The sequence below is a fragment of the Streptomyces blastmyceticus genome, from assembly GCF_039521185.1.
Classification (GTDB): domain Bacteria; phylum Actinomycetota; class Actinomycetes; order Streptomycetales; family Streptomycetaceae; genus Streptomyces; species Streptomyces blastmyceticus.
Genome location: NZ_BAAABW010000026.1, coordinates 500,687 through 557,573 on the forward strand (window position 1 = coordinate 500,687; position 56,887 = coordinate 557,573).

Sequence of the window (56,887 nt, forward strand, 5' to 3'; positions counted from 1 at the left end):
CGGCACCTGCTCCCCCGTCGCCGACCTGGCGCGGACGGAGCCGTTCGCGGTGGCGACCTCGGCGAGGACGCTCACCTTTCCCCCGGCGGCCTGCACCGCGCGAACGTCCGCCTCCAGGGTGCCGCGGCCGTAGTGACCCCGGTCGCCCGCGGGCGAGCCGGTGGCGCCCACCTGCGGTGCCACCGCGATCCCGGCCGCGACGGCGGCGGCCACGGTCACCGCGGCACTCATCCGCCCGGCCTTCGACCAGCGGCTCTTTCGCCCGTACGCGCGCATTGTCCCGTCCCCTTGCCTGTCCGTGTCGGCGGCGAGGGCCCTTCCCTCCCCGCGCTCCACCAGCCAATCAGGGGAGGTACGGGCGGGCCAGGGACGTGGACCCCCGGCCGAGGTGGGGGAAACCCCCCTCTTTCGGCGGGGACGGAAAAGAGCCGGGCGGCCCGGCGCGGTGGGGTGCACCGCGCGCACGGGCCGCCCGGCCGGGCGTACGCCGTGCCGACGGCCGGTCAGGCCGCGGCCGCGCCACGGGGGCGCGTGAGCCCGGAGGGTTCGGGGGCTTTCGTGCCTCCGGGCTCCACCGGTACGTACGCCCTCACGCCGCCTGCTTCTGCCGCGCGCGGGGGATGAAGAGGCACACCACCGCCGCGGCCGCGGCCGACACGAGGACGAACTCCCAGCCGTGGTCGAAGGCGGTGACGGGGTCACCGCCGTGCGGCGCGGCGAGGAAGGCGACCAGCAGGGCGACGCCCAGCACCGAGCCGACCTGACGGGCCATCGTCACCACGGCCGAGCCGGTCGAGAAGCTCTGCGGGGGCAGGGCGGTGACCGCCGCGCCGACCAGCGTCGGCACGACCAGGCCGACCCCGACCCCCGTGAGCAGCATGCCGGGGAGCAGGCCCGCGGCGTAGTCGTGGCCGGTGTCGAGGCGGTAGATCCACCAGCCGATGCCCACCGCGAAGAGCACACAGCCGATCGTGGAGACCGCGGCCGAGCCGATCCGCCGGATCACCGGGCCGATGCCCATGGCGAAGCCGGGGACCATGAGCGGCCCGGGGGCGATGGCGAGGCCGGTCCGCAGCGGGGACCAGTGCCAGACCTGCTGGCACCAGAGCACGGCGGACAGCAGCATCGCGCCGAAGGCCACCGCGAAGAGGAGGTTGGCGAGCGTGGAGGGCCCGACGGCGGGCACCTTCAGCAGGTGCAGCGGCAGGATCGGCGAGGGGTGCCGGGAGGAGCCGTAGAGGAAGAGGGCCAGCAGGACGGCGCCCGCCGCCAGCGAGCCGATCGTACGGCCGGAGGTCCAGCCCCAGTCCTCGCTCTTGACCAGGCCGAGGGCGAGGACGGCGATGCCGAGGGTGAGGAGGGCCGCGCCCACGAGGTCGAGCCGGTCGGTGGTGGCCCGGGCGGGCGTACGGGGCAGCACCCGCACGCCGACGACCAGCGCGAAGACGCCGATGGGCAGGTTGACCAGGAAGACCCAGCGCCAGTCGAGCTGGGTGAGCAGACCGCCCGCGACGGGGCCGAGCGCCGCGGCCACCCCGCTGATGGCCGTCCAGCCGCGGACCGCGGCGACGCGCTTCTCGGGCGGGGCCGCGGCGAGCAGGATGCCCAGGGAGGCGGGGATCAGCATGGCCGCGCCCACGGCCTGGACGACCCGGGCCGCGACGAGGACCCACACCCCCGGCGCCACCGCGCAGGCCGCGGAGGCGACGGTGAAGACGGCGATGCCGAGCAGATACGCCTGGCGCGGGCTGGTGCGGTCCGCGAGGCTGCCCGCCGGGACGAGCAGCGCGGCGAAGACCACGGCGTAGGCGTTGAGGATCCACGACAGCGACGCCAGCGAGGACCCGGAGAACTGGTCGCCGATGTCGGGCAGGGCGACGTTCACGATGAACATGTCGAGGTTGGACATCGCAACCCCGGCTACTACGACGGCGAACACTGGACCGAAGCGGGGCTTCGTCGCACTGCCCGCCTGTCCGGCGGCAGTCTGAGTCATCGCTCTCCTCGCTAGTGCGTTGGCTTTTCCAACTCACTGGAGCATACAGCGTCACTCAGCGCTGCCGCAGTGTGACGTGGGCCGCTCACCCGCACTTCACGGGGAGTTGACCGAATCCGCGCTGAACGAGCTGGTCACGGAAGGTGGGTTCGCCCGCGAGAGCGAGGCCGGGGAGGCGGCGGAGCACGGTGGGCAGCGCGATCTCCGCCTGCATGCGGGCCAGGCCCGCGCCGAGGCAGTAGTGCGCGCCGCCGCTGAGCGTCAGCGCGTGGTTGCCCTGCCGGGCCGGGTCGAAGACGCCGGGGTCCGCGTACTGGCGCGGGTCGCGGTTGCCCGCGGCGATCAGCAGCGTCACCTTCGTGCCGGCGGTCACGGGCACCCCGAAGAAGTCGAAGTCCCTGGCGGCCATGCGGTTCAGGGCCTGCGCGGCGGGGTCGAAGCGCAGGGTCTCCTCGACGAACCCCGGGGCGAGCGAGGGGTCCTCGCGCAGCCGGCCGGCGTGCTCGGGGTGCTCCACGGCGAGGCGCAGCGCGTTGCCGATGAGGTCCATGGGTGCCTCGGTGCCGGCGACCAGGAGCAGCATGAAGTTGGCGACGAGCTCCTCCTCGCTGAGATCGCCGCTGCCGTCCCGCAGCCGGACCAGCTCGCTCACCAGGTCGGTGCCCGGCCGGGCGCGCCGCTCGGCGACCAGTTCGGTGAAATGGACGGCCAGTTCGTCCATCGCGGCATCGCCCGGCGCGAGCTGCTCCAGGTCCTGGATGGGCTCCAGCGCGGTGGTGATCGCGCCGATGGCGCCGCGGAAGCCCGGCTGCTCCTCCTCGGGTATGCCGAGCAGCTCGCCCATCACGGCCATGGGCACCCGGAAGGCGAACTCCGCCATGAAGTCGACCGGGGAGCCGTCCGCGCCCAGTGCCGCGAGGCGGTCGACCAGCGCGGTGATGCGTTCCGTGACGACGGGCCGCAGGTCGGCGATGCGGCGGGGGGTGAAGGCGACGCCGAAGAAGCGGCGGTAGCGGTCGTGGTCGGGGTTGTCGCTGAAGAGCATGTTCTTGGTGAGCCAGCGCCAGGAGGAGTGGTCCCGCCAGCCGGGCATCATCGCGTCCTGCACGGCGGCGTCGGTGGAGAGCAGGGCGGGCTCGCGCAGGGCCCGGGCGCATTCGGCGTGGCCGGTGACGAGGAGCTGGCCGGGGCCCAGCGGAATGAGCGGGCCGTACGCGCGGAGGGCTTCGTAGAGGGGGTAGGGGTCGCGCTTCCCCTGGGGGGAGAGCAGGGTCATCATGGCGGTGCGTGGGTCCGTGGCGGTGGTGGTCATGGCTCTCCATAAGTTGTCGGGCGGCCCGAGTGCCGAAAAGCAGAGGCGTCAGAGCGGGGTCATCACGAAGTCGTCCTTCGTCGTGCCGCAGTCGGGGCACTTCCAGTCCGCCGGGATGTCCTCCCAGCGTGTCCCGGGGGCGATGCCCTCCTCGGGCAGGCCGAGGGATTCGTAGTAGACCCAGCCGCAGACGAGGCACATCCACGCCCTGCCGCCGGATTCCGTTTCCTCGCTCACCGGATGGTCTCTCCCGTCCTCGTTCCGTGTTCGGCGACGAACGCGGAGACGGCGCTCTTGGCCTCCGGGGACATCAGGATGCCCATGTGGCCGCGTCCGGGCGCCTTTTCGAGCCGTACGCCGGGCAGTCCGGCGGCGATCGCCTCGGCCTCGCAGAAGGGGACGACCGGGTCGTCGGGGTCGTGGAGGGCGAGGACGGGGCAGTCGAGACCCCGGCCGAGGCCCACGACGTCCCAGTGGCCGACGGGCACCCCGTTGCGGCGGTGCAGCTCGGCGTACACGCGGTCGACGACGGCGCGCGACAGCCGCAGCTCGTCCCTGGCCCACCCCTCCAGCACCGCCGTGAGCGTGCAGGTGGGGGCGACGAGGGCGAGGCAGTCGACGCTCCGCCGTGGCCGCGCGGCCACGGCGCCGACCGCGGCGATCGACCCCAGCGAGTGCGCGAGCACCACGCGCGCGCCGCCGAGCGAGTCCAGGACGGCGCCCACGGCGGTCGTGTACTGCGTCATCGTCGCACGCGTGCCCTCGTGCACCCCGTGGGCCGGGGCGTCGAACGCGGCGACGCGGTAGCCGAGTTGGCTCAGCGGTGCGATCAGGGAGTACATACTGCTGCTGTCGGCTCCCCAGCCGTGGACGAGCAGCGCGGCCGGCCCGTCGTCGTCACCCCACAGATAGCCCCCGCGCACATCGGGGTTCCCCTCGACGGCGAACCTCCGCGCGCCCAGCGGCAGGACGTTGTCGGGCCGGCCGCCCAGCGCGCGGGTCCGGCTGAACACATCGGTCGCCCAGCGCCCGCCGACACCCGGCAGCACGGCACCGACCGCGGCGTGGGCGGCCCTCCTCAGCGCGAGCGGTGTCATGACGGCGTCCTCACCGCCGGCGCGGCGTCCGCGGGCGCGGTCTTCGTGCGGGAGAAGTCGGTGTAGAAGCCGGACTCCGTGTCGTAGAAGTGCAGCCGCCGGATGATCCGCGCCAGTTGGCCCGCCCTTACCCGCTCCTCGCGGACCATGCCGGGGTACGCGTCCTTCAGCGCCGCCTGGGCCTTGCGGAGGTTGTAGTACGGGACGACGGGGGCCACGTGGTGGGCGGTGTGGATGGAGATGTTGTGGGTGAGGAAGAGCAGCCACTTCGGATACACGTAGTCGGTCGTCACCAGCAGCCGGCTGGCGTTGCGCGTCCAGTGCTCGTTGGTCAGGTAGGGCACGTCGTCCGCGCTGTGGTGCATCAGCGTCGTCGCGCTGAACCACGCGTGGGTGGCGAGCCACGGTGCGATGAAGTAGAGGAAGAAGCCCTCCACCCCCGTGAAGTAGACGAGCGGGGTGAAGTACAGGACGCACACGGCCAGGACGAAGACGATCGACCGGCGGACGTCGCGGCGCGCCTCCCGCTTGGGGAAGAAGGAGGGCCGGAAGCCCGACTCCCGCCAGTAGTTGATGGTGCCGCCCCAGAAAGCCCAGGTGCGCGTCCCGTGGTAGATCACCTTCTCGCGGAGCGGCATCCGGTCGTACAGCGCCGCCGGGACCGGCCGCCAGTCCGTGTCCAGCTCCAGGTTGTTGGTGTGGCTGTGGTGCAGGTTGTGTACGTGCCGCCAGGCGTGGAAGGGGTAGATCAGGGGCAGCAGGGACACATGGCCGACGGCGAAGTTGAACCTGCGCGACCGGGAGAAGGAGCCGTGCCCGCAGTCGTGGGCGATGCAGTGCAGCCCCCAGCCGCCGAGGCCCGCCACCACCCACAGCGGGATGTACAGCAGCCAGTGCGGCGCGTAGGCGACGCCCACGATCGCCCCGATGTACAGCACCCAGCTGACGGCGAAGCCGAGCAGGCCGCGGGCGACCCGGGGTTCGAAGTAGTCCCTCGGGATCGCCGACGCGAGCCGCTCGCCCTCGAGTTGCTCCGACTTGCGGAGGAAGTCCCGGAAGGGTTCACCGGGGTCCGAGGGGAAGTTGTATGCGGCCATCGTCCCGTGTCCCCTCAGCCCGTCCGGTCGGACAGCCTGAGCTCCCGCGCCAGGTGGCCGCTCAGGTCGTCGATGGTCTGGTGCTCGTAGAGCAGCCCCGGGGAGAGCCGCCGCTCGACGACCTTCTCCAGCGCGCCCGACACCTGGACGGCGACCCGGGAGTCGAGCCCGTACGCCTCGAACGACTTGGCCGTGTCGATGTCCGCGGGCGGCACCTCGATCCGCCGGGCCAGGTGGTCGATCAGCCACTGCCGGAGGGACTCCTCCGTCAGCGGGCCGGATATCTGCTGTGCGTCCTTCTTGCGTCCGAACATGTTCCGAGGCTCCTGCCGGTGTGCGGATGGGATGGCGCGGATGGGGGTGGAACGGTGGTCATGCGGCGGCCTTCACGGCCCGCTTCCTGGCGATGGCCGCCGCGTCCGGTTCCCGCAGGTCCCAGACGACGCCGGCCTTGCCCAGGCCGAAGAGCAGCCAGCCGCTGAGGTCGGGCTCCCACCAGGTGACACCGTGGCGGTAGGAGCCGGGGAACGCGTGGTGGTTGTTCTGGAGCCCCTCGCCGAAGGTGAACGCGGCGACGGGCCAGTTGTTGGCGCTGCGGTCGGTGTTGTCGAAGGGGCGGCTGCCGATGGCGTGGCAGACCGAACCGACGCACCAGGCGGCCTGGTTGGCGACGAAGATCCGCGCCAGCCCGCCGAACACCAGGCCCGTCAGGGCCGCCGTCGGCGTCCGCTCGACGGCGAGGTCGAGCACCGCCGGGAGCAGCACTCCGGCGATCACCCAGGTGGGATAGGTGCGGTGGTACCACATCAGCCGGCGGTCACGCAGGACGTCCGGGGCGAACACCGTCCACTTGGAGGTCTCGTCGCTCAGCATCCACGGCATGTGCGCGTACCACAGGCCGCGCAGCCTGGCCCGCAGGCTGCGGCCGTGCAGGTTGGGCGAGTGCGGGTCGCCCTCGCGGTCGCTGAACCGGTGGTGCCTGCGGTGCGTGGTGACCCAGAACATCAGCGGGCCCTGGGCGCCCATGGAGCCGGTGACCATCATGACGCCCTCGAAGAAGGGCGAGGTCCTGAACGCCTTGTGGGAGAGATAGCGGTGGAATCCGATGGTGATTCCGCCCATGTGGACGAAATACATCACGCAGAACAGGACCAGGTCCGTGGTCGTGAAGTTCCCGGTCCACAGGAACCAGGCCGCGGCGACGGTGCCGAGGAGGGGCAGGGTCATCGTGGTCAGGGCGGAGAAGCGTTTGATCCGGCGGCTGGCGGGGTCCAGCTTGACGATTGCCGCCGCGAGGGGATCGGCTGTGGTTGCGGACACGAGGGCCGCTCCTTTCGGCTGGGGTTGCGGTGCGGTCTGCGGGGCCGTGTCCAGCGGGGGCCTTGTCCCTGTCCGGGATGGCGCGCCGGCCTAGTCCGGCCGTGTGCGCTTCGGGTAGCGGACGTCGGAGACCAGGCCCAGGAGGTCCAGCAGCCGGATGAATCCCCCCGCGATGTCGATCTGCCAGAACGTGTGCCGGTTGTGCGCCAGCGCCGGCTGCGCGTGATGGTTGTTGTGCCAGGAGCCCCCGACCGACAGCGGTGCGAGGGAGGCGACGTTGCGGCTGTTGTCCCGCGTGCGGTGCGGTCTGCTCCCCAGCGTGTGACCGATCGAGTTGACGCTCCACGTCACATGGTCGAGGAGGAAGATCCGGGCCAGTCCGCCCCAGAGCAGGCCGCCGAGCGCTCCCCGGCCGCTGCCCCCGGTGAGCGCCCAGCCCAGCAGGGCGGGCAGGGCGAGGCCGAGCAGGACCCAGCCGAAGTAGTACGCGTCGATCCGCATCACCAGCCGGTTGCGCAGCAGGTCCGGGACGTGCTTGCTCCAGTTCTGCCGGCGGATGGTGAACAGCCAGCCGACGTGGCCGTGCCAGAGCCCGCGCGCCCGGCCGAAGCGGCGGCCGTCCTCGACCGGCCGGGGCGAGTGCGGGTCGCCGTCGCGGTCGGTGAAGGCGTGGTGCTGCCGGTGCGTCGCGACCCAGAACACGATCGGGCCCTGGGCCGCCATGGACCCGGCGATGCCCCAGAACGCGGTGACACCGGGCCTGGCCGCGAAGGACAGGTGCGAGAAGAAGCGGTGGAATCCGCCCTCCACGCCCAGCGAGGTCAGCAGATACATGCCGACGAGCAGCCCGAGGTCGACGGCGGTGAAACCGTAGACCGCGGAGAACAGCACCGCGCCGGCGAATCCGAGGGTGGGCAGTCCCACGGTGACGTAGGCCAGCCGGCGGGCGGAGGCATCGGTGTCGGGAGCGGCGGCGGACATTCCGGCCGATGGCGTACGGGGCGAGGCGCCGGCGGAGGTCTCGGGCACTGAGGTCATGGGGACTCCCGTCACCGCACGGACAGCGGCATGTCGTCCGCGGCCGGGGTCAGCTTCTTCAGCGTTCCTTGGACATAAGCCGTGCGGGTGGCGTCCCGGCGGACCTTTCCGCTGGTCGTCATCGGAATCGCGCCGACGGGGCCGAAGTGCACATCGGCGGGTCCCACGCCGTGGTCGGTGGTCACCGCGGCGACCACCGCGTCCCGCACCTCGTCGAATTCGGCGGCCAATTGCCGTGCGGTGCCCCGGAATTCCGTGACCACCACCAGCTCCTCGCCGGACTTTCCCGGTACGGAGAAGGCGGCCGCGCCGCGGAGCCTGTCATGGGCGCGCCGCACGGAATGCTCGATGTCCTGCGGATAGAGATTGCGGCCCGCGATGACGACGAGGTCCTTGAGGCGCCCGGTGATGCAGAGCTCCCCCTCGTGCAGGAAGCCGAGGTCGCCGGTGCGCAGATAGGTCCGTTCATTTCCCGAACCCGCCAGGCGCGCGGCGAAGGTCCCGGCGGTGAGTTCCGGCTTGCCCAGATAGCCGGTGGCGACGTTCGGGCCGTGCACCCAGACCTCGCCGATCCCGCCCGGCTCCACCGGGCGCCGTTCACCGGGGTCGACGATGACGACCTCGTGGTGCTCGGCGATCTCGCCGCAGCTGACGATCCGGGTGGCCCGGCCGTCCCCGGCCGCCGCGGCGTCCTCGGCGGGCAGGTGGCGGACGCGGCCGCGCTCCAGCTCCGCCTTGTCCAGCCATACGGTCCTGACGGCGCTGCCGGTGCGCTTGCCCGACACATAGAGCGTGGCCTCGGCCAGTCCGTAGCACGGGATGAGTGACGCCTCGTCGTATCCGCGTGGGCCGAACCGTTCGCGGAAGGCGTCCAGAGTGGCCCGCGATACGGGCTCGGATCCGCAGAAGACCTGGCGCAGGGTGCCGAGGTCGAGCGTCGCCAGTTCCTCGTCGGTGATGCCCGACGTGCAGATGTCGAAGGCGAAGTTCGGGCCGACCGAAATGGTCACCTTGTGGTCGGTGACCGCCTTGAGCCAGCGGTAGGGCTGCTGCACGAAATACGCCGGGGGCATCAGCACCAGGGGCCAGCCGCCGTGCACCGCGAGCATGATCGTGCCCATCAGGCCCATGTCGTGGTACGGCGGCAGCCAGGTGCAGCCGACACGGTCGGGCTCGTACCCCATGTTCGCTTCCAGGGCACGGCAGTTGCTCACGAGGTTGTCGTGGGTGAGCACGATCCCCTTGGGGTCGCCGGTCGAGCCGGAGGTGTACTGGAGCAGCGCCGGTTCGGCGATCCGTACGGGCGTCGCGCGGGGGTCCTCGGTCGCCGCGTCCGCCGCCTCGCGGAAGTAGTCGTCGTCGACGAACACCCACTGCGGCCGGGGTACGGACTCCGGGAGTTCCGCCTCGAACTGCGCCACCCGGTCCGCCAGCCGGGTGTCCGCGATGATCACGTCCGGGGTGCAGTCCGCGACGATGGAGACGAAGCGCGCCAGGGCGCGCCTGCCGGTCGGCGGGAAGGACGGCACGGCGGTGGCGCCGGACCGGAGGATCCCGAAGAGGGCGGCGATGTAGTGCAGGCCCGGGTCGAGGGCCAGGACGATGCGGCGCTGGTCGAGTTCGCGCCGCAGCAGGTCGGCGGCGACGCGGGCGGCGTGCTCGGCGAGGTCGTGGTACGTCCACTCCACCGCCTGGTCGCCGGTGCCGTCGGGCAGGAAGCGGAAGGCGAGCTGCCGGGGCAGGCCCGCGCGGTGTTCGAGTATCTCGGGCAAGGTCGTGGGCCAGGACGTACGCGCCCAGCCGGATATGTGATCCACAGCGCCCCCGTTGCTTGAGTCTCGTGACCGGGACCGTCATTGCGGCGATGCCGGTCCCTGGATTCCTGTGCTGTTGCTGCCGTGCACGGTGGATCTCCCGGTCGGTTCCCCGGTCGGTACTCCGGTCGGGGCGTCAGCCGGTGCGGATGATGCGGAGCTGGTGTGCCGAGCCCAGGTGGGCGCCGTCCCGGCCCCAGGCGTCGATCTCCTCGTCCACCCATCCGTCGGCGGTGGCCGCGCGGGTCCGGGCCCGCAGGAGGATCCACGGCGAGGCGGCCCGGCCGAGGTTCGCACCGGCCCGCACGGTGAGTTCGACGGTCGGCACCAGGGCCAGGGTGGACAGCACGGCGGCGTAGGACGGCGCCAGGGAGTCCATCAGCAGGATGAAGCGCAGGGCGTCCGGCGGCTCCTCGTCCTCCAGGAGCCTGATCCAGGCGGTGAGTTCGGGTTCGGTGCCGCCGGCGTAGGGCCGGTGCGGGCCGACCGGGCGGATTTCCAGGTAGGAGGAGATGGGCACGAACTCCGGTGGAATGGCGAAGATCTTGCATTCCTCGGGTGGCGGGGCGTCCGGTGCCGTGGGGGCGAACGCCGGCCATTCCGCGGTCCCCGGCGGCCCGAGGACCGCAGAGGCGTCGACGTGAATTCCCTTGGCCGTCACCGCCCGGGCGGTGAGCGCGGTGACGCTGCGCCCGGCCCGTACCGTCGAGGTCTCCAGCCGGAACTCGTCGCCGATGGGCCGGTGGAAACGCGCGGTGACGCTCCGCAGGGGAATTCCGGGCGCGTCGCCCTGCATCGCCGCGGCCATGAGCGCGACCGTGAGTCCGCCGTGGAATCCGCCGAAGCCGAACAGGTGTGTTCCGGCGTCGATCCACTCGCCCGCGGGCCGGCGGAGCAATGCCAGGGGCGACGGAGGTGAAGCGGTGTGCGTCATGAGTCCACCGTTCCCGTGGTCGTTTCGGGCACGACGGACTCTGTGCGATGGCGGAACTCGATCGTCGACAACAGGCCAGTCATGGCGATGAGTTGGATCACACGAGTGACCGTAGAAGGGGCCGATGTCGCCAAGCAAGCAATAATTTTTGTGACCCGCGTCACGGGCGCGCAAATCATGGAACCGGCGTGACGTTCAACACTCGACGGCCTTCGCCCGGTGGGTTGCGGAATCCAACCCGCCCGGAGATAGTCTCCCCCGGCGAGTGAGCTCACGATCGGCTCGGGGGGCCTGTACGGGCGGCACGGCGACCGCCGACGCGGTTCGCCCATCGGCCTGCGGAAGCCGCGTGCCGCAATGTCACCCCAGGCGGGAACGGTTGTCCCGCCTTTTCCGGAGCGGGAACGGAACTCCGGCCACGGGTACCGGCGATGGCCGGCGCCCGACGGGCCGGACCGTTCTTCCGCCGATATGCCGGTGTCCGACATTCCACTGCGGGGCGCGACAGCGGACCGGCATGAGGACCGACCGAAGGTGGGTATTGCCATGCTGATACGGCGAACTGCCGCACAGGACGTAGGAATTCTGGGGATCGGCGCCTATCGGCCGCACCGCGTCGTGGGCAATGACGAGGTCGCGGCGCGTACCGGCCGTACGGCCGAGTGGATAGAAAGGCGTACGGGCATCGTCGAGCGTCGGTACGCCGCCGCGGACGAGACCGTGGTCGACATGGCGGTGGAGGCGGCGCGGAAGGCGGCCGCGGACGCGGGGGTGGCGCCCGACGCGGTGGACGCGGTGGTCCTCGCCTCCATGTCGGGCATGCGGCAGACGCCCGGTGGCGCGGCGGAGATCGCCGACCGGCTGGGCACCCGGGCCGCGGCGTTCGACCTCAACGCGGCCTGCGCGGGTTTCTGTTACGCGCTGGCGCTGGCGGCCTCGTCGGTGCGCGACGGCTCGGCCCGGCATGTGCTGGTGATCGGCTCCGACAAGATGACGGACATCGTCGGCCCCGAGGACCCCTCGACGGCGATCCTGTTCGCCGACGGTGCCGGGGCGATGGTGGTCGGGCCGCGGGAGGAGGACGGGATGGGCCCGGTCGTCTGGGGCTCGGACGGAAGCCGCGGCGGCCTCATCGCGCACTCCGCCGACTGGCTGCGGTACCGCGACTCCCCCGGAACCGAGTGGCCCACGATGCGCATGGCCGGGCCCGAGGTGTTCCGCTGGGCCATGGAGGAGATGCCCGAGGTCGCCCGCCGGGCGCTGGACGCGGCGGGCGTGCGCCCGGCCGATCTCGGCGCCTTCGTCCCGCACCAGGCGAATCTGCGGATGATCGAGGCCGTGGCCGGGCGGCTGGAGCTGCCCGCGCACGTCGCCGTGGCCCGCGACGTGGTGAACGCGGGCAATACCTCCGCCGCCTCCATTCCCCTCGCCGTCGCCCGGCTGCGGGAATCGGGGACGGTGGGCAGGGGCGATCTGGCGCTGTTCCTCGGATTCGGGGCCGGACTCACGTGGGGGGCCCAGGTCGTACGGCTGCCGTGACCGGCCCACGCGGTGAATTGCCGGGTGAAATGGGCGCATGGACCGGGCGGTTCCGTATGCGTCCTTATCCCCCGCCGCCTGTTTGTCCCCGTCCGTCCCGCTGATGCGCGCATTCCGGCCGACGACCTCGCCGTGTCGCCTTACCGTCGAGAAGAGGCCCCCGCGCGGCGGGCCGCCTCGCCGACGAACCACACCGCACCAAAGGCAAGGACACCATGACGTCAGCCCCATCGCGCGTGCCGGGCCCGGCCGCCGCCCCGTCCGGACAGCCCCCCGTTCCGGAGCGGCCGCCCTTCGCGCACTTCGGCCCGGAGGTGCTCGCCGCCGCGCTGGAGGGACATCCCGCGGACTCCTTCGCGCAGTTCACTGCCTCCTGGGACGACCTGCCCGCCGATGCCCATCTCGGCACCGACCGGCCCTACCGCTTCCGCCGGTACGGTTCCTTCCGCATCCATGGCGACCGGCTGGAGCGGCTGCCGCACGCCGCGTTCTTCCAGGACCGCTCGGTGAACCGGGTGCACGGCGGGGTGGACCGGCTCTTCGCCCCGCTGGCCGACGCCGTGGCGACGGGCGCGGCGCTGCACGCGATCGTCCGCGCCCTCCACGAGCGCCTCCCGGGTCCCCGGGCCGGCATCGACACCTGTGGTGTCCACCAGATCCGCGTCACCGCCACCGTCCGGGCCGAGGGCCACCCCGCGCCCGAGGGCGTGCACCGGGACGGTCACGCCTACGTCGCCCAGGTGCTGATCCGCCGCCGGGACGTACGGGGCGCGGAGTCCTGTCTGTACGACCTCCAGGAGCGGCCCGTGCACCGGGCGCTGCTCACCGCGCCCTTGGAGACGATCGTGCTCGACGACCGCCGGGTGCTGCACGGCGTCTCCCCGGTGCGGCCCGCGCCCGGTGCCGGGTCCGGTGTCCGCGACATGCTGCTCGTCGACTTCTTCCCGGGGGCCGGAGCGGGATCGGAGTAGGAACGGGACAGGGGGCCTCAGGGAGATTCCTTCACTCCTAAGGGCTCGCAGAACTGGAATGAGCCTGTCGTTGGCTTCGTCCCCCTCCAAGGGAGGGGGATTCCTACGGCTCGCGCCGTGGGGTTTTCTGCTTCGTCGCCGACTGCCCGCCCGGAGTTCTCCGTTGAGGTCTTACACCGGCTCCACAGACTGTTACCGCCAGCCCGGCGGCCTTGAGATTGCGTGCCGCGTTCCCGTCCCGGTCGTGAGTCGTGCCGCAGTTGTCACACGTCCATTCACGGACGTGTAGGGGCATGGTCCCGGCGAGGGCGCCGCAGTGGGAGCACAGCTTGGAGGAGGGGAAGAAGCGGTCCACCGCGATCACTTCCCGCCCGTACCAGGCGGCCTTGTACTCCAGCATGCTCCGGAACTCGGCCCACGCGGCATCGCTGATGGCCCGGGCCAGGCTCCGGTTCTTGACCATGTTGCGGACGGTCAGGTCCTCGATCACGATCGTTTGGTTCTCACGAACGAGCCGAGTGGTCAGCTTGTGCAGGTGGTCCCGGCGCCGGTCACTGATCCGGGCGTGGATCCTGGCGACTTTCAACCGGGCTTTGCGACGGTTGGCTCCATCACCCCTGGCCTTCCTCGCCAGGACCCGCTGGGCCTTGGCAAGGCGGGCACGGTCGCGGCGCTCGTGCCGGGGGTTGGTGACCTTCTCCCCAGTGGCGGTTCCGCCATCTTGGCGAGGGTGATCCGGCCGTCGCGGAACGTGAACGCCGACCGAGTGTATTCCGCCGATGCCCGGGACTTCTTCCGAGACTTGAAACGCGGGTACCTGGCCCGCTTCGCAAAGAAGTTGCTGAACGCACCCTGCAAGTGACGGAGTGTCTGCTGGAGCGGGACAGAGGACACCTGGGATAGGTAGGCCAGTTCCTCGGTCTTCTTCCATACGGTCAGCATCGCCGACGTCTGGTTGTAGTTGACCCGCTCCTGCCGCGCCCACGCTTCCGTACGGGCCGCGAGCGCCATGTTGTAGACCTTCCGCACGCATCCGAACGTGCGCGACAGCTCGGCTGCCTGCGCATCGGTTGGATAGAAGCGGTACTTGAACGCCCGCTTCACATGGGCCGTGGCCATCCTCACAAACTAGTAGGGCAACGGGTGAACCTCAAATCTGCGGGTCAGAGCACTGAGATCCGCACTGACGGCGAATCACAGCCCGCTGCTCCGCAGGAGTTTCGCTTCCTCCCCGGCTGAAGCCGAAGGCATCCACGAAAGGAATCTCATGCTGGTCGCGCTGATCGACTTCTCGGCGGTGGCCGGGACCGTGGGCGGCGGCGGGGTGGGCAACCTCGCCATGACGTACGGCTATCTGCGCTTCGACACCTCGGTGATGGTGGTGACGGTGGCGGTCCTGATCGTGCTGGTGCAGATCGCCCAGCTGCTGGGCAACCTGCTGGCCCGCAAGGTGCTCCGCCGCTGACGCCCGTGCGTCACGTCCCCGGCCGGGGACGTGACGCACGGGCGGGACGGTGCGCCGTTCAGTCGACGGTCTGGGCTATCACGTCCTCGATCCGGGGAGAACGGATGACGTGCAGGACACCGACGTTGCTGTAGCGCGCACTGATGTTGCTCCAGTGGTAATTCCCCCGCATGCAGGCGCGGTTGGCGTCCAGGAAGCGGTGGGTGTTCTCGCGCTGTTCCGTGGAGAGCCCGAAGGCGTCGCACAGCCGGTCGATCTCGCCGACCAGCTGCTGGAAGCGCCGGGTCCGCCGGCGCACCATCTGCTGGAGCCGGGCGACGGCCTCGTCCTGCGAGCAGGAGTACTCCCTGCCCAGCAGCAGGACGGCGTTGTTCGGGTCGCCGTTCGCCTGGTCCTTCTCCAAGGAGTGCAGGTCGTTGGTGAGGGTGACGACCTCGGCGGTGATGTCGCGGGCCTCCAGCATGCACATGCTCTGGTGGATCTCCGGCGGTGCCTCGAAGTGCCCGCAGCGCTCGGAGACGTCCAGGACCACCTGGCTGCCGATCCCGTCCCGGCGCAGCTTCATGTACGAGTCCATGCCGAGCGCGGTGCCGCTCTTGCGGTTGACGGCCTCGGAGACGTACGTCAGGAAGTACTCCTCCCAGTGCCGGACGCTGCGCCCCCGCCAGGCGGCCGACATCCCCTGCTGGGCCCGGGCCCACAGGTTCGACCACAGGCGGGCCAGCGGGAAGGACGGCGTGACGGCGGGCCGGCCGGAGCCCTGCCGCGCGAGGGCCGCCATCTCGTGGCAGATCTCGTACGTGGCCGCGGGGTTGTGGCCCAGGGCGCCGTCGAAGAGATCGTCGAAAAAGAAGAAGAAGCTCTGCACGGCGAGGCCGAAGGTCAGCTCCCGCTCGGAGACGTCCGGCAGGAAGCCCGCCGCGAGCAGGGCGATGTTCCACGACCGGTAGCGCTCTATGTTCTGCTGGCTGCTGAGCAGACCCGCGGATATCAGCCATCGCTCGTTGCGATCGGCCACGGCGTCCACCCGTGGATGGGTCCTGGTGGGGAACGGTATGTCCAGGGCGATGTCCTGTGGCATCTGGGGCCGGCCTCCTTCGGGCCATTCCGAGCCGAACTCGTCGTTGCGGTACGGGGTGCTCGGGCCGGGCGCTGCCGGTCCTCATGCGCGCGTGGTGCCCTCGGCGGAGCGGAGGCGGGCCTTCCGTCGGGTCGGCACGGAAGAAGGAGGGGAGCGCCTGCGTTCGCTCCCCCATGGCGCGGCACGCGCGCCGTGTCCCCCTGGACGGTCGCTCCCAGGCTGGATCACTGCCCTCTCCCTCGTCCCCCCGCGGCAGGCCGTGCCTCCGGGCCCCGACTCCTCCCCGGCACGGGGCCTGGCAGGATGGTGCCCTCTAGACGCGAGCGTAAAAACGAAAACCATACATTCGATAGATGTATTGGGGCACACGGCGCACTCGGTCCATGCTGCATAGGCATTCGGCCTGCTCCGTGCGCCACGCGCCCCCTGATGCGGTTCAACTGCGGCGCAGGGGTTCCGGTGCCGTGATCCGGACGCCCGGGGAGGGCACACGGTGGGCGTGCGGCAGGGGCTCGGCGGGCCACCGGCGACACGCACGGCACTCGGGTCCGCAGCAGCGCCAGTGGGCACCGGTACGGACCTGGCTACGCGCCCATCGGCATATGGTGTCGGCATATCGGAGTGACCTGAAACCGTACCCCGCGACCGTCGGTTCGGGCCCGGAAGGAAGCGAACGGGCGGCCGGGCGCCCCGCGTTCGGTCACCTGCGCGGTTCGCAGACCGCCTCGGCGCCGCTCCCGGCGGTCTCCGCCTCCCGCGCCCCGGCCGCGAAGGCGCGCTCGCGCGGCAGGGCCAGGGCGAGCAGGCCGAGCAGGGCGCCGAAGAACAGGAACACCGCCGCGTCGGGCAGCCGGTCCACCAGGGCTCCGGCCAGTGCCGAGCCGAGCGGCGGCGTGGCCATGAACAGCAGCCCGATCGCGCTGTTCGCCCGCCCCTGGAGCCGCTCCGGCGTCCGCAGCAGCCGGGCCACCGTCAGCACCGAGCCGGACACCGCCACGGCCAGCGCACAGCCCGCCAGCAGCAGCGCGAGGGCCAACTCGCTGTCGCCCAGCGCCATCGCGCCGACGAGGAGGGCGCACATCGCCTCGGTGGCGAGCAGCACCCGGTCCGGGGTGAAGCGGTGCCCCACCCGGGGCGCCAGCACCACCCCGGTCATCGCGCCCACCGCCGATGCGGCGGTGAGCATCCCGACGGACAGTCCCGACGCACCCTGCCTGGCGCAGCTGACGACGACCGCGAGATACACCCCGTCCAGGACGAAGTTCTGGGCCGACGCGACCAGCGTCAGCCGCCGCAGGAGCCGCTCCCGCCACAGGAAGCGCAGACCCGTGGTGAACGACCGCCACCAGCCCTCGCGTTCCCCCGCCGGGGTGTACAGCGCCGGGCCCAGGGCGAGCACGCACGCCGCGGAGATCACGTACGACGCGGCGTCCAGCCAGAACGGGGCGCTCGGGGACACCTGGAACAGCAGCCCGCCGACCACCGGCCCGAGCAGGAAGGCCAGTTGGCCCCGCACCTGGTTGACGGCGAGCGCCGTGCTCAGCTTGTGCTCCGGTACGACCTGGCGGACCGAGGCGAGCCCGGCGGCGTTGAACGGCGCGGTCAGGAAGCCGAGGAGCACGCCTGCGGCCAGCAGGACGGCCGGCGTCGCATGGCCGGTGAGGATCGCGGCCGCCAGCGCCGCACTGGTCAGCGCGCGGCCCGCTTCGCAGGTCAGCAGGACCGTACGGCGGTCGAGGCGGTCGACGAGCGGCCCGGCGGGCAGGCACGCGAGCGCGAGGGCGCCGGTCCACACCGCCTCCACCAGGCCGACCCGCAGGGACGAGTGCGTCAGGTGCAGGACGAGCAGGGGCAGGGCGATGCCGGACGCGCCGGAACCGAGCATGGACAGCCCCTGTCCGGCGCACAGGAGCTGGAATTGGCGGTTGCGGCGCAGGCTCCCGGGGTCGGGGGGCCTGCGCCCGGCGCGGCTGCGGCTCATGGGCCCGTGTTCAGCAGGGGCAGCGACGGCCTGGCGGCGGAGCCGTCGCCCAGCGCGGCGTGGAGGGCGAGCAGGACGCCCGCCGTGCCGGTCGCGAGGTCCATCGAGAGCCGGAGCATGCCGTCCAGGGCGAAGGCGCGCCCGCCGCCGTGCCGGACCGCGTGGAGACCCAGACTCCGCAGGTGCGGGACCAGTGCGGAGTCGGGGCCGCTGAGGTGTGCGAGGCCGTACAGCAGCCCCGCCTGGCCGCCGAACAGCCCGGCGGAGAGGAGCAGTTCGGTGTCGGCGAGCCCGGCCCTGATCCGGTCGCGGGCCAGGGCGAGGTGCGGGGCCTCGCGGTGCCGGAGGTACTCGTGCAGGGCGATGCCGATGCCGGCGCTGCCGTGGTCGAGGGTGGAGAGCCACCGCCGGCCGTCCGCGACGTGCAGCCGCTCGCCGCCGGGGGTGCCGCAGCGCGCGAGGTCGCGGTTCAGTGCGGCCTCGGCGTGGCGCAGGTGCCGCGGGTCCGCCGTGGCACGGTGGAGGTGGGTGAAGAGCAGCGCCGGCCCCGACCAGCCGTGCAGCAGCCCGGTCCGGTCCCCGCCGGGCAGGTCCTCGCCGTCCAGGGCGCGGACGAGCCGGCCGGCGAGCCGGAGCGCGGTCCCGGTCCGGCCCAGGTGCAGGAAGGCCAGGGCGATCCCGGACAGCCCGCCGAACAGGCCCGCACCGCAGCCCCGTAGGTCGAAGGCGGCCAGCCGGTCGAGCGTCCCGCGCGCCTCCTCGCACCGGCCCAGCGCGTCCAGGGTGTACGCGACCCCGGCGAGCCCGTCGTAGAGGCCCGGCCGCGGCCAGCGGGTGGTCTCGTCCGCCCGGACCAGCCAGTCCACGTGCGCTTCGCGGTCCGGGTGGGCGGCGCGCCCGGTGGTGTGCAGGGCGTGGAGCACCCCCGCCGCGCCGAACGCCAGGCTCGCCGCCTGGCCGTCGAACTGCCGCACGTCGCCGGGGAACAGCCGGTCCGCCCGCTCCGGCGTCGCGCTGTGCAGGATCGCGTCCCGCAGGGAGTCGAGCGCGGCCCCGGCGCCGGCCGAGCGGTCGCGCGGCCAGTCGTCGCACAGCGCGCCGTCCCCGGCGACGGGTGTGGGCGGTGCGAGCTCCCGGCGCAGCCGGTCGCCGAAGCCGGGCGGTACGGGGAAGCGGCGTTCGGTCCAGGCGATGAGCTGCTCGGGTTTGCGGTCGTCGAAGCGCAGCAGCGGGGTCAGCGGGCAGAACAGCGCCAGCGCCAGGCATCCGAGCGCGTACGCGTCGACGGCCGGGCCCGAACGGGCCCAGGGCGCCGCGAACCCCGGGGTGGCCAGGGCCGGGCCGTGTCCCTCGCCGGTGGCGCCGGCCGTCTCGAAGTCGACGAGGCAGACGCTGCCGTCCGGGCGGAGCATGACGTTCCCCGGCTGGAGGTCGCCGAAGACGACGCCCCGGCCGTGCAGGGCCGCGACCGCCGCCTCGGTCCGGGCGAGCACGTCGCACGCCCAGCGGGTGTACGCGGCGGGGCCGGCCGTCTCCGGGTCGGGCCGGAGCAGGGGGTGCCTGCGGCCGACGGCCTCCTGGAGGGTTTCCCCCTCGATGAACTCCTCCACGAGGTAGTGGTGCTCCCAGTGGCGGGTGCGGGCGAACACCCGTGGCACGCAGGGCAGTCCGGCGAGCAGGCCGAGGGCCGCGTGCTCGCGGGTCAGCCGGGCGACGGCGTCCGCTCCGCTGTCGTCGAGTCCGGCGTGCGGCCGGGCCTCGCGGAGCACCACGCGGCGCCCGGTGTCCCGCTCGACGGCGCGGTACACCCCGCCGCTGTTCGAGAAGTGCAGGGCCTTCTCCACGCGGTAGGGGAAGGGCGCGGCGCCGCCCGCCCGCGCGGCCCGGATCCGCGCGTCGAGGAACGGCGGGACCTCCACCCACGGCGGCACCTTGAAGCCGGTCCCCCGTACGTCGGGGACGAGTTCGCCGTCCGGGCCCTCCATGGCGGGGACGTAGTCGCCGTCGGCGGAGAAGCAGTAGGCCACGTCGAAGGCGCCGTAGCGGACGTGGAGCGGGCCCTCGTCCCAGCGCAGGTCGCTCAGGATGTACGGGCCCTCGACGCCGCGCAGCGGCCGCGCGAGCGCGGTCAGGGTCCGCTCCAGCTCCCCGTCGTCGGCGGGGTAGACGGTGACGAGCTTGCCGCTGGCCGTCCGGGGGGCCTGTTTGCTGTCCATGCGGAGGTGGACGGCGGCGCTGCGCAGGAACTTGAAGCTCAGGCCGTGTTCGACGCAGTGGTCCCAGACCACGCAGATCGCCTTGTCCGCCGCGTCGGGGGCGGCCGAGACATGGATCTTCCACCCCTGGCGGGGCGTGCGGGCGGCGGGGTCGTGGAGGTGGACCCAGCCGCCGTGCTCGGCGCGCCGCCGGCCCGGTGGCGTGGGGAGCCCGGTGCAGGTGAAGCGGCTGTCGGCGTCGTCGAGGTGGTCGAGCGAGTCGACGAAGTGGTCGGGCATTCCGTCTCCTTGTGCGCGGGGCCCCGCCCCGGTCGTGTTCGTTCCTCGGCGGGGTCACCGCACTGCCGGCCGTCGGCGCGGTGCCGACGGCCGGCAGTCCCCCGTACGTGCGACAGACCGTCAGACCACGCCGCGCCCGCTCTCGTAGCTGTTTGCGCAGGGCCACAGGGCCGGGGTCTCCTCCTCCAGTTCCTGGAGTTCGAGGATCTCCGCCATGTCGTTCACCTCCTTCCGCCTTCCGCGAGGGACGGGAACCGCGGGTCGAGGTAGGGCAGGACCGGGCCGGTCCCCTCGAACGCGGAGCTCAGGGCGAGCAGGACGCCCGCCGACCCGGTGGCCAGGTCCGCCGCGAGGCGCAGCGACCGGAAGCCGGGGAAGGCCAGACGGCCGCGGTAGGACCGGGCGTGCCAGGCCAGGCGGTGCACCTGTGTGCGGATCCGGGCGCGGGTCTCCGCGTCGTCCTGCGGTGCGCCGGTTGCCGCGAGGACGGCGATGCCCCCGGCGCGGCCGCGGACCAGGCCGGAGTTGCGTACGTACAGCGCCCGGCAGGTGTGCAGGATCGTGCCGAGCGTGGTGGCCCGCGCCGGGTCGGGGCGGTGCCGCAGGAGGTGCCGCAGCGCGAAGGCGAGGCCGGTGCTGCCGCCGTGCAGGTAGGGCAGCCGGTGGGTGCCGTCGAAGAGGACGAGGTGGCCGTCGGGGAGCAGGGCGCACCGGTCGAGGTCGTGGCCGAGTGCGGTGTCGGCGGCGTCCAGCCAGTGCGGGTCGCGGGTCTCCTCGTGGAGGCGCAGGAAGAGGAGGGCGATGCCCGCGCCTCCGTGCAGGAGTCCGTACGGCGCGGGCGCGCCGGGGCGTGGGGCGAGAGGTCCGGACGCGACGAGGGCGGCCAGCCGCTCCGCCGTGCGGAGCGCCTCGTCGCGCAGTGAGCCGTCTCCCGTGACGCGGGCGAAGCGCAGCTGGTTCAGGGCGATGCCCGCCGCGCCGCTCGCGAGGTCGGGGCAGGTGACCCGGGCGGCGTCCGCGCGACAGCGGTCGAGGAGCTCCAAGGCATCTTCCCGGTGGCCCAGTTGATCGAGGGTCAGGGCGACGCCGTGCAGCCCGTCGTGGAGGCCGGGCCGTGGTGCGCGGTCCCGTTCGACGGCCGCCAGCAGCCAGGCGACGTACTCCTCGGGGATCCCGGCGCCGACGCGGTGCAGCGCGTGGAGGACCCCGGCGGCGCCGTAGGCGAAGGCGTGACCGCCGATGGACCGCGGGCCGGTGGGCGTGCCGGGGAAGAGGCGGTCGGCGCGGCCGGGTGTGGCCATGGCGTGGATGCCGGCGACCAGCGAGTCTCGGATCGCCGGCCAGTCGGGTTCCGGTGCCGCGAGGAGTGCTCCGGCGTGGTCGTACGGTACGGGCCGGTCCGCCGGGCAGAGGCCGGTGAGCAGGGCCGTGCCGAATCCCGGGGGCAGCGGGTAGGTCCCGTCGACGGCGGCGGTGAGGGTGCGGAGCTTGGCCGGCCCGTCGTGGGGGACGGGCAGGAAGAGCCACAGGCACAGGAGGTTCAGCAGGTACGCGGTGGCGTCGGCGCCGCGGAGGCCGTCGGGCGCGGTGTGGGCGGGGTCGCCGAGGGCGGGCGCGCGGTCGTCGGTGAGGTCGGTGGCGGTCGCGAGGTCGACGAGGACGACCCGGCCGTCGGGGCGCAGGAACACGTTCTTGGGGTGGAGCTCCCCCAGGCGCAGTCCCCTGCTGTGGAGTTCGCGCAGGGCCCGGCCGAGGGCGTCCAGGGTCGCGAGGGCCCAGGCGGTGTACGCGGCGGCTTCCTTCTCGGCGCGTTCCTCCGAGGTCAGCGGGAAGGCGAGTGCGGCGGCCTCGGCCAGGGAGGTGCCCTCGATGTGCTCCACGGCGAGGAAGTGGTGTCCGCCGTGGACGTGGTGGCCGACGGTCCTCGGGACGCGGTCGAGGCCCGAGAGCCGTTCCAGGGCGGCGCGTTCGCGGCCGAGCCGGGTGACGGCGTCCTCGCCGCGCCGGTCCAGGCCCGCGTGGGGGCGCGCCTCGCGCAGCACCACCTGCTCGCCGGTGCGCCGGTCGGTGGCGAGGTAGGTGCCTCCCCCGTTGGTGAACCGCAGCGCCCGCCTGACGGTGAAGGGGAGTTCGCCGTCCGGCGGGGCGTGCAGGGCCTCCAGGTCCGGGCGCAGCACGGCGGGCAGGGGCAGCCAGTCGGGGCGGCGGAAGAGGGGGCGGCGCCTGTCGGGGACGAGGGTGCCGTCCGGGGTCCGCAGCACGGGGGCGCTCCCGGTGCCTTCCGTGGCGGCGTACCGCGTGTGGAGAGGGCCCGAGCGGTGCCGCAGACCGCCGAGGACGTAGGGGCCGGGGGCACCGTCGAGCAGGGCGGTGAGTTCGCCCAGCGCCCGGGTCAGCGCGGTGTCGTCCGCGGGGTGGAGGATGATGAGGTCGCCGCTGGTGAACCGGTCGGCGTGCACGCCGTTGAGGGCGCGGGCGGTGGCGACGCTGCGGATGAAGTCGAAGGCCAGGGCGTGCCGTACGGCGTGGTCCCAGACGAGGTCGACGGCCTCGGTCACGGCGGCCGGGGTCACCGAGACGTGGATCTTCCAGCCCTGTTCCGGCAGGCCGGGCGCGTCGGGGCACAGGCGGACCCACCAGCCGTGTTCGGTGCGGGTCCAGCCCGGCGGCGGGGTGCGGGCGGCCGCGGCGAGCCGCTCGCCGTCGTCGGGGTAGTTCTCCGGGAGCTCGAAGAGGACGGGGTCGGCGAGCGAGAAGCGGTCGTAGTCCTGGAGAGTCATCATGGCGGTGCCCTCTGCCGGATTCCGTTCGGGTGGCGGTCACTTCACGGCGGTCGTTCCATCGCGGTCACTTCACTGCGGTCACTTCACGGCGGTCAGGAATTCCGGTGGGTCGAGCCGTACGGTGCGCCGGGCGATGCGGGCCCGGTCCTCCGGTGAGGCGAAGTGGTGGTCCATGCGGCGTGCGGCTTCCGCCCAGTCCTCGACGGTGTGGACCGCCGAGAGCGTCTCGATGACGAAAGGGTCGTCGAGGCGGGCGAGCGTGCGTTCCCACAATTCCTTTGCGGGTACGTCGAGCAGGCTGCCGACGGTTCCTTCGTAGGCGGGAATTCCGCGGACTTCGCCGTCGGGTTCCACCTGCATCAGCCGGGTGTCGGTCCGTTGGGCGACGCGTTGCGGGTTCATGGCGAGGTGGAAATTGTCGGTGGTGAACACCGTCACCGTCGGCGGGGCGAGTTCCCGCAGCCGGCGGAGTTGTTCCTCGCCCGCCATCCGGACGACCATGTCGTGGTCGAGGAGTTCGTACCGGCAGAATTCCGGGCGGCCTGCGAGCCCTTCGGGGACGGCGGCGTTGAAGGCGAGGGTGTGGAGTTCGGGGAACCTGCGGGCGATGTCCGTGGCGAAGCGTTCCAGTTGGCCGATGTTGGAGCGGATCACCACGCAGTCGATCCCGAAGCGCAGGCGGCGGGCGCCCTCGGCGCGGCGCCTGCGGGCCACGTCGTCGAGCATGCCGAGGGCGGTCATGACCCGGCCGAAGGAGCCCGCCCGGCCGCGGATGCGGTCGTGCACCTCGGCCGTGGCGCCGTCCAGGCTGACGATGACCTCGTCGAACGCCTCGGCGAGCCGTTCGGCGACCGACCGGCTCATCACCCACCCGCTGGTGTTGACGGAGGTCTTCACCCCGGCCCGGCGCAGCCGCTCCGCGACCTCGAAGATGCCGCGTACGACGAGGGGTTCGCCGCCGGATAGGGCGACGACCCGCGGCCCCAGGGAGATCAGGGCGTCGGTCACCCGCAGCATGTCCGGGGGGTGCAATTGGCGGGTCGGGCGCCGGCCGGATTCCGAATAGCAGTGCGAGCATCGCAAGGGACACGCATAGGTGGTGTCCCAGACGATCACTTCGGGACCGGCGGAAAGACTCATCGAAACCACCCGCTCTCGGAAAACCCGTTCGCCTCACCGAAATCACCTTCCCGGGCCCGCCGGGCCGGAAGGGGACGACTCGAGTGTGCGGCCCGGCGGGATTCCCGTGGACCCGGGCCGCCCCCAATCTCCCTGGAGGTTTTCCGCCACGCGGGAGTGCGGCCTTCTTCCTGGACGGGCGTGGCGCCGCCCGCCGATAATGACGGGTGTGACGGCCAGGGGCGGGTGGATGCGGGTGGCCGCGTGGGGCGGGGCTCCCTGCCTGCTCTGGGCGACCGTCATCGGAACGACGCAGTTGCAGAACCGCTATACGCTGCCGTGGATTCTCGGATCCGTACTCCCGTGTTATTTCGCCGGCCTGTTCAGCTGGTGGCACGCGCCGGCCAGCCCGATCGCGCGGCGTCTGCTGCTGATCGGTGTGGGTCTTTCGGCGACCATCGCCCTCCGCTACACCGAGACGCTGCTGACCATGACGTTCGGCTGGCGCCTGATCCCCCGGACCGGCTCCCCCTCCCCCGTGGGGTATCTCTGCCTGATCTGCGGGCAGTTGGACGACATGACGGTCAGCGTCCTCATAGTCCGGCTCCTGGCGCTGCTGCCCGACGGCACCGTCCGCTTCGCCTATGAGCGCCCCCTTCTGCGCTCCTTCTGGGCCCTGTTGGCCCTGCCGCTGCTGCTGCCGCTCACTCCGGCGTCCGACCGCATCGCCCACGGCCTGGTCTTCTCCTACCCGGAGGCGTGGCTGCCCGCGGTGGGCGCGCTGCTGCTCGTGGTCCGCTGCCTGCGCGCCCGGGCGGCCGGGCGGCGCGACATCGCCGCCCTGCTGCCGTTCGCCGTGCCGGGGGCGGCCGTCCTCCTGGCGCGGGCCTCGTCCCGGCTGTTCCGCCCCTGGCAGGGCGACCACGGCTACCTCTACTTCGTCGGCGCGCTCCTGGGCGCGCTGCCGTATGTGCTGATCTCCCTCCTCGTCGTCTACGCGGCGTTCCGCCACCGGCTGCTCGGCGTGGACATCCCGGTCAGCCGGCCGGCCGTGCACGGGGCGCTCTGCCTCATCGTCAACAGCTGGTATCTGGGCATGGCGATGACGCTCGGCCTGACCGCCGGCCAGTACCTGCCGATCGGGCTGGCCGTGCTGGTCGCCGTCACCGCGACCGCCCTGTTCCAGCCGCTGCGGACCCGGCTGAACCGCCTGGTCGAACGCCATGTCCTCGGCAAGCGCCTCACCAGCTTCGAGCTGCTCGTGCAGTTCGGCAGCACCCTGGAGCACGCGTACGACCTGGACCGGCTCGCCCCGCGGCTCGCCGCCGGGCTGCGGGACGGCCTCAGCCTGCGCTGGGTACGGGTGCGCCTGGGCGGGGACGGGCTGCCCGTCGCCCTGGCCGAGGCGGGCGAGCCGTCGGGCGGCCCCCTCCACGGCTCGTTCCCCCTCCGGCACGGCGACGAGGTCCAGGGGGTGATCGAGTACGGGCCGAAGCTGGCGGGCCGGTTCACCCCCGAGGACCACGACGTCGTGGAGACCCTCGCCGGACCGGCCGCGCTGGCCGTGCACAACGTACGGCTGGCCGCCGCGCTGTCCGCGAAGGTCGAGGAGGTGCAGCGGCAGGCCGCCGAGCTCGACGCCTCCCGGGCCCGCATCGTGCACGCCCAGGACAGCGAGCGGCGCCGCATCGAACGGCGGCTGCACGACGGGATCCAGCAGGAGCTCGTCGCGCTCGTCGCCCGGCTGGCGCTCGCCCGCAACCGGCTCCACCGGGGCGCCGACATCGACGCCGCGCTCACCGCGATACAGGACGACGCCTGCCGTGTCATCGACGAACTCCGCGAGTTCGCCCACGGGATCCACCCGCCCGTCCTCACCGACCAGGGGCTGGTGGCCGCCGTGACCTCCTGCGCCCGCCGGGTGCCGGTCCCCGTCACCGTGCACGGCGGGGACTCGCTCGACGGCGTGCGGTTCGCGCTCGACGTCGAGGAGTCCGCCTTCTATCTCGTCTCCGAGGCCCTCACCAACGTGCTCAAGCACGCCCACGCGCGCCATGTGGCGATCCGGTTCGCACGCGAGGACGGCTGGCTGCTGGTGGAGGTGTGCGACGACGGCACCGGCTTCCCCGTCGACTCCACCCGGGGGTCGGGCCTGACCGGCATGCGGGACCGCATCGAGGCGGTCGGCGGCGAGCTCGGGATCACCAGCGGACCGGGCGGCACCGCCATCCGCGCCCGGCTGCGGGAGAGCGTCAGAGAGGAAGCCCGTGCCTGAGACCCTGCGCGTCGTCATCGCCGAGGACCACTACCTGGTCCGCGAGGGCACGCGCCGCCTGCTGGAGGACACCGGGGAGGTCGAGGTCGTCGCCGCCGTGGGCACGGCGGAGGAGCTCCTCGCCGCCGTCGGCCGCCTGCGCCCCGAGGTCGTCATCGCGGACATCCGGATGCCGCCCGGCCACCACACCGAGGGAATCGCCGCCGCGCACGCGATCCGCGCCGCCCACCCCGGCATCGGCGTAGTGATGCTCTCCCAGCACGCCAACGAGCACTACGCCTTCGACCTGTTCCGCCGGGGCACGGACGGCCTGGCCTATCTGCTCAAGGAGCGCATCGGCCAGGTCGACGAACTCCTGCGCGCGCTGCGGGAGGTGGCCGCGGGCCGCTCGGTGGTCGACCCGCGCATCGTCGAGGTGCTGATGGGCAGTCATGTCCGGGCCTCCGACGCCCCGCTGGCCGCGCTCACCCGCCGCGAACTCGACGTCCTGCGGCACATGGCCGAGGGCAAGACGAACCGGGCGATCGCCGAGTCCCTGACGCTGTCCGAGTCCACCATCGAAAAGCACGTCAACTCCACCTTCGCCAAGCTCGGCCTCGCCGAGGTCCCCCAGCTCCACCGCCGCGTCAGCGCCGTACTGGCCTACCTGCGGCACGCCCCTTCGGGACCCGCGTAGCGCGGGCGGCCGCGCCGAGGAGCCGGCGGAGGTGGCGGAGTTCCAAGACCATGCGACCCGCTATAGATGTCACCAATGACTGTCATGGATACAACGTCTTGGACGCTATAGGTACAGGTCATGCATGGTGGAACACGTCGGACGGCGGAACACGCCGACCGGCACCGTCACCGGAGAAGGAGTGACCCATGCACGACATCACCGAAGGGTTCCAGCGCTTCAGGCAGGACGTGTTCCCCGCCCGGGCCGAGCTCTTCGCCCGGCTCGCGACCGAGCACCGGCCGGGTGCCCTGTTCATCGGCTGCTCGGACGCCAGGGTCGTCCCCGAGCTGATCACCCAGCGCGATCCGGGCGAGCTGTTCGTCATCCGCACCGCGGGGAACCTCGTACCGCCCTACGCACCCGGTGCGGACGGCGTCGCCGCCAGCATCGAGTACGCGGTGGGCGTCCTCGGCGTCACGGACGTGATCGTCTGCGGGCACTCCGACTGCGGCGCGATGACCGCGCTCGCCTCCGGCGGCGACCTCGGCGCCCTCCCGGCGGTGGCCGACTGGCTGCGCCACGCCGACGCGGCCAGGGCCCGCACCGACGCCACCGGCCCCGCCTCGGGCGCCGGCCGGGTCGCCGCCCTGGTCCGGGACAACGTCCTGAGCCAGCTGGCGAACCTCCGCACCCACCCCTCGGTGGCCCGGGCCCTCGCCCGGCAGGAGGTGACCCTGCACGGCTGGGTCTACGACATCCCGTCCGGCTCCGTCGAGGAGCTCGACACCACCAGCGGGCGCTTCGTCGCCCTCGCCGGCTGAACCACTCCCCGTTCCGGGTGACCGCCCGGACCGCACCGCAACGAAAGGCCTCACCATGATCCACGCACAGGCGGACCAGAACGCCCGTCAGCAGCTCGCCGTCCAGGTCGTCGACGCCAAGACCCGCAAGGACCTCTCCTGGCAGCAGCTCGCCGACGTGACCGGCCTGTCGGTGGCCTTCGTCACCGCCGCCCTGCTCGGCCAGCACGCCCTGCCCGCCGACGCGGCGAAGGCCGTGACCGGGCTGCTGGGCCTCGACGAGGACGCGGCCCTGCTGCTGCAGACGATCCCGCTGCGCGGCAGCATCCCCGGCGGCATCCCCACCGACCCGACGATCTACCGCTTCTACGAGATGCTCCAGGTCTACGGCTCCACGCTGAAGGCGCTCGTCCACGAGGAGTTCGGTGATGGCATCATCAGCGCGATCAACTTCAAGCTCGACGTGAAGAAGGTCGAGGACCCCGAGGGCGGCTCCCGTGCGGTGATCACCCTCGACGGCAAGTACCTGCCCACCAAGCCGTTCTGACCGGTGGCCGGGGCGGGGCCGGCTCACCGGCCCCGCCCCGGCCGCACCGCACACGCACCTCACGCATGTCACGCACAAGGAGCAGCATGGACTTCGCACAGCGCACCATCGACATCGCCCGGGCCAATGTGGCGGAGGGCGGGCGCCCGTTCGCCACGGTCATCGTCCGGGACGGCGAGATCGTCGCCGAGAGCCCCAACAAGGTGGCGCAGACCGGTGACCCCACCGCCCATGCCGAGATCCTCGCCATCCGCGACGCCTGCACCCGGCTGGGCACCGAGCACCTGACGGGCTGCACCATCTACGTCCTCGCGCACCCCTGCCCGATGTGCCTGGGCTCGCTCTACTACTGCAGCCCGGACGAGGTCGTCTTCCTCACCCGGCGCGAAGACTACGAGCCGCACTATGTGGACGACCGCAAGTACTTCGAGCTGGGCACCTTCTACGCCGAGTTCGGCAAGGACTGGGCCGACCGGCGGCTGCCGATGCGCTACGAGCCGCGCGAGGCGGCCGTCGGCGTCTACCGGACGTGGCAGGACGGCAACGGCGGCGACCGCCGCGTCCCCGGCGCCCCCACCGCGGCCTGAAGGGGAAGACGATGGCCGAGCTGATCGAGAAGGTCGCGTGGATCCGGCTGGAGAACGGCCGGGTGCTCACCGCCCGTACGCACGACAGGCCCGCGTTCTATCTGCCGGGCGGCAAGCCGGAGGCCGGGGAGAGCCGGGAGGCGGCCCTGGTCCGGGAGATCGAGGAGGAGCTCGGCGTCACGCTGGACCCCGCGACGATCGCCCACGCGGTGACCGTCGAGGCCGCGGCGGACGGCAAGGCCGCGGGCACGGTCGTGCGGATGGTCTGCTTCACGGCCGAGGGCTCGGGCACCCCGGTGCCGGGCGCCGAGATCGGCGAGGTGGCGTGGCTGGGCCACGGGGACCGCGACCGGGTCAGCGCGGCCACGGCACTGGTCCTGGACGAGCTGGTGTCGGCGGGTCTGCTGCCGAAGGCGTGAGACCGCAACCGCCGCGCGTTCCCGATGGGTTCGGGGACGCGCGGCCGCCCGCATTGTCAGCCGCGGATCAGGTCCGCCGCCCGCTCCGCGATCATGATGGTCGGGGCGTTGGTGTTGCCCCGGGGGATCACGGGCATGACCGACGCGTCGCACACCCGTAGTCCGGCGACGCCCGTCACCCGGAGCGCCGCGTCGACCACCGTGCCCATCGCGCAGGTGCCGACCGGGTGGTAGAGGGTGTCGGCGCGGGCGCGCGTCCACCGCTCCAGCGATCCGCGGTCCGTGCCGGCCAGGGCGTAGAGCGCGCCGAAGTGGCGGTTCAGCGGCCGGGCCGTCCCGATGCCGATGACCAGTTCCAGGCCGTCGACGAGGCGTGCGAGGTCGGTGGGCCCGGTGCCGTAGCAGGGGTCGATCACCGGGGCGTCCGCCGGGTCGGCGGACCGGAGGGTGATCTTCCCCCGGCTCTCGGGGGTCAGCAGGGACACCCCGATCGTGAAGCCGGGGCACGGCGGAGGCGTCAGGCCGTGGTTGTCGAACAGCACGGGGGCGGCGTGCAGTTGCAGGTGCGGCGGGGCGTCCCCGGCGGCGACGAATCCGCCCGCCTCGACCACGTGCGACGCCAGCGGGCCGCGGCGCGCGCCCGCGTAGCGCAGGACGTTCGCCGGGCGCAGGGCGGACTCCAGCGTGCGGATGCCCCGTACCTCCCAGCCCGCGCCGATGGTCAGGTGGTCCTGGAGGTTGCGGCCGACCTGCGGGCTGTCGGCGACCACGGGGATGCCCAGCGCGGCGAGCTCGGCGGCGGGGCCGATGCCGGAGAGCAGCAGCAGCCGGGGCGAACCGATCGCGCCGGCCGCCAGGATCACCTCGCGGCGGGCGCGGAACTCCCGTGCCCGCCCGTCGAGTTCGGCGCTCACCCCGACGGCCCGGCCGTGCTCGACGACGACGCGCCGTACGGTCGCCCGGGTGCGCACCGTCAGATTGCGGCGCCGCGCGGCGGGCCGGAGGAAGGCGCGCGCGGTGCCGTCGCGGCGGCCGCGCCGGACGGTGGCCTGGTAGAAGCCGACGCCTTCCTGCCGGGCGCCGTTGAAGTCGGGGTTCGCGGCCAGCCCCGCCGCTTCGGCCGCCGCGAGGAACGCCTCGCTGAGCGGGTGCCGGTCGCGGAGGTCGGAGACGGCGAGCGGGCCGCCGGTGCCGTGGTGGGCGTCCGCCCCGCGCGTGTTGTCCTCGGAGCGCCTGAAGTACGGGAGGACGTCGCGGTGGCCCCAGCCGTCGAGGCCGCGGGCCCGCCAGCCGTCGTAGTCGGCGGCGTTGCCGCGGATGTACACCATGGCGTTGATCGAGGAGCCGCCGCCGAGGACCTTGCCCGCGGGCCAGTACAGCTCCCGACCGTCGAGCTCGCCCTGGGCGCGGGTGCGGTGGTCCCAGTCGACCTCGGTCCGGAAGAGCGTCGAGAAGGCCACGGGCACGGATATCGCGCGGACCGCGTCGTCCCGCCCGGCCTCCAGCAGCAGGACACTGGTGCCGGGGTCCGCGCCGAGCCGTGCGGCCAGGACGCAGCCGGCGGATCCGGCGCCGACGATCACATAGTCGTGGACCGCCTCGTCCCGCACGCTCACTCCCGGTCGTGATGGCAGACGGCTTCGAGCAGGAAGCCGTGGGGGTCGCTCCAGAACGTGGCGTAATAGGGCGGCGGGTATTCCGGGAACTCCCGGGGCGCGTAGAGGAGTTCGCCACCTGTGCCGATCACCGCCGCGGCGACCTCCCTGACCCGGGTGCGGGTGCGGACCGCGAAGGCGAGGTGCTGGAGGCCGGTGCGGTGGCGCGAGTACGTCCCGGGTTCGGTGCTCTCGTACAGGAAGAGGTAGGTGCCGCGCTTGCCGTCCGCGGGCCGGTAGGCGTGCTGCGTCGCGTCGCCGAAGTAGGTCTCGAAGTCCAGCAGCGGCAGGATCCGGTCGTAGTAGGCGACCGCGGCCCGCAGGTCGGGGACGTTGAGGCCCAGGTGGCCGATCATGTGGTGCCGCCCTTCAGCGGTGCCGGCGCGCGGCGCGGCATGGCGGCCAGCACCAGCACGGCGGCGACGAGGTTGCATACGGCTGCGATGCCGATGGCCGTCTGGATGCTGTCGGCCAGGGCCCGGCCCGCCGGTTCGAGGATCGCCGCGCGCGCCCCGGGCGAGAGCCCGGACACATCGGGCCGGCCGCCCGAGGACAACTGCTCGACGATGCGGGCGCGATCGCCGTCCGGGAGCACGACCTGCGCCAGCGCGTGGGGCAGCCGGTCGCGGAAGTGCCGGATGACGACGGTGCCCAGGACGGCGACGCCCAGGACGCCGCCGATCTGCCGGGAGGTCTGGACGATCCCGGCGCCCATGCCCGCGCGGTTCTCCATGACCGCGGCGAGCACCGCGATGGTCCCGGGTGTGACGGCCAGGGTGGTGCCGAAGCCGATGAGGACGAACGGGCCGGTGTACTCCAGGTATCCGTCGTCCATCGGCACCCGGGTCAGCGCGATCAGGCCCAGGGCGGAGATCGCGCAGCCCGCGGCGAGCGGGAGCCGGGCGCCGTACCGTCCGGTCACCCACCCGGCGACGGGCGCGGCCACCGCGGTCGCCGCGGTGAGCGGCAGGAAGCGCAGTCCGGTGTCGTACGCGGAGAGCCCCTCGAAGGACTGGAAGTGGACGGACAGGAACAGCAGGACGCCGAACATGCCGAAGAAGGTGACCATGCCCGCGAGGTTGGGCAGGGTGAAGGACCGGTCGCGGAAGAGGCCCAGCGGCAGGACGGGCGCGCGGGTGCGCAGCTCCCAGCCCGTGAATCCCGCGAGGAGCGCGACCGACAGGGCGAGGACGGCCAGGGTGGCGGGCGAGGTCCAGCCCCAGTCGTTGGCCTGGATGAGGCCGAGGGTCAGGGAGCCGACACCCGCGGAGAAGAGCAGCATGCCGACGGTGTCGATGCGTCGCCCGGCGTGGCCGCGCGGCGCGGCGATGCAGCGCCGGGCGGCGAGCGCGGCGAGGAGCCCGATGGGGACGTTGACCCAGAACACGCTGGCCCAGCCGAAGTGGGTCACGAGCAGGCCGCCGATCAGCGGGCCGCCCGCCAGCCCGAGGCTGCCGACGCCGGACCAGATGCCGACGGCGGCGGCGCGGACCCGCGGGGTGCCGCCCTGCGCGGTGATGAGGGAGAGCGAGATCGGCATGATCACCGCCCCGGAGGCGCCCTGGAGTCCGCGGGCGAACAGCAGGACTCCGATGTTCGGCGCGGTGGCGCAGAGCGCCGACGCGGCGGTGAAGCCCAGGATGCCCGCGAGGAACACCCGTTTGTGGCCGAACACGTCGCCGAGGTCCCCGGCCACGAGCATGAAGCACGCGAACGTCAGGGTGTAGGCGTTGACGACCCATTGGAGGCCGGTGAAGGTCGTGCCGAGGGATTCCTGGATGTCGGGCAGCGCGACGTTGACGATGGTCGTGTCGAGCCAGACCATGAACAGCCCGGTGCACAGGATGACGAGCACCGGTGCCATGGAGCGCAGCGTCACCGCGTCCCCGGCGGGCTGGGGCGGGCGCTGCGTCCGCCCGGTGCCGGGCCGGGCCGGCCTCTCCGCCTCCGTCATGTCTCTCCACGCCTCCTCGGCCCCGGGGGGCCTACCGGCTCACAGCCGAGATCCGACAGTCCAGGTCGGCCGGTGCGGTGCGGCACCGGTGGGCGAACAGTTGCTCCCCGAGCGGGGCGGCGCTGGGCACGAGGCGGTCGGGGCGCGAGCCCGCGAAGGCCTCGGGGGCGACGGCGTCCGGTCCGAACAGGGTGCGGGCGAGGTGGTGATGGGCGACGTCGACGCTCTTCCACTGCCCGTCGTCGTCCCGGACATCGAGCCAGGTGTGGTCGGCGACCTCCGGCCCCACGAGCCAGCCGGTACGGCCACGGACCTCGTATCCCGCGGCGGTGAGCCGCCGCGCGAGCGCGAGCGTACCACTGACGCAGTCGACCAGACCCCGGTCCGCCATCCACGCGGCGTCGGCGCGCACGGCGGCGGGCATGCGGACGTAGCGCAGCGGCCGGGCGAGTTCGTCGGCGGTCTCGGCGCGCAGCCGCGGGGACTCCAGGCGGGCGTGTACGCCGCGGGTCCGCACCGAGTGGCGCAGGGTGTGCACGGCTTCGGGGCCGGACCAGTGGCGCGGCCCGGCGTCGGTGGCGGGTGTGTCGTACGGGGCGGGTGGCCAGGCCCGCCAGTGTCCCTCTCCCTGGTGGCGTAGGCAGGTCAGTGTCGTCCGCAGGTCCCATTCGCGCGTGCGTGACCAGTGCCGGGGGTCCTGCCGGGCGAAGCGCAGGGCCAGCGACAGGGCGAGTTCGGGTACGGAGGCGCGGGATCCGGAGTGGACGGCGAGGTTGAACAGGTCCCGGCTGTCGTAGCGTTCCCCGTCGGGCGCGGGCCGGCCGGTCAGGCCCCCGGCGGTGAGCCGCTCCCACACCGGGGGCGGGCAGCGCAGCAGGTGCCGGGCCGTGGCCGCGTCCAGCTCGGGCCGGGCGTGGGCCTCGGGCACGGGCACGAAGCCGTCGAGGGCGGCCAGCCAGCCCGCCTCCGTTCCGGCGGGGCCACTCGTCCCCTGGCTCATCCCTTGGCTCATCCCTTGGCCACGAAGCGGCCCACCACGGTCTCGAACTCCTCGGTCGCCTCGATGAACGGCATGTGGCCCGCGCCCTCGATGACATGACCGACGGCGTCGGGCATCAGGTCCGTGGCGTCCTTCAAGGTGGTGCGGGACCACAGGTGATCGCCGTCGCCGATCAGCAGCAGGACGGGCCGGTCGAGCCGTTCGAGCAGGGCCGGGTCGCCGGACGCCTGGCGGAGTTCGTTCACGCACGCGCGGACCTGGGCCTCGGAGTTCAGGGCGAGGAAGTGCTCGCGCAGCGCGAGGTAGGTGGCGCGGCCGCCGCGTTCGATGGCCTTGTCGGTGAACACCAGCGGATAGAGGTAGTCGAAGACGCCCGCGGCATGCCCGTGGTCCAGGCGCTGCAGCCAGTCCCTGGCCATGAGCCGCATGCGCAGCGGGCCGTACGGGGAGAAGGCCGGGCCGGTGAGGACCATGCCGCGGACGCGTTCGGGGTGGCGCAGGGCGAAGTCGCGGCAGATGAGGGTGGAGGCGGAGGTCCCGATGAGGTGGACGTCGTCGAGCCCGAGGTGGTCGAGGAGGTCGCGCAGGTCTCCCACGTGGTCGTCGAAGTGGTGCTCGCCGGGGCCGGGGCTGGAGACGCCCTGGTTGCGCAGGTCGTAGGTGACGATGGTGTGGTCGCGGGCGAGGCGTGAGGTGAAGTTGCGCCAGGCGGGGGCGACGATGAAGAAGTTGTTGAGGCAGACGACGGGCGGCCCGGTGCCGACGCTCTCGTAGTACAGCTCGGCGCCGGTGGCGGTGGGGCAGCGGCCCTGGCCGCGGTAGCGCAGGTCGAGGGTGCCGGGGTCGGCGAAGTCAAACACGCTGCGCCGCCTTCCGCCGCGCACGGGCCGCTTCGGCGGCGCCGTCCTCGACGTAGCGGGTGATGTACTCCCCGATGCGCTCGAGGCCCAGCGGGACGGTGAGGAGGTCCTCGCAGTGCCGCAGGGCCCGGGACGCGTCGAAGACCTTGTCCTGGAGCATGTAGGCGCCCTGGAAGTCGAGTTTCTTGTTGAACGCCTCGTCGATGGAGTTCAGTTCGGCCCGGTCGGACACCCAGCGCGGCGCGCGGATGCCGAGGGCGCCGGTCAGGGCGGTGAGGGCCTCGCCGAGGCAGGTGGGTTCGGTGTTCGTCAGGTGGTAGATGCCGCCGGGCGCCCCCACGAGGCCGAGGCGCACCGCCGCCGCTGCCACACGGTCGACGGGGACGAGGTTGCCGCGGGTGGCGGGGTCGCCGAGCATCGCCACCGGGTAGTGGTCGAGGTAGTTCCCGAGCCGGGGCTCGATCCGGGCGCGGAACGCGTTGAGTTCGCCCACGTAGCTGTAGAGGCCGAAGGTGGTCGGTGCGGCGAGGGTCTCGCTGTGGCCGATGACGATGCCGGGGCGCAGGATGCGTACGGTCCCGACCGGTATCCCGGCCGCCAGGGCCTCGGCCGCCATCTTGGAGCTCTCGTAGGCGTTGTTGGGGCGGCAGTCCGCGGGGACGGGCTCCTCGGCCAGCAGTCCGGTGCGGTCGCCCACCGCGTAGGCGGTGCTGACGAGGTCGAAGGTGTGGGCGCCCAGCCGTACGGCCAGTTCGGCGACGTTGCGGGTGCCGGTCACATTGTGCAGGTCGATCTCCGCCCGGTCGCGGGCGCGGAACTTCAGGGACGCGGCGGCGTGCCACACCTCGCCGACCGCCGGGGGCAGCAGTCCTTCGGGTATGCCGCAGCCGGGGGCGGTCACGTCGCCGGGCAGCACCCGGCAGCGGGTGGCGATCGCGTCCGCGACGTCGTCCATGCCGTAGTCGGCGGCCATGCGGGCGAGCAGCCGGGGGACTCGCCGGACGGCGGGTTCACGACGGCTGTCGCGGGCCAGGCACAAGACCTCGGCGTCGGTGCGGCGCAGCAGTTCGAGGACGATCGCGCCGCCGACGAGGCCGGTGACGCCGGTGACGAGTGCGGGCGGTGCGCCGGACGGCGTCATGGAGCGGGCTCCCTGTGGGCGGGGCGGCCGGTGCCGGCCGGTGGTGTGGCGTGGTCGTCGATGTGGCGGGCGAGGGCCGCGAGGGTGGCGAAGGTCTGGGGTGAGGTGTCCTCGTCCCAGGTGAAGGCGAACTCCGTCTCGATGCGGACGAAGAAGTCCACCAGGACCATGGAGGGGAGCCCGAGGCCGCGCAGGGGTGCCGAGGGGTCGAGGCGTGTGGTGTCGAGCGGCTCGGGGCCGACGCGGGCGAGCAGGCGCAGGAGTCGGCCGAGGGTGTCGCCCGCCGGTGCGCCGCTCAGCCTGCGGTAGAGGTCCTGGACGTCGCCGACGGTGTGGAGGGTGGTGAACTCCTCGACGGCGTGGCCTGGTTCGGCATCCTCCTGGCCGAGGTCCTCGCTGATGCGGGCGGCGAGCGCGACCCTGGCCAGCGAGTCGAGGCCCAGGTCCTCGCGCAGGCGGGCCGAGGGCACGACGGCGGTGTGCTCGGCCCAGGGCGGCAGGGTCTCGGTGATCAGGGCGACGGCCCGTGCGCCGGGGTCGTCCGCCGGGGTCCGCTTGCTCATCGCGCCTCTCCCGTGCCGGGTGTGGGTGTCGTCCGTGCGGGGAGGTCCCCTGCCGCGGGTGTGTGCGCCGGGGCGAACAGGCGCTTGCCGAAGTGGGCGGCGATCGCGGCGCGGTCCGGTTTGAGGGTCCGGGTCAGCAGTCCGTCGGCGGCGGTGAACGCCTCCTCGGTGCAGAACAGGCGGGCGATCCGGGCCGGTTCGGGCAGGGTGCGGTTGAATTCCTCGACGGCGCGGTCGAGTGCGGTGCGCACGGTGTCGCCGGCCGGGCCGTCCAGGGAGACGACCGCGGTCACGACATGGGCGTGCTCGCCGCCCAGCAGGACGGCGTGCGCGACCCCCGGCAGGGCGGCCAGGGCGCGCTCGGCCGGTTCGGGCTGGAGCTTGTAGCCGGACCGCGTGATGATGACGGCCTTCTTGCGCCCGGTGAGGTGCAGGTACGGGCCGTCGAAGCGGCCGAGGTCGCCGGTGCCGATCCAGCCGTCGGGGCGGTAGACGTCGTCGGTGCCGTGGTCGCCGTGGTAGCCCGCGCTGCGGGGCGGCTCGAAGCGGATGAGGATCTCGCCGTCCTCGGCGATCCTGACGGTGCCGGGGAGCAGCGGCCGGCCCACGGAGCCGTGCCGGGTGCGGCCGGGCAGGTTCCAGGAGATGACGCCCGCCTCGGTCATGCCGTAGAACTCGTGCAGGGCGAAGCCGAGTTGTTCCATGAGCCGCAGGGTGCCCAGTCGGGCGGGTGCCGAGCCGGTGAGCAGCAGCCGCGCCCGGCCGCCGAACTGGGCGTGGAAGTCGGCGAAGAGCCGTCGGCGGACGCGCTGCCGGGCGGTGCGCGAGGGGATCAGCGCGGTGAGCCGCCGCAGCCGGTCGGCCCTGCGGCGGTCGGCGGGCGGCAGGGCACGGTAGCGGCTCTCGACGGTCTCGAAGAAGGCCGGGGGGCCGACGACGACGGTGGGGGCCATCGCCTTGAGCGCCGGGTGCAGCCGGGGGATGTCCGCGAGCCGGATGTCGAAGCCGCGCCAGATGGCGAGGTAGACCATGAGCCGCTGCGGGAAGGCGGTGAGCGGCAGGACCACGAAGATGGCGTCGCCCGTGTCCAGCCGCAGCTGGGCGGCGTACTCCTCCAGGGTCGCGACGGTGCCGGGCGCGCTCATCATGATGCACTTGGGCCGTCCGCTGGACCCGGAGGAGAACACCAGCGTGAAGACGTCGGCGCCCGGGCCGCGTTCGGCGCCGTCGGGCGGCGCGACGGCCGCGGCGCCGGGGTCGTCCAGCGGGGCGGTCCAGGGCGGGAGGGGGCCGCGCCGGGTGTACTCGCTCCGCGCCATCAGCAGCAGACCGAGGTCGTACGCGGTGCGGAGCTCCTCCGGCGGGGTGTCGCGGTGGGTCTCGACGGGCAGGGCGACGGACACGGCCCGCAGCCGGGTCAGCGCGAGGTCGGCGACGATCCACTCGTAGCTGTTCCCGCCGAGGATGCCCACGTGCGTGCCGGCGACGACTCCGGCCCCCTCCAGCGCGGCGCAGGCGGCGAGGACGTCGTCGTGGACCTGCGCGTAGCTGCGGCGGACGATTTCGCGCCCCCGGTAGCACCACAATTCCCGCCCGGGATATTCGGCGAGGCGATCGACCATCGTATGGAATTCGGAATTCGGATTTCCCCCGCGCACTCCGGGCGACTGTCCCTTCCGGCCCGGAACGCGCATGAACGATCCCCCCGTTGACACCTGCCGGTCCATGACCACCGGACCCAGTCGACTTTAGGAGCGCACCGTCTACGCGACGTCTACCGGGCGTCCGCCGGGCGCGGACCGATACGCCTGCCGAGCCGGTCAGGGAGTTGCTACGCTCGGGCAATCGCTCTCCGATGCGCGGTGACCCCCGTTCCGGCCCCGGTGCGAGCCCCTGCTTGATCACCGAACAGCCGGTCCCCCGCCTCATCCGGAGTGCCCTCGAACTGACTACAATCCGCGCGACCGAAGGCGTCGCCCGGAGTCGGCAGATCCCCATCGGTGGCCCGCTGCCGGTCCGGCGTCCAACCTCTGCATCCCGGGGGAACCGTGAAATTTCGAGTCTTGGGATATCTGGAGATCCGTACTGCTGACGATCACGTTCTCGATATCTCACAGCCCCAGCAGCGGGCCCTCCTGAGCATCCTGCTGCTGCACGCCAACCGCCCCGTGCCCAAGCACCGGCTGACCGACCTGATCTGGGGTCCCGGTCCCCCGGCCTCGGCCTGCGGCATGCTGCGTACGTATCTCTGGAGGGCGCGGTCACTCTTCGACGACCCGGGCCGGCTGCGGACCCACCCCGGTGGTTACGCGCTCCACGTGGAGCCGGGCGAGCTCGATCTGCACGACTTCCGCCGCCTCGTCGACGTCGGCGAGCAGCTCCTCGACGACGATCCGCACACCGCTTCGCTCCTGCTCCAGCAGGCGCTGGCCCTGTGGCAGGAGCCGGTGCTCGGCGACCTGCCCCCCACGGCCGCGATGGAGGCCGAGGCCATTCACCTGATGGACCGCCGCCGGCTCGCCGAACGCTCGCTCGTGTGGGCGGAATTGGCGCTCGGACGGCATCACGAGATCGTGCCCCGGCTGCGGGCCATGGCCACGGCCGACCCCCTGGACGAACACGCGTGGGCCCAGCTGATGCTCGCGCTCTACCGCAGCGGCCGCCAGGCGGACGCCCTGATGACCTATACCCAGGTCCGCACGCTCCTCGCCGACGAGTGCGGGGTCGACCCCGGTCCCGAGCTGCGCCGCCTCCACCAGCGGATCCTCGACGAGGACGAGACCCTGGGCTACCGCGGCGCCGATGCGGACGGGCCGGGCGGCGAGCGGGCGCCCGAGCCCCGGCCGCCGGCCGGACGGGTCGAGCAGCCGCCCGCTCCGCACCAACTCCCGCCGGACATACCCGACTTCACGGGCCGCGAGGCCGAGACCGCCCGGCTGGTCATGCTGCTCGACACGGCCGGGACCGCCGCCGCGCCGCCCGTCGTCCTGGTGTGCGGTCAGCCGGGCGCGGGCAAGACGGCGCTGGCCGTGCACGCCGCGCACCAGCTGCGGCACCGCTTCCCCGACGGCCAGCTCCATGTGCAGCTGGGGGCGACCTCCGACAGCCCGAAGTGCGTCCACGACGCGCTCGGCGAGCTGCTGCGCTCGCTGGGCGTCGCCTGCGGGTCCGTGCCCGAGTCCACCGACGAGCGGGCGGCGCTGTACCGTACGCGCCTGTCCGGCCGCCGCGTCCTGATCGTCGCCGACGACGCGGCGGGCCCGACGCAGGCGCGGCGGCTGATGCCGGGCATGGCGGGCTCCGCGCTCCTGCTGACGAGCCGGATGCGGCTGGCCGCGCCGCCGGGCGCGACCCTGGTCGACCTCGCGCCGCTCTCCCCCGCCGACTCCCTGCTGATGCTGGAGCGCATGATCGGCCGCCGGCGGGTCACCGCCGAGCCCGACGCGGCGGCCCGGGTCGCCGCCGCGTGCGCCGAACTCCCGCTCGCCCTGCGGATCGCCGGGATGCGGCTGGCCGCGCGCCCGAACTGGCCGCTGAGCACCTTCGCCGAGATCATCGGCGACCGGCACGGCCGCCTCGACGTGCTGGAGGCGGACGACGTGGGCGTACGGGCCCGGCTCGCCCCGAGCTGCGCGGCGCTGGACCCGCGTGCCCGGCGGGCGATCCGGCTCCTCGCGCACGGGGAACTCGACGACTTCGCGTCCTGGGTCGTCGCGGTCCTGCTCGGCGAGCCGTACGCCGACAGTGTGGTCGGCACCCTGGTCGACCACTGTCTGCTCACCCCGGTCGGCGTCGACGCGACCGGGGAGCCGCGCTACCGACTGCCGGAGCTGCTGCGGCTGTACGCGGCGGCGGCCGGGCAGGACGGCGACTCCGGTCCCGAGGAGGCCGCTTCCGTACGCGAACGGCTGCTCGACGCCTGGCTGTTGCTGGCCCGCGCCGCCGACCGCGGCATCGCGCGGGTCCCCCTCCTCCCCGCCGCGGACGACGCCCGCGGCGACTGGGCCGAGGCGGTCGCCGCCGCGATCCCCGGCCGGGTGACCACCCGGATCATGGTGGACGCCGCTGCGTGGTTCACGGCGGAGCGCGAGAACCTGCGGCGCGTCATCGACCGCGAGTGCCCCGTCCGCCCCGGCACGGCCGCCCGGCTCGCGGACCGCCAGTTCGCCTGGCAGCACCGGCACGGCCTGCTCGACGAGGCCGAGCGGACGTGGCGACGCATCGCGGAGTGCGCGGCCCGTCTCGGCCAGGAGGCGACGGTGTCGCATGCGCGGGTGCGGCTCGCGTGCGTTTCCGCTGCGCGGGTGCCTTGTGGGGTGGGGCATGCGTGTGATGCGCCTTAGCGTCCATTGCCGCCTGCGGCGGGAGCTCCCTGCGGGAGCGTCCTCAAACGCCGGACGGGCTGGAATCAGCCCGTCCGGCGTTTGAGGACAGCGCGCGAAGCGTGCTCCGGGGTCTGGGGCGAAGCCCCAGTTTCGGGAAGGGGCGGGGTGGGGAACAAGCCCGCCGCAGGCGCATAGGACCCGCACCCGAAAACGCTCCCCCGCAAGGGCAAGGTCACCCGTCGAGTTCTGCCATGCGGTGGGACGGATAGCGCGCTCCCGCCGCCTCCGGTGGGACCGCCTCGCCGATGGCCGTCAGCTCGGCAGGGGTGAGGTCCAGGCGCGTCACCGCCGTGTTCTCCCGGAGGTGGCGCGACCGCCTCGTGCCCGGGATCGGCACGATGTCGTCGCCTCTCGACAGCAGCCAGGCCAGGGCGAGTTGGGCCGGGGTGACGCCGTGTCGGTCGGCGAGGTCGCGCAGGGGTGCGATGAGGTGGAGGTTGGCGGTGAAGTTCTGCGGCTGGAAGCGGGGGCTGGTGCGCCGGTAGTCGCCGTCGGCGAAGGCGTCGGGCGAGGTCAGTGTGCCGGTGAGGAAGCCGCGCCCGAGCGGGCTGTACGCGACGAAGCCGATGCCGAGTTCGCGCAGGGTGGCCAGCAGGCCGCCCTCGACGTCGCGGGACCACAGGGAGTACTCGCTCTGCACGGCGGTCACGGGGTGGGTCGCGTGGGCGCGGCGTACGGTGTCGGCGGACGCCTCGGACAGGCCGATGTGGCCGATCTTCCCGGCGGCGACGAGTTCCCCGAGCGCCCCCGCGGTCTCCTCGATGGGCACGGCGGGGTCGACGCGGTGGAGGTAGTAGAGGTCGATGCGGTCGACGCCGAGTCTGCGCAGCGAGGCGTCGCAGCACGCCCTGGCGTATTCGGGGCTGCCGTCGATGCCGAGCCAGGTGTTGCCGGGGCCGCGCCGCAGCCCGAACTTGGTGGCGACGGTGACCTGTTCGCGGATGCCGGCGACGGCCTTGCCGAGGAGCTCCTCGCCGGTGTGCGGGCCGTAGACGTCGGCGGTGTCGAGGAGGGTGACGCCGAGGTCGACGGCCTCGCGTACGGTGCGGACGGCGGTGCCGGGGTCGGTGGTGCCGTAGAAGTCGGTCATGGCCATGCATCCGAGGCCCAGGGCGGAGACCTCCAGGGCGCCCAGGCGGCGGGTCGGCAGCGGCTGGGTCATGAGGCCGTGCTCACCTCTTCCAGCACCTTGGCGAGGGTCTCCATGCCCTGGTCGATCTGGTCGAGTGTCGTGCTGGCCGGGGGGACGAAGCGCAGGACGCTGCCGCCGCGGCGCACGCTGAAGATGAGCCCGGCCTCGAAGCACCTGCGGCCGATCTCGTTGCCCGCCTCGAAGGCGGGTTCCTTGGTGTCGCGGTCCTCGACGAGTTCGATGCCGACGAGCATGCCGCGGCCGCGGAGGTCGCCGATGAGGTCGTACCGCTCCATGAGCGCGGTGAGGTGTTCGCGCAGGCGGTCGCCCAGGGCGCGGGCCTTGGCGGGGACGTCCTCCTCGACGACGATGTCGATGCTCGCGGACCCGGCCGCGCACAGCAGGGGGTCGTTGCTGTGCGAGCGGGTGACGGTCAGTCCGGTCTCGACGACCTTGTCCTCGATCGCGTCGGTGGTGGTGACCGAGCTGATGCCGACGCCGCCGCCGAGGTGTTTGGCCAGGGTGACGATGTCGGGGACGATCCCCTCGTCGGTGAAGCCGAACATCGTGCCGAGCTTGCCCAGGCCGGTCTGCTCGTCGTCGACGACCAGCAGCATGCCGCGCTCGTGGCACAGCTCCCGCAGCCGCGCCAGCCAGCCCTTCGGCGGGTCGATGACACCGCCCGCGCTGAACAGCGGTTCGGTGATGACGGCGGCCGGCTGGTCGGTGGCCTGCGCGTCGACGAGCTCGAAGCTCGCGTCCAGGCAGGCGAAGCCGCAGGACGGGAAGGACTTGGCCAGCGGACAGCGGTAGCAGTACGGGGCGAGGAGGGCGTAGGAGTCGCCGGACAGCGGGCCGTGGCCGCGCCGCCAGCCCGCGAAGGTGACCGAGCGGGCGCTCGCGGACAGGCCGTGGTAGCTCACGTGCGGGCTGAAGACCTCGCGGCCGCCGGTGTAGATGCGGGCGAGCAGCAGGGCGAGCTCGTTGGCGTCGGCGCCGGACTCGCCGAACAGGCTGCGGGTGAGCGGATCGGGCAGCAACCGGCCGAGCTTTTCCGCCAGTTCGATCTCCTTGACGTTGAAGTGACTGCTGTGGGCGTGCAGCATCGTGTCGCACGCCTCCTGGATGGCGGCGAGGATGCGCGGGTGGTTGTGGCCCAGCGCGGCGCACATCTGGCCCGAGTTGAAGTCGAGGTAGTCGTTGCCGTGCAGATCGGTGACGACAGAGCCGCGCGCGGACGCGAACACGGGCCCGGAGAAGGCGCTCGTGTCGATGCGGCCGCGGAAGCTGTACCGCTGAGCGGTGTCCAGCAGCTCGCGTTCGCGCCGGCCGGGGTCAACCGGGCCCGCTGGCCGGCCGGAGTGCTCAACTGTGGTCATCACGAGCTCCTTGTTCCATCGAGCGATCTGTCGGACGAGTTGCCGGGGTGAGGACGGTCTCGCAGACCGCCGCCAGCTCGGACACGTGCGTGGTGAACAGCGTCCAGTGGTCGCCCGGCACCTGGACGGCGCGGAACCGGCCGCCTGCGGCGTAGGGGCCCCACCCGTAGTCCTCCGGACCGGTGCCGCCACCGCCGTGGGTGCCCTCGCGGGTGTGGACGAGCATCATGTCCCCGGCGTACGGCGGTGGTTCGTAGCCGGTCATGGCCCGGGCGTTCTCCAGGTAGACGGCGGCGAAGCGGCTCACCTGGCGGGGGGTGAGGCCGGAGCGTTCGCCGCCCGCCCGGTGGCAGATCTCGGCGGCCGCCGCGTCCAGTTCCTCGTAGGGCGCGGTGACCGGTGGGTCGAGGCCCAGGGCGCGGGAGACGAACTCGACGGCCCGGGCGCGGATCGCCGGGATGTCCGGCGGGCGCAGGTCGCAGTCCAGGAGCAGCACGTGGGCGACCTGCTCGCCCTCGGCGGTCAGGGCGGCGGCCATCTCCAGGGCGACGGCGCCGCCCATGGAGTAGCCGCCGAGGAGGTACGGGCCGTGCGGCTGGACGCGTCGCATGTGGCGGATGTAGCGGGCGGCCATGGCGGGGACGGTGCGGTCGGCGCGGTCGGCGTCGTTGCGGCCGACGGACTCGAACCCGTACGTGCGGACGCGGTGTTCGAGGCGGCGGGCGAGCTGTCCAAGCACCAGCACGTGGCCGCCCATGCCGTGCACGCAGAACAGCGCGGGGTGCTCGCCGCCGGGCGGCGCGAAGCGGACGAGGGTGCGTTCGGCGGCGTCCTCGGGGGTGCGGGTGGCGATCCAGTGGGCCATGCGGCGTACGGTCGCGAACTCGGCGGCGCCGCGCCGGGGCAGCCGCACCCGCAGGTCGCTCTCGACGCTCGCGACGAGTTCGGCGGCGAGCAGGGAGTCGCCGCCGAGGTCGAAGAAGTTGTCGTCCATGCCGACCGGGGTTCCCAGCACGCGCGTCCAGACGTCGCCGAGGGTCTTCTCCAGGCCGGTGCGGGGCTGCCCGGCGGGGTGCTCGCCGGTGGTGGCCGTCATCCGCGGCCCGCCCCGACCGGGGCGGGGACGCGGGCGATCTCGTCGAGCCCGCCGTGCAGATAGGCGTCCTTGGCGGTGCCGCGGCGGATCTTGCCCGCGCTGGTCTTGGGCACGGTGCGGCGCCGGATCAGGACGAGTTCGGACAGGCGCAGGCCGCATTCGCGGGCCACGGCCCGGCAGGCGGCGGCGCCGACGGCGGCGGCCCCGTCGGGCGTGCCGTCGTATTCGGCGACCACGACCAGGCGGGTGGCGCCGTCCCCGCCCTCGGTGTCGAAGGCGGCGGCGCAGCCGGGCCGCAGCCGGGGCTCGGCGGACCAGACGGCTTCCTCTATGTCCTGGGGGTAGTGGTTGCGGCCGTGGACGATGATGACGTCCTTGATCCGCCCGGTGACGTACAGCTCGCCGTCGCGCAGCAGGCCGAGGTCTCCGGTGCGCAGGTACGGGCCGGTGTCCGGCGCGTCGGCGGGGCGGGCGGCGAAGGTGGTGGCTGTGGCGTCCGGCCGCCCCCAGTACCCCGCCGCCACCCCGGGGCCGCGGACCCAGATCTCGCCCTCGGCGCCGTCCGGGCGGGTGCGCAGGGTGTCGGGGGCGACGATGCGCACCTCGGTACCGGCCACGGCGCGGCCGACCCCGACGACGACGCGTGAACCGGTGTGCCCGGGCAGGGGGGTGACGCGGGCCCCGGTGCCGGGGTCAGGGCCGGAGACCATGAGGGTGGCCTCGGCGAGCCCGTATCCGGGGGTGATCCGCTCGGCGGAGAAGCCGGACCGGGCGAAGCGCCCGGCGAACCGTTCGACGGTCGCCCGGCGCACCGGCTCGGCGCCGTTGACGGCGAGCCGCCAGGCGGACAGGTCCAGGGCGGCCGTCCGTTCCGGGGTGGCCTTGCGGACGCACAGGTCGTACGCGAAGTTGGGCGCGGCGCTGAAGGTGCCGCCGAAGCGGGTGAGGTTCTCCAGCCAGCTCAGCGGGTCGACCATGAACTCGAACGGCGAGGACAGGACGGCGTCGATGCCCCGGCACAGCGGCAGCAGGATGCCGAGGATCAGGCCCATGTCGTGGTAGGGCGGCAGCCATGACACCTGCCGGTCGTCGGGGGTGAGCCGGAAGCGGTCGGCCATCGCGGCCATGTTGTCCAGCAGCCCGGCGTGGGTGACGACCACGCCGCGCGGGTCGCCGGTGGACCCGGAGGTGTACTGGAGGAAGGCGATGTCACCGGCCGTCGCGGTGCTGCCCGGTGCGGTCGCGGCGTCGTCGTCGACGGTGTCGGTGGCGAGGCCGGGGACGCCGCGCAGGCCGGGGCTGCTCCGGTGGTCCGTCAGCTGTGCGGTGTCGGTGGCGAACAGCGCGGGCCGCGCGTCGCGGACGATCGCGGCCACCCGGGCGGCGCCCGCGGGGGTGTCCGGCGGGTTCGCGGGCACGGCCACGACGCCCGCGTAGAGGCAGGCGAGGAACGCCGCGACGTACTCGGGCCCGTGCGGGTGGAGCAGCAGGACCCGGTCGCCGGGCCGCACCCGGGAGCGCAGGGCGGCGGCGAGGGAGCGGGCCCGGGTGTCCAGTGCCGCGCACGTCATCGCCTCGGTGTGGCCGGGGGCGTCCGGATCGCGGGAGTCGAGGACGAAGCGGAAGGCGAGTGCCTCCGGGGTGCGCTGCGCCCGGTCGCGGAGCAGCGTGTCCAGCCCGGCGGCCAGGGGCCGGGGCATCGAACCGATCGACATGTCGTGTGCAGTCCGTTCTGTGCGCGCCGGGTGCGGCGAGGGGGTCACGGTCGTGCGGGCCGGGGCCGCATCTCGGGGGCGGGCCCGGCGAGCGCCGCGTGGAGGACACCGGAACCGGCTCTCGGTACAGCGTCGCGCCAACCGGGGCCGTCCGGGGAGAACGCCGCGCTCATCCACCGCCCGATGCCCTCCGCGAGGGCGGGCGGGTGGCCGTCGGCGAGCCACTCCTCACGTTCCCCGGTCGGCTCTCCGGGTGGCCTGAAATGCATCGGTTCCACGGCCGGGCGGCCCCCCGTGACCGTCGTCATCGTGTCTCCCCCGTGTTCGCGCGCGTCCTCCCGTGATCTGCCTCCTGACGGAGCGCGCACTGCGGGACCGCGGACGTGCCGGTGCCTGCAACGTAGGCGCAGCCGGGTCTGCGGGGTGTCTACCGCGCGTCCACCGCGCGTACGCCGGGCCGGTGCGGGCCCCGGGGCGTTGCCAACCACCCCTGGGAGCGGGCATGTTCGGTGCGGGAGTTTTTCTCCGTGGTACGGGGTCCGAGGGGGCGCGCGTGGAGCTGACAGAGCCGTCGCATCAGAACACGGGGGTGCTGCGCGGCGCCGCGGCCGAGTGGGCGGCCCTGCCGGTCGCGGAGGGGCTCCGGCTGCTGATGGCGACGCGGCCGCGGATCGTGGCGGTGGCGGAGCGCTGGGTGGCGGAGTCGTGCCGGGCCAAGGGCATCGACCCGGGTGCGCCGGCGGCCGGGGAGGAGTGGCTCACCGGCCCGTATCCGCTGCTCCGTTACGTCGACGCGCTGACCCGCACGCTCACGGCCGTCCGCGACGGGCGCGACCCGCTGCGGGGTGTCCGCTTCAGCGCCCGGCCCGGCGGGCGCACGGCGGTGCACGTCCTGCCCTTCGACCGGGCGGACCGGCTGCTGCTGCACGGGTTCCGGGCCGAGGTGTGGCTGGCGCCCGGGATGGACGAGGCCGGGGCGCGCGCCGGTGCCGGGCGTGGCGTACGGCCTGAGGGGGGCGGCGTGTGCGTGGTCCTCGGCGCGGGCAACATCAACTCCATCGCGCCCCTCGACGTACTGCACCAGCTGTACGCCGCGGGGATGGTGGTCCTGCTCAAGCTCAACCCGGTCAACGACTATCTCGCGCCGCTGCTGCGGGAGGTCTTCGCGCCGTTCGTGGCGCGGGGGTTCGTGCGGATCACCACGGGCGGCGCGGCGGCCGGGGCCGCGCTGGTGCGCGATCCCGGTGTCACGGCCGTGCACGTCACCGGCAGCGCCGCCACGCACGACGCGATCGTGTTCGGCCCGGGGCCCGAGGGTGCCGCCCGCAGGGCCGCCGGGCGGCCCGTCCTCGGCAAGCCGGTGACCAGCGAACTCGGCGGAGTGGGGCCCGCGGTCGTGCTGCCCGGGCCGTGGAGCCGGGCGGACCTGCGCTATCAGGCGCGGCATCTGGTGGCGCAGAAGCTCAACAACAACGGCTTCAACTGCGCAGCGGTGCAGGTGGTGGTGCTGCCGGAGCACTGGGACGCCCGCGCGGAGTTCCTCGGCGAACTGCGGTCGGCGCTGCGCGCCGCGCCGGCCCGCGTGGCCTACTATCCCGGGGCGGGCGAGCGCCGGGCGGGGGCGGTGGCGGGCCGTACGGACGTGGAGCTGCTGGACTCCGCGGAGGTGCCGCGTACGCTCCTGCCGGACATCGCCCCCGACGCGGACGACCCCGCCTTCCGCACCGAGTTCTTCGCCCCCGTCCTCGCCGTCACGGCGCTGCCCGGCCGGACCCCGGCGGAATTCCTCGACCGGGCGGTGGAGTTCTGCAACTCCGCGCTGTCCGGCACGCTCGGCGCGAACCTCGTCGCCCACCCGCGGACGCTGCGGAGCCTGGGCCCCCGCTTCGAGGAGGCCGTGGCCCGGCTGCGGTACGGCACGGTGGGGGTCAACTGCTGGACGGCGGTGGGCTACGCGCTGCCGCGCGCGGTGTGGGGGGCGTACCCGGGGCACACGCCCGCCGACGTCGGCAGCGGCATCGGCACGGTGCACAACGCGCTGCTGCTGCCGGGGGCCGAACGGACGGTGATCACCGGCCCGTTCCGGCCCGCGCCGCGCTCGGTGCTGACCGGGCAGTGGGCGCTGTCCCCCGTCCCGCCGTGGTTCGTGGACAACCGCACGTCCGACGGAACGGGCCGGCGGCTGCTCGCGTACACGGCACGGCCGTCGGGGCGGGGGCTGGCGTCGGTGCTCTGGTCGGCGCTGCGGGGGTGAGGCGGGGATGAGGGGCGGCTCTTTCCCCTGCCCCGCCCCTTCCCGAAGCTGGGGGGTGCGAATTCAGCCCGTCCGGCGTTTGAGGACGCGCCCGCAGGGCGCTCCGCCGCAGGCGGCAACGGGCCGGCAGCCGGGGGCTGGGGCACGAGCCCCAGTTCGGGAAGGGGCGGGTAGGGGAAGAATCAGCCGCGCCCGCTCTCGCGGACCAGTGCCGGGACGAAGCGCGCCGCGTCGATCGTGCCGACGCCCGTCGCCATGTCGTAGCCGTCGACGGCCTTGTAGCCGGTGACGCCCTGGTAGCTGTTGTCCGTGCCGTCGTTCACGTCGACGATGCCGGTGCCGGGCCGGTGGTCGGCGGCGCGGTCGTAGAGGGTGTACAGCGCGTCGTGGATGTTGCCCAGCCGGTGCCCGGCGGCCTGGTCGGCGAGGGCGACGATGCCGGAGAACAGGGGGCTGGACTCGCTGGTGCCGCCGGAGACGTCCCAGCCGGTGGCGGCGGGGTCGAAGCTGGAGTACACCCAGGCACCGCCGTTGGTCGCGGCGGCCATGGAGATGTCCGGGGTGCCGCGGCGGTCGCCGACGACGTTCTGCACGCTGTCCTGGAAGTCCGGGCGGGTGAAGACGTGCGACTGGCCGCCGCCGCCCGCGCCGTTGTCGTTGTAGACGCTCTCCGGGGCGGTGCGCTCGCCCTTGTCGTTCAGGTGCAGCTGGGTGCCGCCGACGGAGGTGACCAGCGGGTCGGAGGAGGGCCAGGAGTTGACGCGCTCCTTGTAGTAGCCCTTGCCGTCCGCGGTGTTGTCGGTGGCGCCGCCGTCGCCGGAGGAGGCGAGGACGGTCACGTTCTTTCTCGCGGCCGCCTTGAAGGCGTAGCGCAGGTTCTTGATGCTGGAGAAGTCGCCCTTGTCGAAGCCGGGGAAGGTGTTCTCCGTGGCGCCGAAGCTCTGGGTGATGACGTCGCCGACACCGTGGTCGATCATGAACTTCTCGGCGTCCATCATCTCCGGCAGGCCGGTGACGCCCTCGGTCTCCGCGACGGCCGTCTCGACGAGCACGATCTTCGCGTCGGGCGCGATCGCGTGCGCCATCTCCACGTCCAGCGTGGTCTCACCGGCCCAGCCGGTCATGTCCGTGTTCTTCGGGTCCCACGCGGGGACGTTGCCCCACTTGACGACCTTCACCGGGGTGCTGGCCATCCCGAACTGCTTGCTGTAGACGTCCAGGTCGTGCTGGATCGTCGGCGAGCCGAAGGAGTCCACGATCACGATCGTGCGGCCCTTGCCCGTGACGCCCGCCTTGTACAGCGGGTCGAGGTTGTACGCCTTGCGGTACTGGAGCGGGTTGTAGCAGGCGATCTTCCACTTGGCCTGGCACTCCGTGGTCGAGACCGGGCTGACCTGGCCGTGGACCAGCTGGTGGCCTGCGACGGCCGGGACCACCTTGGTCCGCGGGACGGCGGCCGCCGTCGTACCGGCCTGCGGGATCGCCGCGGCGGCGAGCGCGGCGGTTCCTGCGGCCACGGCGAGGACGCGCAACCGGGGGCGGGCTATGTGCATGGGTTCTCCCTCTGGGGGCGGTGCCGCGAGGAGCGGCTGCCGCGATCCCATCGGGCGAGTCATGTGCAGAACAAGAGCGTTTGTCCCTTGATGCCGAATGCTTTACCTGGCGACGGATCCTTGGGGCTTTCATGGCCCGCCCATGGGGAAAGGGTGCGGCGTGTCGCACGCCTGTCCGACAGGGGTGCGCTCTCGGGGCCGTACGGGGAGACACTGGGAGATGAGCCCCAGGGGGGCTGGGGGGCGCACGGGACACCCGACGACCGGACACCCGGAGAAGGCAGGCACCCACCATGGCTTTCCGCGACAGACACCCTCTCGCCGGGCAGGCGCCCGACTCGTCCGCGACCGCGTTCTCCGCGGGGATCCTGTTGCTGCGCCTCATGCTCGGCCTGATCATGATGGCGCACGGCGCGCAGAAGCTCTTCGGCTGGTTCGGCGGCGGGGGGATCGACGGGACGGGGAAGGGCTTCACCCAACTCGGTTATCCGGCGGGCAAGGTCATGGCCGTCGTCGCGGGTCTGAGCGAGGGCCTCGGCGGCGCCGGGATCTTCCTCGGGCTGCTCACCCCGCTCGCCGCGGCGGCGGTCCTCGGCACGATGATCAACGCGCTCGACGTGACGTGGGACGGCGGGTTCTTCGCGCCGAAGGGCGTGGAGTTCACGCTCCTGATCGCCGTCACCGCGGCCGCCCTCGCGCTCACCGGCCCGGGACGCCACGCGGTCGACCACTACCTCCCCGTACTGCGCCACCACCGCGTCTCCTACGGCATCGCGGCGATCGCCCTCGCCGCCGTGACGGCGTGCGTCGTGCTACTGATCCGCGACTGACCCCGCGCCCCGCCTCAACCCGGGGCGGTATCGGCCGGGTTCACCGCTCGAGCCGGGCCGCCAGGCCATCCAGCACCCGCTGCAGCCCGTACTCGAAGGTCTCCTCGCGGATCGCGCGCGGGTCGCCGTCCCGCGCCGAATGCCCCTGGCGCAGCCGCGGGTACTCCTCCATCGCCCGCTCCACGGCGGGCCGCAGGCTCTCCCTCCACGCCTGTTCGTCCTGACCGCTGCGGGCGAGCAGCGAGAGGTGGCCCGCCTCGCCGGTCGCCGTGCCGACGACATAGGCGACGACGGTGCTCATCGCCCGGTCGGCCTCGGCGGGGGCGAAACCGGCCGCTTCGAGGAGGGCGAGCATGCGGTCCGACGTCCGCATCAGGTTCGGCCCGAGGCCGGCGAGGCCGACCCGGCCGAGTACGGACGCGATCCAGGGGTGCCGCAGCGCCGTCGCCCGCAGGCTGCGGGCGCCGTGCCCGACCGCGTCCCGCCAGCCCGCGGGGTCGTCGGCGTCCGGCACCTCCAGCTCGCCGTAGATCTCGTCCACGACGAGCTCGATCAGCTCGTCCTTGTTGGCGACGTGCCGGTAGAGCGACGTGGCACCGGCGCCGAGCCTGGCCCCGAGGCGTCGCATGCTCAGGGACTCGATCCCCTCGGCGTCCAGGAGCCGGACCGCTTCGGACACGATCTGCCCCCGGCTCAGCTGCTCACGCGCCGGGCGCGGGCGGGTCCACACCGAGTAAATCCGCTGGCCATCGGCCGTCATGAGGTCTCCTCACTCTCCCGGCCACGGTAGCGCACACCGTTCGCACCTTGCGTACACCGATCGGTGGACGTACAGTGTACGTATCAAGCGCACACCGTACGCATCGCGGTGTCGCGGAGTCGCAGCGGCAAGGGGAGAGCACGCCATGACCTTCGATCTCGCTCACTGGCAGGCACGGTTCGACGAGCTGCGCGCCGCGCACCACGTGCCGGGAGCGACCCTCGCGGTGCTCACGGAAGGGACGGTCCACGAGCTGGCGAGCGGTGTCCTGCACCGGGGCACGGGCGTGGAGGCGACCACCGACTCGGTGTTCCAGCTCGGTTCGATAGCCAAGGTGTACACCGCCACGCTGGTGATGCAGCTGGCCGAGTCCGGCCGGCTCGACCTGGACGCGCCGGTGGTGGACGTCCTGCCGGAGTTCGCGGTCGCCGACCCCGAGGCCACCCGGGCCATCACCACCCGGCAGCTGCTCTCCCACACCAGCGGTCTCACCTGCGACTTCACCCATGACACCGGGCGCGGCGACGACTGCCTCGCCCGCTACGTCGAAGCCGCCCGTGGCGTGGCGCTGGACTGCCCGCCCGGCACCGCGGTCTCCTACAGCAGCGTCGGCTACAACGTGCTGGGCCGCATCGTCGAGGTGCTCACCGGCCTCACCTGGGACGAGGCCCTCAAGCAGCGGCTCCTCGCCCCGCTCGGGCTCACGCAGACGATGACCCTGCCCGAGGAGGCGCTGGCGTTCCGCGCGGCGATGGGGCACCTGGGCGAGCCCGGCCAGGACCCGGACCCGGCGCCCGCGTGGGATCTGATGCCGCGCTCGGCAGGCCCGTACGGCCGGGTCATCGCCTCCGCCGCCGACGTCGTGCGGCTGGCCCGGCTGCACCTCGACGGCGGCACGGCACCGGACGGCACGCGCGTGCTGGACCCCGGGACCGTGGCCGCGATGCAGCGGCGCGAGATCGACGTCCCCGACAAGTGGACCGTCAGCGCCGACGGCTGGGGCCTGGGCTGGACGCTCTACGACTGGGACGGGATCGCCGGGTTCGGCCACGACGGCGCCTCGATCGGGCAGTACGCCTATCTGCGCGTGGTCCCGCAGGCGGGCGTGGCCGTCGCGCTCCTGACCAACGGCGGGGCCGCCCGCAAGCTCTACGGCACGCTGCTGCGCGAACTCCTCGCCGAACTGGCCGGGGTGCGCATGCCCGAGGGCCTCGCCCCGGCGGCCCAGCCGCCCGTGGTCGACATGGCGCCGCTCGTCGGCACGTACAAGCGCGAGGGCGTCGTCATCACCGTCTCCGAGCGCGACGGCGCGCCGCACATGGTGTACGAGTTCGTGGACGGCATGAAGGACTTCTCCCCGCCGCTCGACATCGACCTGGTGCCCGTGTCCCGGACGGTGTTCGCCGGTACGGGCGCGGGCCCGTCCTTCAGCGAGGACTGGATGCCCGTCGTGTTCTCGACGCTGGCCGACGGCACCGGCTGCGTGTACGTCGGCATGCGGGCCGCCCCCAAGGCCGGCTGAGCACCGGCCCGGCGGGCGCAACGGATTCCCCCGCGGTTCGTTGAGGACAGGAGGATCCGAGCCCGAGGGACAGCTCCATGCCAGGAACACCGCAGGCCCTGAGCGTGCGCGACGTGCACAAGTCGTACGGAACCCACGAGGTGTTGCGGGGCGTCTCGCTCACCCTCGCGCCGGGCACCCTCGCCGGGCTGGTCGGGGAGAACGGCGCGGGCAAGACGACGCTGCTGCGCATCCTGTGCGGGCAGATCGCCGCCGACGCGGGCGAGGTGGAGCACCTGGGGGCGCTGGGCTACTGCCCCCAGGACACGGTGCTCAACGACTTCCTCACCGTGGAGCAGCACGTGCGCTACTTCCGGTCCGCCTACGGCCTCGACACCGTGGACCGCGCCGAGGAGCTCATCGAGGAGCTCCACTTCGCCGAGTACCGGCACACCCGGGTCGACGCCCTGAGCGGCGGCACCCGGCAGAAGCTCAATCTGACGCTGGCCCTGATGCACGACCCGCAGGTGCTGCTGCTCGACGAGCCCTACCAGGGCTTCGACTGGGAGACCTACCTGCGATTCTGGGACCTCGCCGCCGGGCTCCGGGACCGGGGGCGCTGTGTCCTCGTCGTCTCCCATCTGGCCTGGGACACCGAGCGGCTGGACGAGCTGCACCGGCTGCGCGACGGGGTCGCGGCCCGCTGGGAGCCCGGCCGGGGGACGACCGCGGGCTCGGGAGCGGCCCGGTGAGCCGGGCCCGTTCGCGGCTCGCCACCGCCATCGGCTTCGCCCTGCTGGAACACGCGCGCAACCGCTTCGCGCTCGTCCTGGTCGTGTTCTACATCCCGCTGTGGCTGACGCTGGAGCACTGGTTCGTCACGTCGGAGCCCGCGACGTTCCTGCTGCGCGCGACCGGGGCGCGGCTGACGGTCAACGGCGGCCACCTCACGATGGTGTCCGGGGCGGCCAACACGGTCACGCTCATCGTCGGCTTCATGATGTTCATGACGACGTTCAAGTCCCTGGCCTTCGACAGCCGCCTGGTGCTCGCGGGCTATCCCCGGCTCCACCTGCTGGTCGCCAAGGTCGTCGCGATGACGCTGGCGGCCGCCCTGATCTCCGGCTACGCCACGGCCGTGGTCTGCGGCTACTGGGACCCCGTACAGCCCGACCTGCTGGCGATCGGGCTGTTCACCGCGGCGGTCGCCTACGGCGGGATCGGCATCCTGCTGGGCGCGTTCCTGCGCAGCGAGCTGGCGGGCATGTTCGTCATCATCATGGTCAGCCTGCTGGACACGATGCTGCAGAACCCGATCAGCAACCCGGCGGCGAGCAAGGACGGGGTCTATCTGCTGCCGGAGTACGGGCCGACGCAGGTGAGCATGGCGGCGGGCTTCACGGACTCGGTGCCGTGGCCGCAACTGCTGCTGGGGCCCGCGTGGTTCGCGGGGAGCTGGCTGCTGGGCACGGCGGCCTTCCACGTCCGCACCCGCGACCACCGCCCCCGCGCCCCGCACCAGCCACATCGAGCCCGTCCCTCCGTCGAGGACCGGGGTCCCGTCGGACGCGGCTAGGCCGACAGCTTCGCCGCGTGCGTCAGCAACTCCTCGTACACCGCGGGCCGGTCCTCGTCGATCACCGGCGAGCCGACGCCGAAGTCACCGTTCACCCACCGCGCGGACACCCCCGGGTTCGCCGACTCCGTACCGTCGTACAGGAAGACGTGCGGACTGCACCGCACCCTCCCGTCGCACGCCGCGCGATACTGCTCGATCACCGCCCGCCGGGCCCGACCGGTGTCCAGCGCGTCGGCGAGCGCCTCCACGTCCACGACGCCCGTGGCTCGAGCCGTGTCGAGGATGACGTGCCGCATGGAGATGCACCGGCCCTGCGCCCAGAAGGCGCGCCGCAGGGCGAGGTCGAGCTGTTCGCTCGCCTGCCACCCCTGTGCCTTGGCCGCTTCGACCGCCTCCAGCGCGGGCAGTGTGGTGACGGGATAGGTCCAGTCCGGGCCCTGCCACAGCCGCCAGCCCGCGTCCGGCTCCAGGGCGCCGAGCACGGAGATCTCCGAGTCCACGCCGGGGCGGGCGTTGACCTCCTCGTTGAACAGCTCCAGCGGGAAGGCCCGCAGGTCGAAGTGGATGCGGCCCTCAAGTCCCAGCCGGTGGCGCGTCGTGTGCAGGCGGTGCACGGCGATGTGTGCGAAGGAGCAGTTCAGGTCGGTGAAGACGACGAGGGTGTCGGGGGTGTGCGGCAGCCGGGGGTCTCTGCCGGCGGCCGTGGTGTGCGGTATGTGCTTCACGTCTCTCCTCACGGGGAGTGCCTGGAGCGGGCACGGGTCACGGCGGTGCCCGCTCCGGGCACCTTGTCATGGCGTGCGGCGCGCCGTCACGGCGTTTCCGTCACGCGCAGCAGGCCCCACCAGCCCTCGCAGACGCCCCAGTGCAGATTGCCGGTGCGGTAGGCGTAGTCGCCGGGGTAGTTGGCGCGGAAGCGGACGGTGCGGGTGCCGCCCGCGGCGAGGGCGCCGATGGTCGAGACGTACGGTCCCCGGCCGGTCCCGGAGCCGTCCCACACCTGGCCGTGCACGGTGAAGCACTGGTTGCGGCTGCGGGCCGCGCCGACGGCGAGGTGGATCGCGACCTGGTCGCCGGCCCGGCACCGGAGCAGCGGGGTGGGCGGCGCCGGGTCCGCGAGCACCGGGTGGAGCGGGTGCAGGGCGGCGGTGCGGTAGTTGTACGCCTTCTGGCCGTCGTCGTCCCTGCTGTCGGAGAACAGGTCGGCGACGGGCTGGGTGAGGTCGCCGTCGTGGAAGAGCCGCAGCCCGTCCTGGGTGATCAGCACGAGCTCGTGCACCGGCTCCGCGTTGAGCCTGCGGACGACGGCCTGTTCGCCGGTCCAGCGCTCCTCGCCGGAGTCCGGGTCGTAGGGGGTGGCGTCCGCGGCCTCGACCACCAGCGCCCCCACCAGGCCGCGCCGCATGTGGGAGACCACGTCGGCCTGGTCGCGCAGCAGGGCGACGCCGGGCTCCGCGGCGTACCAGTGGTAGGTGCGCGAGCCGCCGGGCTTGACGGTGCCGTCCTCGTTGTAGCCGACGTGGGCGCCGTCGTCGGTGAGGACGTCGTAGCGCAGGCGGGTCGGGTGCAGGGACACCCGGCCGGACAGCACCCGGGAGCCGGGGTCGTCCTTGGCCAGCAGCGGGGGGTCGAAGGCGCTCGCGGGCGGCGGTCCGTCCAGCTCGTTGATCAGGGTCACCTCGACCCATTCGCCCTCCCGGCAGCGCAGCACCAGCGGGCCCTGCTGCTCCTCGCCGTCGACCTCGTAGACGAGCCCGTACGGGTCGACGCGCTTGTCGCTGTAGAGGATGTCGCGGGCCTTGGCGCGGACGGTGAAGCGGCGGACGAGCTGCTTGGGCGGCAGGTGGCCGAGGGCCGGGGCCGCGGAGGGCAGGGCGGCCAGGCCGGGCCGGGGGCTGCCGTGCAGGCGCAGGAGTCCCCAGCAGCCCAGCCAGAGGTCGTCGGTCGCGCCGAAGGACCAGAGGTGGTCGCCCGGCCCCTGCCGGGGGTCGAGGTCGAGGTCGGCGGTGTTGGAGATGCCCAGGGTCCGCTGGTCGCGCCAGGGGGTGTCGGGGCGTCCGCGCCACTCGCGCCAGCGCAGCCCGTTGGTGGTGAAGCTGTGCTGGAGGTCGTGCGAGCCCTGCAGGACGTGCAGCCGGATCTGCTCACCGGGGTAGGCGTGGAGCATGGGGGTGCCCGGGTCGCCGTGGACCCTGCTGGCGA

General features: G+C 73.1%; 48 protein-coding genes and 1 pseudogene (2 of these 49 cut by a window edge). 15 read left to right on the forward strand and 34 right to left on the reverse strand.

Annotation, left to right across the window (positions count from 1 at the left end):
- From ABD269_RS24610 to ABD269_RS24660, 11 genes are all read right to left on the reverse strand, one after another.
- A protein-coding gene (locus ABD269_RS24610) for a serine hydrolase domain-containing protein (protein WP_344121103.1) crosses the window boundary here: on the reverse strand, positions 1-276 show its 5' portion. 981 nt of this gene lie to the left of the window's left edge; the window shows 276 of its 1,257 coding nt (coding positions 1-276); it begins with the start codon at positions 274-276; its stop codon lies beyond the left edge, outside the window.
- Positions 277-589: 313 nt separating this feature from the next.
- Positions 590-1,996, reverse strand: a complete 1,407-nt coding sequence (locus ABD269_RS24615; protein ID WP_301891157.1) for an MFS transporter — start codon at positions 1,994-1,996, stop codon at positions 590-592.
- An 85-nt stretch (positions 1,997-2,081) separates the two neighbouring features.
- On the reverse strand, positions 2,082-3,308 hold the full coding sequence (locus ABD269_RS24620; RefSeq protein WP_344121106.1) for a cytochrome P450: 1,227 nt from the start codon (positions 3,306-3,308) through the stop codon (positions 2,082-2,084).
- 48 nt (positions 3,309-3,356) lie between these two features.
- On the reverse strand, positions 3,357-3,545 hold the full coding sequence (locus tag ABD269_RS24625) for a rubredoxin (RefSeq protein WP_425315887.1): 189 nt from the start codon (positions 3,543-3,545) through the stop codon (positions 3,357-3,359).
- Positions 3,542-4,405 (reverse strand): alpha/beta fold hydrolase, encoded by an 864-nt coding sequence (locus ABD269_RS24630; protein ID WP_344121109.1) that lies wholly within the window; start codon positions 4,403-4,405, stop codon positions 3,542-3,544. Before ABD269_RS24630 ends, ABD269_RS24625 begins: the two co-directional genes overlap by 4 nt.
- The gene (locus ABD269_RS24635) at positions 4,402-5,502 is read right to left on the reverse strand and encodes a fatty acid desaturase (RefSeq protein ID WP_344121111.1); all 1,101 of its coding nucleotides are present in this window, start codon (positions 5,500-5,502) and stop codon (positions 4,402-4,404) included. Before ABD269_RS24635 ends, ABD269_RS24630 begins: the two co-directional genes overlap by 4 nt.
- Before the next feature lie 14 nt (positions 5,503-5,516).
- The gene (locus tag ABD269_RS24640; RefSeq protein WP_301891161.1) at positions 5,517-5,816 is read right to left on the reverse strand and encodes an acyl carrier protein; all 300 of its coding nucleotides are present in this window, start codon (positions 5,814-5,816) and stop codon (positions 5,517-5,519) included.
- Positions 5,817-5,874: 58 nt separating this feature from the next.
- Positions 5,875-6,822 carry an acyl-CoA desaturase gene (locus ABD269_RS24645; RefSeq protein ID WP_301891162.1) on the reverse strand — a complete coding sequence of 316 codons (948 nt, stop codon included), beginning with the start codon at positions 6,820-6,822 and terminating at the stop codon, positions 5,875-5,877.
- A gap of 90 nt (positions 6,823-6,912) precedes the next feature.
- Complete coding sequence (locus ABD269_RS24650) at positions 6,913-7,860, reverse strand: acyl-CoA desaturase (RefSeq protein ID WP_344121114.1); 948 nt, start codon at positions 7,858-7,860, stop codon at positions 6,913-6,915.
- Positions 7,861-7,871: 11 nt separating this feature from the next.
- Positions 7,872-9,677 (reverse strand): fatty acyl-AMP ligase, encoded by a 1,806-nt coding sequence (locus tag ABD269_RS24655; RefSeq protein ID WP_344121116.1) that lies wholly within the window; start codon positions 9,675-9,677, stop codon positions 7,872-7,874.
- Between the two features lie 133 nt (positions 9,678-9,810).
- A complete protein-coding gene (locus ABD269_RS24660; RefSeq protein ID WP_344121118.1) occupies positions 9,811-10,608 on the reverse strand; it encodes a thioesterase family protein in 798 nt (265 codons plus the stop codon).
- Between the two features lie 540 nt (positions 10,609-11,148).
- Here ABD269_RS24660 and ABD269_RS24665 point away from each other — a divergent pair.
- Together ABD269_RS24665 and ABD269_RS24670 are read left to right on the forward strand one after the other, a co-directional pair.
- A complete protein-coding gene (locus ABD269_RS24665; RefSeq protein ID WP_425572986.1) occupies positions 11,149-12,147 on the forward strand; it encodes a beta-ketoacyl-ACP synthase III in 999 nt (332 codons plus the stop codon).
- 215 nt (positions 12,148-12,362) lie between these two features.
- Positions 12,363-13,118: a 2OG-Fe dioxygenase family protein gene (locus tag ABD269_RS24670; RefSeq protein WP_344121122.1), complete on the forward strand. Its 756-nt coding sequence runs from the start codon at positions 12,363-12,365 to the stop codon at positions 13,116-13,118.
- A gap of 103 nt (positions 13,119-13,221) precedes the next feature.
- Here the strand turns inward: ABD269_RS24670 and ABD269_RS24675 are convergent.
- Positions 13,222-14,237: pseudogene (locus ABD269_RS24675) on the reverse strand (RNA-guided endonuclease InsQ/TnpB family protein).
- A 148-nt stretch (positions 14,238-14,385) separates the two neighbouring features.
- On the opposite strand from ABD269_RS24675, the gene ABD269_RS24680 reads away from it, so the two are divergent.
- Positions 14,386-14,583: a hypothetical protein gene (locus ABD269_RS24680; protein ID WP_301891168.1), complete on the forward strand. Its 198-nt coding sequence runs from the start codon at positions 14,386-14,388 to the stop codon at positions 14,581-14,583.
- Between the two features lie 58 nt (positions 14,584-14,641).
- On the opposite strand, the gene ABD269_RS24685 is transcribed toward ABD269_RS24680, so the two are convergent.
- The 5 genes from ABD269_RS24685 to ABD269_RS24705 form a co-directional block, all read right to left on the reverse strand.
- Complete coding sequence (locus ABD269_RS24685; protein WP_301891169.1) at positions 14,642-15,664, reverse strand: terpene synthase family protein; 1,023 nt, start codon at positions 15,662-15,664, stop codon at positions 14,642-14,644.
- A gap of 700 nt (positions 15,665-16,364) precedes the next feature.
- A complete protein-coding gene (locus tag ABD269_RS24690; RefSeq protein ID WP_344121126.1) occupies positions 16,365-17,645 on the reverse strand; it encodes an MFS transporter in 1,281 nt (426 codons plus the stop codon).
- Complete coding sequence (gene lanKC / locus ABD269_RS24695; protein WP_344121128.1) at positions 17,642-20,140, reverse strand: class III lanthionine synthetase LanKC; 2,499 nt, start codon at positions 20,138-20,140, stop codon at positions 17,642-17,644. Before lanKC (ABD269_RS24695) ends, ABD269_RS24690 begins: the two co-directional genes overlap by 4 nt.
- Before the next feature lie 221 nt (positions 20,141-20,361).
- Positions 20,362-22,923: a class III lanthionine synthetase LanKC gene (gene lanKC, locus ABD269_RS24700; RefSeq protein ID WP_344121130.1), complete on the reverse strand. Its 2,562-nt coding sequence runs from the start codon at positions 22,921-22,923 to the stop codon at positions 20,362-20,364.
- 78 nt (positions 22,924-23,001) lie between these two features.
- The gene (locus ABD269_RS24705) at positions 23,002-24,063 is read right to left on the reverse strand and encodes a radical SAM protein (RefSeq protein ID WP_344121132.1); all 1,062 of its coding nucleotides are present in this window, start codon (positions 24,061-24,063) and stop codon (positions 23,002-23,004) included.
- Between the two features lie 208 nt (positions 24,064-24,271).
- Between ABD269_RS24705 and ABD269_RS24710 the strand changes: the two genes are divergently transcribed.
- The 6 genes from ABD269_RS24710 (at position 24,272) to ABD269_RS24735 (ending at position 29,328) form a co-directional block, all read left to right on the forward strand.
- Positions 24,272-26,317 (forward strand): sensor histidine kinase, encoded by a 2,046-nt coding sequence (locus ABD269_RS24710; RefSeq protein ID WP_344121134.1) that lies wholly within the window; start codon positions 24,272-24,274, stop codon positions 26,315-26,317.
- Positions 26,310-26,993, forward strand: a complete 684-nt coding sequence (locus tag ABD269_RS24715) for a response regulator (RefSeq protein WP_301891175.1) — start codon at positions 26,310-26,312, stop codon at positions 26,991-26,993. The genes ABD269_RS24710 and ABD269_RS24715 overlap by 8 nt, the downstream gene beginning before the upstream one ends.
- A 188-nt stretch (positions 26,994-27,181) precedes the next feature.
- On the forward strand, positions 27,182-27,796 hold the full coding sequence (locus ABD269_RS24720; protein ID WP_301891176.1) for a carbonic anhydrase: 615 nt from the start codon (positions 27,182-27,184) through the stop codon (positions 27,794-27,796).
- 55 nt (positions 27,797-27,851) lie between these two features.
- A complete protein-coding gene (gene cynS, locus ABD269_RS24725) occupies positions 27,852-28,322 on the forward strand; it encodes a cyanase (protein WP_301891177.1) in 471 nt (156 codons plus the stop codon).
- 86 nt (positions 28,323-28,408) lie between these two features.
- Positions 28,409-28,909 carry a nucleoside deaminase gene (locus ABD269_RS24730; RefSeq protein WP_344121138.1) on the forward strand — a complete coding sequence of 167 codons (501 nt, stop codon included), beginning with the start codon at positions 28,409-28,411 and terminating at the stop codon, positions 28,907-28,909.
- Between the two features lie 11 nt (positions 28,910-28,920).
- Positions 28,921-29,328: an NUDIX hydrolase gene (locus tag ABD269_RS24735; RefSeq protein WP_301891179.1), complete on the forward strand. Its 408-nt coding sequence runs from the start codon at positions 28,921-28,923 to the stop codon at positions 29,326-29,328.
- Positions 29,329-29,384: 56 nt separating this feature from the next.
- On the opposite strand, the gene ABD269_RS24740 is transcribed toward ABD269_RS24735, so the two are convergent.
- The 8 genes from ABD269_RS24740 to ABD269_RS24775 are packed head-to-tail and all read right to left on the reverse strand — an operon-like array spanning position 29,385 to position 38,123.
- Complete coding sequence (locus ABD269_RS24740) at positions 29,385-30,938, reverse strand: GMC family oxidoreductase (protein ID WP_344121141.1); 1,554 nt, start codon at positions 30,936-30,938, stop codon at positions 29,385-29,387.
- A gap of 2 nt (positions 30,939-30,940) precedes the next feature.
- Positions 30,941-31,339, reverse strand: a complete 399-nt coding sequence (locus ABD269_RS24745) for a VOC family protein (protein ID WP_344121143.1) — start codon at positions 31,337-31,339, stop codon at positions 30,941-30,943.
- The gene (locus ABD269_RS24750; RefSeq protein WP_344121145.1) at positions 31,336-32,937 is read right to left on the reverse strand and encodes an MFS transporter; all 1,602 of its coding nucleotides are present in this window, start codon (positions 32,935-32,937) and stop codon (positions 31,336-31,338) included. Before ABD269_RS24750 ends, ABD269_RS24745 begins: the two co-directional genes overlap by 4 nt.
- 31 nt (positions 32,938-32,968) lie before the next feature.
- Positions 32,969-33,937: a hypothetical protein gene (locus ABD269_RS24755; RefSeq protein ID WP_344121147.1), complete on the reverse strand. Its 969-nt coding sequence runs from the start codon at positions 33,935-33,937 to the stop codon at positions 32,969-32,971.
- Between the two features lie 8 nt (positions 33,938-33,945).
- On the reverse strand, positions 33,946-34,797 hold the full coding sequence (locus ABD269_RS24760; RefSeq protein ID WP_301891184.1) for an alpha/beta fold hydrolase: 852 nt from the start codon (positions 34,795-34,797) through the stop codon (positions 33,946-33,948).
- Positions 34,790-35,938 carry an SDR family oxidoreductase gene (locus tag ABD269_RS24765; RefSeq protein WP_344121150.1) on the reverse strand — a complete coding sequence of 383 codons (1,149 nt, stop codon included), beginning with the start codon at positions 35,936-35,938 and terminating at the stop codon, positions 34,790-34,792. The genes ABD269_RS24760 and ABD269_RS24765 overlap by 8 nt, the downstream gene beginning before the upstream one ends.
- Complete coding sequence (locus ABD269_RS24770) at positions 35,935-36,501, reverse strand: phosphopantetheine-binding protein (protein ID WP_344121152.1); 567 nt, start codon at positions 36,499-36,501, stop codon at positions 35,935-35,937. The genes ABD269_RS24765 and ABD269_RS24770 overlap by 4 nt, the downstream gene beginning before the upstream one ends.
- Positions 36,498-38,123: an AMP-binding protein gene (locus tag ABD269_RS24775; protein WP_344121154.1), complete on the reverse strand. Its 1,626-nt coding sequence runs from the start codon at positions 38,121-38,123 to the stop codon at positions 36,498-36,500. Before ABD269_RS24775 ends, ABD269_RS24770 begins: the two co-directional genes overlap by 4 nt.
- Positions 38,124-38,549: 426 nt before the next feature.
- Here ABD269_RS24775 and ABD269_RS24780 point away from each other — a divergent pair, with 426 nt between their 5' ends.
- Entirely contained in the window at positions 38,550-40,844 is a 2,295-nt protein-coding gene (locus ABD269_RS24780; protein ID WP_344121156.1) for an AfsR/SARP family transcriptional regulator, read from the forward strand.
- A gap of 214 nt (positions 40,845-41,058) precedes the next feature.
- Here ABD269_RS24780 and ABD269_RS24785 read toward each other — a convergent pair whose 3' ends face one another.
- From ABD269_RS24785 to ABD269_RS24805, 5 genes are read right to left on the reverse strand one after another with little or no spacing between them, the layout of a single operon-like run.
- Complete coding sequence (locus ABD269_RS24785) at positions 41,059-42,048, reverse strand: aldo/keto reductase (protein ID WP_344121158.1); 990 nt, start codon at positions 42,046-42,048, stop codon at positions 41,059-41,061.
- The gene (locus ABD269_RS24790; RefSeq protein ID WP_344121160.1) at positions 42,045-43,397 is read right to left on the reverse strand and encodes an aspartate aminotransferase family protein; all 1,353 of its coding nucleotides are present in this window, start codon (positions 43,395-43,397) and stop codon (positions 42,045-42,047) included. Before ABD269_RS24790 ends, ABD269_RS24785 begins: the two co-directional genes overlap by 4 nt.
- Entirely contained in the window at positions 43,384-44,493 is a 1,110-nt protein-coding gene (locus ABD269_RS24795) for a thioesterase domain-containing protein (protein ID WP_344121162.1), read from the reverse strand. Before ABD269_RS24795 ends, ABD269_RS24790 begins: the two co-directional genes overlap by 14 nt.
- A complete protein-coding gene (locus ABD269_RS24800) occupies positions 44,490-46,208 on the reverse strand; it encodes a fatty acyl-AMP ligase (protein WP_344121164.1) in 1,719 nt (572 codons plus the stop codon). Before ABD269_RS24800 ends, ABD269_RS24795 begins: the two co-directional genes overlap by 4 nt.
- A gap of 44 nt (positions 46,209-46,252) precedes the next feature.
- The gene (locus ABD269_RS24805; protein ID WP_344121166.1) at positions 46,253-46,516 is read right to left on the reverse strand and encodes a hypothetical protein; all 264 of its coding nucleotides are present in this window, start codon (positions 46,514-46,516) and stop codon (positions 46,253-46,255) included.
- A gap of 245 nt (positions 46,517-46,761) precedes the next feature.
- Between ABD269_RS24805 and ABD269_RS24810 the strand changes: the two genes are divergently transcribed.
- On the forward strand, positions 46,762-48,462 hold the full coding sequence (locus ABD269_RS24810) for an aldehyde dehydrogenase family protein (protein WP_344121168.1): 1,701 nt from the start codon (positions 46,762-46,764) through the stop codon (positions 48,460-48,462).
- Positions 48,463-48,644: 182 nt separating this feature from the next.
- On the opposite strand, the gene ABD269_RS24815 is transcribed toward ABD269_RS24810, so the two are convergent.
- Positions 48,645-50,015 carry a S53 family peptidase gene (locus ABD269_RS24815; RefSeq protein ID WP_344121170.1) on the reverse strand — a complete coding sequence of 457 codons (1,371 nt, stop codon included), beginning with the start codon at positions 50,013-50,015 and terminating at the stop codon, positions 48,645-48,647.
- A gap of 293 nt (positions 50,016-50,308) precedes the next feature.
- On the opposite strand from ABD269_RS24815, the gene ABD269_RS24820 reads away from it, so the two are divergent.
- Positions 50,309-50,845: a DoxX family protein gene (locus ABD269_RS24820; protein WP_301891196.1), complete on the forward strand. Its 537-nt coding sequence runs from the start codon at positions 50,309-50,311 to the stop codon at positions 50,843-50,845.
- A 40-nt stretch (positions 50,846-50,885) separates the two neighbouring features.
- On the opposite strand, the gene ABD269_RS24825 is transcribed toward ABD269_RS24820, so the two are convergent.
- On the reverse strand, positions 50,886-51,605 hold the full coding sequence (locus ABD269_RS24825; protein WP_344121173.1) for a TetR/AcrR family transcriptional regulator: 720 nt from the start codon (positions 51,603-51,605) through the stop codon (positions 50,886-50,888).
- 145 nt (positions 51,606-51,750) lie between these two features.
- Between ABD269_RS24825 and ABD269_RS24830 the strand changes: the two genes are divergently transcribed.
- From ABD269_RS24830 to ABD269_RS24840, 3 genes are all read left to right on the forward strand, one after another.
- Positions 51,751-53,127, forward strand: coding sequence for a serine hydrolase domain-containing protein (locus ABD269_RS24830; RefSeq protein WP_344121175.1), 1,377 nt, complete (start codon positions 51,751-51,753; stop codon positions 53,125-53,127).
- Positions 53,128-53,204: 77 nt separating this feature from the next.
- Positions 53,205-53,858, forward strand: a complete 654-nt coding sequence (locus ABD269_RS24835) for an ABC transporter ATP-binding protein (protein ID WP_344121177.1) — start codon at positions 53,205-53,207, stop codon at positions 53,856-53,858.
- Positions 53,855-54,682 carry an ABC transporter permease gene (locus ABD269_RS24840; protein WP_344121179.1) on the forward strand — a complete coding sequence of 276 codons (828 nt, stop codon included), beginning with the start codon at positions 53,855-53,857 and terminating at the stop codon, positions 54,680-54,682. The genes ABD269_RS24835 and ABD269_RS24840 overlap by 4 nt, the downstream gene beginning before the upstream one ends.
- On the opposite strand, the gene ABD269_RS24845 is transcribed toward ABD269_RS24840, so the two are convergent.
- Both ABD269_RS24845 and ABD269_RS24850 read right to left on the reverse strand, forming a co-directional pair.
- The gene (locus ABD269_RS24845) at positions 54,679-55,401 is read right to left on the reverse strand and encodes a DsbA family oxidoreductase (RefSeq protein ID WP_344122063.1); all 723 of its coding nucleotides are present in this window, start codon (positions 55,399-55,401) and stop codon (positions 54,679-54,681) included. The two genes, ABD269_RS24840 and ABD269_RS24845, sit on opposite strands and share 4 nt — an antisense overlap.
- 95 nt (positions 55,402-55,496) lie before the next feature.
- Positions 55,497-56,887, reverse strand: the 3' end of a protein-coding gene (locus tag ABD269_RS24850) for a multicopper oxidase domain-containing protein (protein ID WP_344121183.1). Its footprint extends 2,353 nt past the window's final position; 1,391 of the gene's 3,744 nt are visible here — the last part of the coding sequence; the start codon falls outside the window, past its right edge; the stop codon is at positions 55,497-55,499.

Excerpts from the sequence above, each read along its gene's own strand:
- ABD269_RS24745 (WP_344121143.1), bottom strand. The coding sequence starts at position 31,339 with ATGATCGGCCACCTGGGCCTCAACGTCCCCGACCTGCGGGCCGCGGTC.
- ABD269_RS24630 (WP_344121109.1), bottom strand. The coding sequence starts at position 4,405 with ATGACACCGCTCGCGCTGAGGAGGGCCGCCCACGCCGCGGTCGGTGCC.
- ABD269_RS24775 (WP_344121154.1), bottom strand. The coding sequence starts at position 38,123 with ATGGTCGATCGCCTCGCCGAATATCCCGGGCGGGAATTGTGGTGCTAC.
- ABD269_RS24755 (WP_344121147.1), bottom strand. The coding sequence starts at position 33,937 with ATGAGCCAGGGGACGAGTGGCCCCGCCGGAACGGAGGCGGGCTGGCTG.
- cynS (WP_301891177.1), top strand. The coding sequence starts at position 27,852 with ATGATCCACGCACAGGCGGACCAGAACGCCCGTCAGCAGCTCGCCGTC.
- ABD269_RS24795 (WP_344121162.1), bottom strand. The coding sequence starts at position 44,493 with ATGACGGCCACCACCGGCGAGCACCCCGCCGGGCAGCCCCGCACCGGC.
- ABD269_RS24670 (WP_344121122.1), top strand. The coding sequence starts at position 12,363 with ATGACGTCAGCCCCATCGCGCGTGCCGGGCCCGGCCGCCGCCCCGTCC.
- ABD269_RS24785 (WP_344121158.1), bottom strand. The coding sequence starts at position 42,048 with ATGACCCAGCCGCTGCCGACCCGCCGCCTGGGCGCCCTGGAGGTCTCC.
- ABD269_RS24800 (WP_344121164.1), bottom strand. The coding sequence starts at position 46,208 with ATGTCGATCGGTTCGATGCCCCGGCCCCTGGCCGCCGGGCTGGACACG.
- ABD269_RS24620 (WP_344121106.1), bottom strand. The coding sequence starts at position 3,308 with ATGACCACCACCGCCACGGACCCACGCACCGCCATGATGACCCTGCTC.
- ABD269_RS24815 (WP_344121170.1), bottom strand. The coding sequence starts at position 50,015 with ATGCACATAGCCCGCCCCCGGTTGCGCGTCCTCGCCGTGGCCGCAGGA.
- ABD269_RS24650 (WP_344121114.1), bottom strand. The coding sequence starts at position 7,860 with ATGACCTCAGTGCCCGAGACCTCCGCCGGCGCCTCGCCCCGTACGCCA.
- ABD269_RS24635 (WP_344121111.1), bottom strand. The coding sequence starts at position 5,502 with ATGGCCGCATACAACTTCCCCTCGGACCCCGGTGAACCCTTCCGGGAC.
- ABD269_RS24705 (WP_344121132.1), bottom strand. The coding sequence starts at position 24,063 with ATGAGTCTTTCCGCCGGTCCCGAAGTGATCGTCTGGGACACCACCTAT.
- ABD269_RS24660 (WP_344121118.1), bottom strand. The coding sequence starts at position 10,608 with ATGACGCACACCGCTTCACCTCCGTCGCCCCTGGCATTGCTCCGCCGG.
- lanKC (WP_344121128.1), bottom strand. The coding sequence starts at position 20,140 with ATGCCCGACCACTTCGTCGACTCGCTCGACCACCTCGACGACGCCGAC.
- ABD269_RS24735 (WP_301891179.1), top strand. The coding sequence starts at position 28,921 with ATGGCCGAGCTGATCGAGAAGGTCGCGTGGATCCGGCTGGAGAACGGC.
- ABD269_RS24685 (WP_301891169.1), bottom strand. The coding sequence starts at position 15,664 with ATGCCACAGGACATCGCCCTGGACATACCGTTCCCCACCAGGACCCAT.
- ABD269_RS24820 (WP_301891196.1), top strand. The coding sequence starts at position 50,309 with ATGGCTTTCCGCGACAGACACCCTCTCGCCGGGCAGGCGCCCGACTCG.
- ABD269_RS24830 (WP_344121175.1), top strand. The coding sequence starts at position 51,751 with ATGACCTTCGATCTCGCTCACTGGCAGGCACGGTTCGACGAGCTGCGC.
- ABD269_RS24720 (WP_301891176.1), top strand. The coding sequence starts at position 27,182 with ATGCACGACATCACCGAAGGGTTCCAGCGCTTCAGGCAGGACGTGTTC.
- ABD269_RS24765 (WP_344121150.1), bottom strand. The coding sequence starts at position 35,938 with ATGACGCCGTCCGGCGCACCGCCCGCACTCGTCACCGGCGTCACCGGC.
- ABD269_RS24805 (WP_344121166.1), bottom strand. The coding sequence starts at position 46,516 with ATGACGACGGTCACGGGGGGCCGCCCGGCCGTGGAACCGATGCATTTC.
- lanKC (WP_344121130.1), bottom strand. The coding sequence starts at position 22,923 with ATGATGACTCTCCAGGACTACGACCGCTTCTCGCTCGCCGACCCCGTC.
- ABD269_RS24730 (WP_344121138.1), top strand. The coding sequence starts at position 28,409 with ATGGACTTCGCACAGCGCACCATCGACATCGCCCGGGCCAATGTGGCG.
- ABD269_RS24825 (WP_344121173.1), bottom strand. The coding sequence starts at position 51,605 with ATGACGGCCGATGGCCAGCGGATTTACTCGGTGTGGACCCGCCCGCGC.
- ABD269_RS24790 (WP_344121160.1), bottom strand. The coding sequence starts at position 43,397 with ATGACCACAGTTGAGCACTCCGGCCGGCCAGCGGGCCCGGTTGACCCC.
- ABD269_RS24770 (WP_344121152.1), bottom strand. The coding sequence starts at position 36,501 with ATGAGCAAGCGGACCCCGGCGGACGACCCCGGCGCACGGGCCGTCGCC.
- ABD269_RS24680 (WP_301891168.1), top strand. The coding sequence starts at position 14,386 with ATGCTGGTCGCGCTGATCGACTTCTCGGCGGTGGCCGGGACCGTGGGC.
- ABD269_RS24750 (WP_344121145.1), bottom strand. The coding sequence starts at position 32,937 with ATGACGGAGGCGGAGAGGCCGGCCCGGCCCGGCACCGGGCGGACGCAG.
- ABD269_RS24615 (WP_301891157.1), bottom strand. The coding sequence starts at position 1,996 with ATGACTCAGACTGCCGCCGGACAGGCGGGCAGTGCGACGAAGCCCCGC.
- ABD269_RS24690 (WP_344121126.1), bottom strand. The coding sequence starts at position 17,645 with ATGAGCCGCAGCCGCGCCGGGCGCAGGCCCCCCGACCCCGGGAGCCTG.
- ABD269_RS24835 (WP_344121177.1), top strand. The coding sequence starts at position 53,205 with ATGCCAGGAACACCGCAGGCCCTGAGCGTGCGCGACGTGCACAAGTCG.
- ABD269_RS24640 (WP_301891161.1), bottom strand. The coding sequence starts at position 5,816 with ATGTTCGGACGCAAGAAGGACGCACAGCAGATATCCGGCCCGCTGACG.